This is a genomic window from Mycobacterium sp. P4_H6 (assembly GCF_056400845.1).
Genome location: NZ_JBFUKN010000028.1, coordinates 1 through 57,671 on the forward strand (window position 1 = coordinate 1; position 57,671 = coordinate 57,671).

Genomic DNA, 57,671 nt, shown 5'->3' on the forward strand with positions numbered 1-57,671 from the left:
GTGACGCTGTGGGGCACTCATCCTCGTGAAGCCGACTGCAGTTGCTTCGTGGAATATCAACCCAGTGTTGCCGCACGTGCTTTCAAGGCCCAAGCTTTGGCCGCGGCAGGACTGCCCGCCGACCCGATCTCCGCCGTCGAGATGTATCGCAACCGACCAGTCCGCTGCGCCGTGCTCTGAACTGATGCGCGGCACCTCAGCGTTTCACGCCGAGTCCCGGTGTGGCCGCCTCCGTCCAGCGCCCTAGGCGTCCTTCTGAGCGCTGACATACGTGAAATAGCTTTTACTGCAGGGCTTCGAACGAGTCAGACTGCAAGTCCCGATCCCCTCTCTCAGACTGCGCAACACCGCGTGCGCTTGGAGTGGGGAAACCCGGCATCCAGACAGGCTAGTGGCCGGCTCACCTGGAAGATCTGCGCAATACGAGCGTGAACCTGAAGCTCGCCGGGGTCTGCCCGGTACACGTCGTCGCGGCCTGGCATGGCCGAAACTGAAACCCGCTCTGGTACGAGGGTGTCGTGAGGTCGGACCTCTGCCTGTGCATCCCACGAGAACTCAATTACGTCTCGACAGTCCTTGGCCGGTCTTGCCTTCGGGGATGACGTCGGGAGGTCCGGACGCGTGTCGCTATTAGCTTCCAGTCATGCAACACTCAAGCTACCCGTTGCTCAATGAACGACGATACGGACCCGACCGAGGTTGTCCACCCGGGTAAAGGGGTCACTCGCGTCCCCGCTTCGTTGCGCACTGGCGCGCAACTGCGCGATGTAGATTCCCGGTCTTGGGTAGGTAAACGCGCGAGTCACCTCAAGGTATTCCAGCGGAGGGACGGTCACCGGGGCGGCGGCAAAGTCCCCAGTGCCCAACGGATCCCAATCGACACCAACGATCGTGCCGGCGCCTGGCGGAACCTCGACCGTCGCATGTAGACGGACGGGCACTCCCGCGGCGACATCGAGTCGGTGGGCGCCGTCGGCGGTCAAGTCCACCACGGGTTGGATGCCGCGGCGATCGGCGGCTTTGCCGGGCACCTCGACTTGGCCGTCGGTGATCGTGTACTTCGTCGATGGTGCGGGCGGCTGGCCCGTCTCAACCCAGGCGCTGACATCACGGAGCGCTTGCTGGAGTATCCCGCTGTAATCGATGAGTCKATTCGTGCGGCCTGGGGCGATGTGATCGGCGTTGTCGTTGTGCCAAAGTCGGAAGTGATCGTCGTAGCTGGCGCCTAAAGCACGCTTCACCTGGCGGCTGTACCAGTCGCCGTGCAGGGGGAACGCATCGGTGTCGAGCAGGTTGCTGATGACGATGACCTTGCCGTTGATTCGGCCGGTGTGGGTCCCGCCGCCGCTGACTCCAGCCGAAATCACCGGGCCTGACAAGCGGCGCTGAGGGTAGCGCGGCGCTCCGTCGCGGTTCCGGTATTGGTCATAGGAGGCGAAGCCGCCTGCGGCGTCGGGAACCTGGTAGCGCGGATATGCGGCGAGGGCGACATACCATCGGTTGTCGACGCGCAGGGCGGCGCCGGCATTGAGCCCGTCGAGGGTTCTGGCATCGTTGCCCTCTGCCAGAGAGACGGTCTTCGTAGTCCTGTCTAGTGATCCCTGGACCTGCGCAGGGGTGGATCCCTCCAGCCTGAGGTCCAAGGGGGCGGAGTACGCGGCGGCCGGGACCGAATCCAGCACCAGTTTCGTAGGAATGCCCCTTGCGTCCCGCTCAACCAGCGAGATCCTGGCTACGTGGTCGATTTTGGCCGCTCGGATCCGTCTGCCCAGTTCCGAGTCCTCAGTTCCGAGATAGCCCGGCCGGGTCCAGAAGTCGTCTGCGTAGGTGGGGTCCATCGTCTTGATCTGTGTTGCGAAGCCGAGAAGTCCCATCGGGTCGTTCAGACCGAGTACGTACTCATAGTCCCCCCAGGCCCGCAGCGGCACACCGAGTTTCGTGACCTCTGAGAGAACTTCTTGCTCAGCCTCATCGAGACCTCCGCGTGGGTCACCGCTTCCGCCGGGACTGACCGCGTCGGCGATCAACGACGCCTTGTCCTGCAGCACGAGTCGCGCGAGGGCGCGCGCGAAGAAGTTGTTCGGGATCGACGTAGGGTCGCCGACGATGAAGGGAACCGCGCCATCCCATACTCCGACGGTGTTCTCCATAGCGGCAATCGTCTGATAGGAGCCGCCGCTACCGCCCCAGATGTAGCCGTAGATTCGCTGTGGGGAGCCGTAGTATCGCGCGGCTACCACCTTGGCGAACTTGGCTGCCGCCGCGTCGACCTTGTACCCGCCGCCGCCGTTGGTCTGGACGACGTAACCACCACTGGCAGAGGCGAACCGGAGTACATCATCGCCAGGCTTCTCGTCGATGAGTGGATATACCGATTGGAAGAACCGGCCTTCCCACAGCTCCTTCGGCGGGTAGGCGAACGTGAACTTCTTGCCGCTGCCGGCGAAATGACCCGACACTCGGTGGTGCGGGACCGGCTCAGCCCGGTCCGTTTCGCTCTCTATCACCGGTTCGCCATGGCTCGGGTCGACGCACTCAGCGGTCACCTGCACGGCCTCACCCGTCCCTGACGGCGAGCATGGTGACGGGTGAGCATTCGAGACAGTAGGGCTTGAGCAAGCCATGACAGCGACTCCAATAGTTAGCAGACACAGAATGATCCTCGGGGCTGTTCGCGAAGAGCGTTGCGCAGCGCTGAAATCGGTTGGTACCGTCGACCGCAGACGGGAGCCCATCCTCACGGCAGCAACAGATCTGCCAGCTCATCCAGCATCGACAGGGCTCGCCTAGCGGTCGCCGGATCTGACACCGCCCCCTCCAGAACGCCCACGACGGGCTTGGTGCGCCGCTTCACAGCTCGGTCGAGCATGGCGGTGGGGCGAACAAGGGTGCGGCGGCGGTCGGCTTCATCCAATGACGTTGCCAACAAACCCTTGTCCACCAGTTCGGCCACGCATTTAGACACATATCCCTGGGTGAAGCCCGTGCGTTCTACGACCTCACTAACCGTAGCTCCGGGATACAGAACGACGTCGCCCATTACCAACGCCTCTGCCGCGCTGGGCATCACGTCGTGCGACAGTAAGTCGGTCTGGCGCGAAAGCTCCACCAGTCTTTTACCCAGGCGGTGCATGCGCTGCCGATCCATGGACACCATCATACATTCCAAAGAATGCATTTTTATCAATGTATTCTTGGTGGCGATCGTTGCGGTCGAGGTCCAGACAGCGCCCTGAGCCGCCTGACTACGCCGGCGTTTCATCCACATGACTACTGAGGAGACCGATGCCGTCCATTTCGCATCCGACCGGGCATACGGTCCGCATCGGGACCATAGTGATGGTTGTACTGATGATCGCTACCGGCTGCTCGCCAAGTTCCCAGAGCACCCCGGCCCAACCGCCGGCTTCGCCGTCCGAGACGGTGGTGATCGAGCGGTTGCCCTTGCCGCCGACCGCCCCGTCCGCAGACCCAGGTAGTTGCACATCGGCGGTGAATCCGCGTCAGACCGGGTGCGTCAGCCCCGGCAGGAATGGCATTCTCGGCACCCGGGCCTTTGCCTGGGACAGCCGCCACGTCTTGGCGGGAATCACCTTCGCGGGGTCGCCCGCGGCCGGCATATACAGCGGACCCCAGCTGCTCCTGGTCAAGACAGACAGCACGACCTTTCCCAATGGCGACGGGTGGAAGTGCCTCACCTGCGGCGTGCCTGCCGCAAACACGTTGGAAATCAACGACCCTGACGACGTCTCCTACCCGGAGGCTTTCCGCGACGGCAAGCGCATCAAGTTCGGCAGCAATATCCTTGACTGCGGATCCGTCGATGTCGTCGACTGCGATCCGACGGCCACCACCACACACATTTACCCGATCCGATCGCCTTTCCCCACCTCCCCCGGCGGTGGAAACATGCGCGAGCTTCGGTTGCATCCCGACGACGTGCATCTCGGATGGAACCAGCTGTTCTTCACCCCCGACTTCAGCGACGCCACCCAGTTCGGCGTCTTCGGGCGGATGACCTTCAACGAGTTGGCCAGGCCGCCCGCGTACGAGATCAGCGATGTCTCATTCCTATTGGGCACGGACCTGGCGAGATCGGGACGCTTCATCAGCGTCAAAGGACCCGGTGAGCTGCAGTTCGACAGCCCCGCCGGAGTGATCGGCGAGTTCCGCGGATTCACCAGCGACGGCGCGTCCGCGCTGGGCATCGGCACCCAGGATTCGTTCAATTACGACGTCTTTGCCACCGACCTGCAGTCGGGCAGCTCCGACCGGCTGTCGCGGGACCCGGCCTACACCGACCCCGTCAGCATGTCGCCCGACGACAAGTCGTTGGTGCTTGCAGACGGACGGGTAGACAACCAGACCGGCTACCCGAGCCAGAATCCCCTGGGGACCGACGGGCGGATGTACTTCGCAAGTGCCGGACCCGGCGTGCCGCCATTGATCGACCTGGCGATCACCAGTGTCGTCGGCAACCTGTACAACAACCAGTACGGGCTACCACCCGCGCCGGGCGTTGCTCCCGACGACACCACCAGCGGTAGGCGGTACTTCCAGCCCTACCTGATCAACGTCGACGACAACCCCGATCGCGGACTCCACGACGGACAGCTGCTCAATGCCGGCGCGGACACCACACCGGGCAACGGCAGCATCAGTGACCCGCTGTGGAATGTGGGGGCCGACCCGGCGTGGTCACCCGACGGGACTGCCATCGTCTACTACCAGTTGTTGGTCGCGCCACCGGCCTGCAACACACCGCCGGAGCCGGCGCCATGCCCGGTCTCCCAGGAGCCCGGTGGCCGTCTCTCCCGACTGATGATGGCCAAACTCACCGATCGTGAACCACAGCAGCCACGCCCGCAGCCAGAACCGGTCGCCGACACGATCCCGTGGGGAACCCAGTACAAGCCCGGCGACCCGGTCCCACCGATGCGGCCGCAAGTCCCGGCAGGGACCTACACACTCCAAGGCCAGAATGGTTCAGCCACCGTGGTCATCACCCACGGCCCGTCCCCGCTGCCCAACCAAGGCACCGAAGTTGTCGGAGTGAAGGTCTCCTATGACAAGTACAGCGCAGACGGACGCAACCTCGTCGACGGAACCGAGGAGGGCATCAAGAAGCGGGGACCGCTGCGCTACATCTGGCATGAAGACCTCACGTTGAGCGGCGAGCACAACGGCACCCGGAAGACCACCGAGCCAGGAGGATTCGTCGTGACGTCACCCGGTCTAGGGCTGCCACCGACCATCGCTGGCGCCCTGACCACGATCTTGAACGGGAGGACTTACACCTCGCCCGTGACAGGTTCTTGAGGGCGGGAGTCAGAATTCACTTGCGCTCGGCGCAGCTGCGGCGATACCGACATCGGCGATGATCTGCGGTAGGTCGACAGTCGACACCATCCCGGGCCGCGCGGCGCACACCGCGCCGATCGCGTTGATCGGCCGGTGCGCGGTATAGCCGGCCAGAGTCTCGGCCATCTGCTCTGCAGGAACCGGAAAGCGAATGTCGACGTCCATCGGCGCGTCACCAGCTACCCGCACCTTCCACCCGACGTCACGCAACTCCCAGTCGGCGTCGATGGTGAGCCCGCAGTACCACGTGGCGCGAAAGGTGACCACCGGTCTGCCCTTGTGCATGGCGGAAAGTGTCACGCGTTCTGCGGCCAGTGTGCCCGGCTCGATGATGCCGCCACCGTCTCCGGGAACCTCGATCGGCTCACTTGCGGCGGCGATTTCGGCTGTGGCTTCGACACCCTCGCTCGTGAGGCCGAGGGCGTCCGCCAGCAACTCCAGAGACTGAGCGAAGCCGGCCTTGACCATGGCAAGACGCTCTGCGTTGAACGTACCGAGCGGTTTGCCGTAGCCCAATGTCTCGAACAGCATGAAGGGCGAGCACCCGTCGACCATGTTGGCGTATTCGTCGATCAGGATTGAATCGACCCTTCGCTGAACTGAGGTCAGCACGATCGGGAGGGCCTCGGTGATGAAGCCCGGACTGCTCCCTGTGCTGTGTATTGACGAGCCGCCGCTCTGGCAGGCCGACTCGATCCGTTCGCGCGTGGCCGGCTCCAGCTTGGCACCGTAGTGGAACTCCGCACGGGTGGTCACGATGTTCGCACCCGATTCGAGTAGCCGGCAGACGTCGTCGTAGTCAACGCCTTCCTGCATGTAGAGCACGCAGTCGGGTTTGAGCGCGACGACCTMTTCGATACTGCGGGTGGCCTTAACCCCGTTGGGGGGCAAGCCGCACAGCTCGCCCGCGTCCATCCCCTCCTTGCTCTCCGAGAAGACGTACAGGCCCACGAGCTCCAGCTTGGGATGTTCGATGACTTTTTTCAAAGTGTGCATGCCGACATAACCGGTTGCCCACTGCACGATCCGGAGTGGTTGAGAAGACTCGCCGTTCATGAGTTCCCGCCGGCGGGCTTCGCGGCAGCTTTGACATATTCAGCGAGGTCACGGTCGATTTCGACCTGCAGCGACTTCGTCATCTTTGACATCGTGTCGTAACTGCCGACCGTGAAGATCAGATCGAGAATCTGCTGGGTGTTGAATTGAGCTGCGAGCCGCTGCCACGATGTGGCGGAGATCTCGCCGTCGAGTAGCAGTTCGTCGACCGTCTGCAACACGATCGCATCCGCCTCGTCCCAGATCGGCGCCTTGGGACCGAAGCAGACGCAACCGATCTCCATTTCCGACAGCCCGGCGTCCTGCGCCAAGCTGAGATGCTGAGCCCATTCATAGGTCGACTCACGGACGGCCCCCACGCGGAGAATGACGATCTCGCGGTGCCTTTCGGTCAGCGTCGTGTTCATCAGCAGGTGACCGTTGAACGCGCAGTACGCCTTGATCAGGTCGGGATGGTGTGCCAGCACGCCGAGGATGTTGGCGGCAGTCGGCCTGCCCTTCGCATCCGGCCGTTGGTATCGAGCGCCTGCGGGTGCCAACTGGGCGAAGGCATCTTGCACTTCCGGCGAAAACTCTTGCAGCGGAATCGGTGTTATCCGTGACATGGTGTTGTGGTCCTTCCTCGATTAACCCGTGAACTCTGCGGATCGGCGTTCGGTTTCTTTGCGGTCCAGAGAGGTTCGGGCGGAGTTATTCCAGTGGTCCACGTCGACGACCTGTTCGACCGGGTGCCGTCGCACTGGACCGTGTCGCCCTTTCGGCCAGCCGACCATCACGTGCCCTGCGAGGACCCAGTCATCAGGGATGCCGACCGCCTCGCGCAGCATCGCCTCACCACCGTAGGAGCTCCAGCTCGTCGGGCACGCTCCGAGCCCGTGAGCGCGGGCAGCCAATAGGAAGTTCTGCATCGCCGGGAAGATGGAGCCACCCAGCAGCAGTCCTTCGATGGCGGGCAAGCGCTGTTGAACGAAGAGCACCGACGTGTGCAGGGCGGCGTGATCGTGCAGTTCGTAGATCGCCCGATACGACTTGGCCCGGGCGCTGACATCTTCCGGCTCAGGCCGTGCCATGCCGTAGATCGGCTCGATCACCGCGAGCGCACGGCTGGCCGCTTCGGCGACGACCGCCCTCTGCTCCGGCGACCGGAGGATGACGAAACGCCAGCACTGCGCGTTGGCGCCGGACGGCGCCCAGGTGGCCGCCTCCAGACAACGGTCGAGCACGTCATCCCCGACCGGCTCGGCAGTGAACCGCCGAATCGATCGAGCGGTTGAGATCACGTCCCAGAAGCCGACACCGTCATCGGTCATGACATCAGTCCGGCATTCCGATCGTCTTGATAACCAGGTACTCCTGAAAACCGTGCGCGCCGTTTCGGTAGCCGAGGCCGCTTTGGCGAGTCCCGCCGAACGGGCTCGTGATGCCGAAGTGGCTCTTGCCGTTGATGGTGACGTTGCCGGTACGCATCCGCGCGGCAATACCCAAGGCACGGTCGATGTCACCGGAAGACACCTCACCGGAGAGCCCGTAGATGGTGTTGTTGGCGATCTGGACCGCATCGTCATCACTGTCATATGGAGTGACCGTCAACACCGGCCCGAAGATCTCTTCCTGGGCGATCTGACTGTCGGGATGCACGTCGGCGAGCAGGGTGGGCTCAGTGAAGTAACCGATCGGAAGGTTCTCGGGCACGCCGCCTCCGGTCAGCAGCCGGGCGCCAGATTCGATCCCGCTCCGGACCAGTCCGAGCACCTTGTCACGCTGCGCCGCGCTGATCTGCGGGCCCTGCATGATGCCCGGTGTCCAGGGGTCACCGACCGGGAAGCCTGCCATCGACGCCTTCAGGATCTCAAGACCCTCGTCATATCGATTGCGCGGCAACAGGATACGACTGGGCAAGATACAACTCTGCCCGGACATGACGCAGGCCATCATCGCCGCCAGCGGCAGTGCCGAACCGAAGTCGGCGTCGTCAAGCACGATGTGGGCGGACTTGCCGCCGAGCTCGAGCAGGGTCTTCTTGACAGTCGGAGCTCCTGCTGCCAGGATCGCCCGCCCGGTGGCCGTCGATCCGGTGAACGTGATCATGTCGACCCGGGGGTCGGCAGACAGTGCCGCACCGACCTCGTTGGCGTTGGAGGTGACCACGTTGAACACCCCGGCAGGGATGTCGGTCTCCTCAGCGACGATGCGGCCGAGTTCGCTCCCCGACCAGGGGGTGAGCTGAGCGGGCTTGAGCACCACGGTGTTGCCGGCCATAAGCGGCGGGATCGTCTCGGCGATGTTGAGGTAGAACGGCACGTTCCACGGAGTGATGGCGCCGACTACCCCGACCGGTTCGAAGTGAAGCTTCCGCCGCGCGGGGCCCAGGTGGGTGTCGTGCATGCCGGTGTCGACCCAGTAGTCGAACGAGCGGCCATGCTCTGCCCAATGTCTGATCTCGGCGATGGGTTCCTCGATCTGTGCCGTGGTGACGCTGATCGGGCAGCCGACCTCGGTCACCAGCACCCTGCGCAAGCGCTCCTTGTTTCGCTCCAAGGCGTCGGCAAGCTGGATCAGGCAGTGATAGCGGAACTCGACATCGCGGCTCCAGTCGCCCTTGTCAAAGGCACGAGTCGCCGCCGCGATGGCGCGTCCCATGTCCTCGATCGAGCCGTCGGCGGCCTGCCCGATGATCTCTTCGGTGGCCGGATGCTCAACGTCGAAGGCCGCACCGCCAGCGGCAAGTTGTAACTCGCCATCGATCAGCAATCGCTTCTCGCCGGCCAGTACGCCAACTTCGGTCGTGGCGGTCACCTAGTCATCTCCTTGACTTCGTCGCGGACTACCAGCGAGCCGGCGCGGGCGTGTCAAGCGACAGCGGGCGCTCGTAGGACAGGTCACTGTGGTCCCGGGTGCCCACCGAGTAGCCCTTCTCGGTGAAGAACGGTGATTGCAGGACACGCGCATCGGCGATGAACATGCCCTCCACCGTCGAGCGCCGCAGCGCGATACGCCACTGACCGTCACGCCGTTCCAGTCGGTCGATGTACCGGCCGTTGATGAACTGCGCGCTCTTGGTGTCGGAACCGATCAGCACGACGATCACGTAGCTCTCAGCGTGCGCGGTATCGTCATCGATCTCGCACGAGTGTGTAGTGATGTGGTGCATGTGAACGCGCGATGTTTCGGCGTGAGTGGCATTCGCCCATGCCCCGTACTCGGGTCCGGGGTTTATCGCGAGACCGTGCTCGTCGATGCCATCTGGGTGGTAAGTCGAGGAGATGAGGTCGACGTCATGACGGTCGTGACCGCGCGCGTGCCGAGCGATGCAGTCCAGGATTTCAGCACGGTCCATGAGATGGCGGACGTCTCGCTGGAGTGCGTCCAGCCCTGAATCGGTGCTCATTGTTCTCCTGCATCTTTGGGGTCGACGGCTGCGGCGTGTTTGCAAGTACGGGGTACCGCCACGACACCGCGGTTCACTGTACGACTGTACAGCACTACCGTTAACGAATCGGGGTTTCGCTCACTCCTGGCGCAGCGCTGCGGTGTCGACGAAGCCGGGCCAACCATGATGCTCTTCGGCGACGCGGGCAATCTCGTTCCATCGCGTTGGGCTTGTCTCCGTGATCACCATGTTGAATCTGGTCGATTTTCGGAACTCCAGGACGCAGGCCCCTTCTGCCCCGGCCCGGTAGCCGTACGGACGGAGCGCCGAGACCAGGAATCCTCCGCCGGCGTTGATACGTCTGCGGCCCAGCACGATCCAGCCGGACAGCACGTAATAGAGGCAATCCACATCGTGGTGGTGAGCTGGAAGAATGTAGTTAGGTGCGAGCCGAATATTGGCGAGGCTGAAGCCGTCAGGACCGCCCTGCCGGAAGATGATGTCATCGACGGTGCCGCCGGCGAGCGCCGAAGTATCCAACGCTTCGAGCGCCATGCCGTCCGGCAACTCTGGGCCGCTCATCATCTCGCTGACCGGCCCCTGCGATTCGCCGCTGAAGATAAAAATCCCCGATGTGGTGCTGTCCGGTGTCTCATTCTCAGATGTATCTGATCGGTCGGGCATCAGGGTGGCCTTTCACAGAGTTGGTCGCTGCGGGTTGCAGCGCTGTAGCCGGCGACCGCACCCGTGAGTTCTGATGCGGCGGGCACAAGCACATCGCGGCTTCCCACAATTGGGAAGGTGCCGCCACCCGTTACCAAGATCCTATACGGGCGTACAGCGCTGCGGACCGAAACTCTCGGGCGACAACGCCAATGTTCGGCCGGGCCCGAATACGAGCGGCAATCTGCACTGTCGACTATTGGGCGACTCCCACCGCCATCAGTGCCGCACTCACGCCCTCCTGAATGCGCGTCCCGTTGCCCCAACCGACGTAGTAGTGCAATTGCAGAACCGCCTCCTCAAGCTCCTCGGCAGAAAGTTCACCGTTGAGGAGGGCTCCGCGCGCCTGCACCTCGATGAGGTCGGCGCGCCCGAGAGCAGCGGTCGCACCGAGCACCAGCAGGCGTCGATCACGAATGGACAGCCCTGGCCTGCTCCACACTTCGCCGAAGAGGTGATCGATTGTCATTCTCAGGGTGGGGGTACGGTCTTCCGGCATTTCGTCGGCGACAGCGGTTCCGTATACCGCGGCCATCGTTTCCAGGCCTACCACCGAACGGTCAGCGGGTGTTTCCGACCCCTTCTCGGACCTCGACACCGTGCCGAGCGTGTCCGCGCCACTCGCCCGCGTGGCGTCGACCACCGGTACGTCGAGGTCGTATTCGTGCGCCAATTTTTGAGCGGCCGCCAGGTCCTTGTCCAGCAGGTGCAGCATCTGCGGAGCGTGGTCGGCTACCAGGCTGGGCATGCTGGCGCGATTCCGCAGCAGAGAGAACATCGTTTTTCCATCGGGATCGGCCTCCTCGATCACCGACATCAGAACATTGGAATCCACTCCCGCTGCGGCGGCCAGCTCCACGGCTTCATGGGCGACGCGCCAACTGCCGTAGGTGACGACATTGCGTGCGATCTTGGTCGCCATGCCGGCGCCCAAAGGCCCGCAATGGATGACCTTCTTCGCGAAGTCGGCAAGTACGGGCGTCGCGAGGCGCACCGTGTGCTCGTCCCCGCCGACCATCGCGACCATCCCGTTCTCGGCTGCCTGGTCCCCCGGCGTGACCCCGCAGTCGAGGAACGCAACACCCGCATTGGCGCAGTCGCGTGCGAGTTCGTGCACTTGGTCAACGGCCAAGGTGGACAACACCACCACGATCAGCCCCGGCCGCGCTCCCGCGAGGACTCCGTCCTCGCCGTGGAGCACGGCGCGCACCTGCTCAGCGTCGACGACCGCGATCAGTACCACGTCAGACGCACCGGCAACGGCGGCGGGCGAAGACCCGACCGAAGGGACGCCGGTCAGGCCCGTGGCAGCCTCAGCGTCGATATCGTAGACAGCCAACGGAATTCGGCCGCGGCGAGCAAGACTGACCGCCACACCGCCGCCGATCATGCCGAGTCCGATCACACCGACACGGAGCTCATCTGTTCCAGGTGCTGCGGTGCAGGTTTCTGATCGCACGCTCATCTCCAGTTCATTCTTCAACCGACGGAATGTCCGCGAGGGATGCCCCCACGCTATACACCCGCACAGCATTTAGATGAGCTCAGCATCAGTGATATTCCGCACCGACAGCACGCCACTGCGATTGGCGACACTCCCAGCCGACTCCGCTTTCCCGAACGGCAGCCGCCTTCCACGTCTCACCCCAGCCGGTCGATCGCGGCCTTTGTGTCCAGGTCCCGGTATGCGGTGGCAAGTCTGATGTGGTTCCCCACCGAGATTTCCCAGCCGTAGTTGTCCAGCGGTGTGGTCAGCCATCCGATGTAGAAGCACCAGGCGGCGGCGATGCGATACTCGTCGAACAACTCTTGATAGGACGGCACGACGGGCATTCCGGCTTCGGCGAGACACGTCCGGTAGTACTCGATGAGGTGGCGTTCGTGCGTGCGCCGATCCCCGACGCTGAGTCCGGTGATCATGATGTAGGTGACGTCGTGCATGCAGTATCCCCGCGCGAGTAGCTGCCAGTCGAGCAATCCGCGGCTGCCATCGGTGTTGCGGTAGGTATTGCCGATGTGGCAGTCGCCGTGCAGCAATGTCTGACCGAGCGCAGCCTGATGTCGGCGCGCGATGTCGACCTTTGCGAGCAGCGAGTCCGGAGTCTCTTCGACGAACTCTACGAACTCGCGTTTGAACTGCTGGGTGGAAATCTCGTATTTCACAAGGGCTGGAATGAGATTGGGGTCGGTGAACATGTCGTGAATGGGACCGCTGGTGTGTGGTTGAACCCAGCCGAGGTCATCGGTGAACCGCGGGGACTGCCAGTACGCCGCATGAAGCCGAGCCAGCTGCGCCAGCAGTAATTCGAGATCGGCGACCACCGTGTCGCTCTGCACGGATTCGAAGTGGACACCGTCGCGACGTAGATCTTCGAGGACCAGCCCGAATGTACCCGAGGCGCTGTCGTGATGGCCGCCGGCGCATTGCGGGGTGGTGACCGGCAGTTCGTCGCCGAGTCGCAGGTAAGCGTTGACTTCATTGGCGTACAGGGGCAGGTCGCCAAAATCCGAACGGGCGATCTTGATCATCAGTTGGGTAGGAAGATCCTCGGGGGCGCCGGGCCCGTACTCCACTTCGACGCCGATCCGCTGGGCTGACGATACCTGTTGCCCATCATCGCTTTTCAGTGCGGCGTCGGTGACCGTGGAGCGCAGCACCGTGACGTCCCGGTATTTCGTTCGAATCAGCCTCTGCACTACGTGCTCGTCGAATTGTGCCGGTTCGGCTGGGATATGAATCGTCACTTCTCGTCCTTCATGTCGCTGGAGTTCGGGTGTGCAACCAAAGACCTCAGCGGTCGAGGCGTATGTCGGGCACGACCGGCACGACACCGGGCGGGGGCGTCAGGTCCAGGAGCCCGGCGAGCATCTGCACGTGGGTTCCAGTGCCGAGTTGCATCTGCGCCGCTTCTGTCGACATGCGCCCCTGGGCCACGAATGTCGAGAAGAGTTTCGCGAGGATGGCGGCCAACCGATAGGCACCGAAGACCAGGAACCACCGCAGATCGGTGGCGGTCTCACCCGTGAGATCTTCCCAGAGTTCGATCATCTCGTTGTTCGTGCCGATGCCGTCGAGCTTGATGCTGCCTGGGGCGGTCATGAGAATCCACCACGCCAGATCGGCTTGCGGTCCGGCCAAGGACGCCAGATCCCAGTCGAGCATCGCGACCGGAGCATATTCGCGATACATCACATTGGGCAGTCGGCTGTCACCCCACGACAGGGCCGTACCGGCGGGGCGGTGTGCAAGCAACCAGTCTTCGGCGATTTCGGTCAGCGGTATCGGTGCGGCGGGAGATGCCCAGCGCAGCGATCGGATCCAGTAATCGAGGCTGTCGCCGACGCCGTCAGCGGTGGCGCCGGTGCGCAAGAACGCGAACGGCTCGGGATCGATTCGGTGGAAGTCGGCCATCAACCGAACGGTGTTCTCCCACAATGCCGCCCGTTGGGTCGGTGATGCTTCGGCCACGAACCCATCAGTCCACCAGGGCGGGTTGTCCGTCGGCGTGGCTCCGACGATCTTCTCCATCACGAAGAAGGGCGAGCCCAGCACGGCGGCGTCCGGCTCGTAGCCCAGAACCGACGGGGTCGGTACGGCAGGAATTGACGCCATCGCCTCATACATCCGGTAGTGCGTCGACAGGTCGTCGTCGAGATAGAGAGGGTCCCCGGTGGCGACCCTGGCTACGTACCCACTGACCACGCCACTGGAGTGGCGTACGTCGAAGAGCAACGTCTCGTTGGCGACACCGGTCCCCCCGGGCGCACTCAGCGGTCCGATCTCGAGCCCAGCATCCTCCAGACGTAAAGCCAGCCAGCTCTTCAGCCGAACCCCCACCTGTTCGGGCGCCCGGTCATGCGCCTTGAGCTGCGCCCAATCCTTCGCACTCGCCGCCGTGGAGGGTTCGATCGCTGTCACGACGCCTGCCCGTGGTGCGGCTCGGGCGCCAGCGCGTTGAGCCGATCCGATCGCTCACAGTAGAAGTAGCCGGTCTCGCCGCCCCAGTCGCAACGGCCGTGGTTGAGCACGAACATCAGCCCCAACCCCTCGAGATCCTTGYCCACGGCCAGACCACGTTGCATCGACGTCCAGAGCGTGCGGTCGCAGCGCAGCTCTAGATCGAGCACACCACCCGACCATTCGAGTGCCACGTCCAGGGTCTCGCCTTCGAAGCGCAACTCCCCCAACCGCGGTGCCCTGCGGACGCGGACGTGCTCGAACCGACCATCAATGAACACGTAGCCGCCTTCGAGTGTGATGCGTCCATCCGCGGCGTAGTAGACCGACAGCCCCCATCCCTTACCGCTGGCATACGGACAGCCGAGGATCACGTGGCCACCCCAGTTGAGCAACATCGAATGGTCACGCGGGCCACGGGAATGGTCTCGCCAGCCATAGCCGTTGAACGGCATCACATCTCCTGATGGCAAGGTGACTGTCCCTGTCGCCCGCAGGAGCTGCTCGTAGTGCTCGCTGGCCCACTCCTGGCTGTCCATGTCGCCGGCCCCGGACGTCAGACTCGCTGCGGTACGCGCGTCCCAGGCGGGAGTGAGCATCTGCACGTCGAGGTCGGTGGCGAAGGGTTTGGTGAGTCCATCGCGACCTACCCCAGCGAGCATCTCGCTCTGCGGTGTGTGCAGCCCGAACCCATCAAAGGACACGCGCCAACGTCGCCACGGCTCGAGCTGCCGGAACTCCAGGCCGGCACCTGCGGGGCGTCGCTCCGGGGCGGTGTGGTGATATGCCCGCAGCGACAGCGCCCCACCATCTCCGGGAAGCATGACCAGGACACGGTCTTCCCACATCGTCCACTTGTCCGCGACCGTGCCCAGATGCAGCCACATCGCGACATCCAGTTCCGGGTCGTAGAGCGTGAACAGTAGATTCTCTGCCCACTTCGGCACGTCCGGGCACTCGGCCACGATGAAGTCCTGCTCATCGGGCAGACCTGAGGACATGTCGACCAGCGCACCGCCGAGGGATTCCGACACCGGGCTCCTTTGAATCAATCAGTTGATTAATTCTTATGATGCGTGACACAGTTCGTCGTGTCAATGCATCAGCTCACACCCTTGCGCCGGGAGGAACCGTCGATGTTCGCTCTACATGAGAAGGTCGCTGTAGTCACCGGCGGCACGAAGGGCATCGGCGTCGGCATCGCCGAAGTGCTGGCGGAGGCGGGTGCCACGGTCATCATTGCCGGACGCGATCACGCTGCCGCAAAAGATCAGGCAGCCAAGATCATTGCCGCCGGCGGGTCCGCGGCTGCGATCCCCTTGGACGTCACCGACGAGAACTCAGTCGTGGCGGCGTGCGATGGAATCAAAGCGGAACACGGGACGCCCTGGCTGCTGGTCAACAACGCCGGTCTTCAACATCGCGAGTTGCTCTTGGAAGCTTCGGCGTCGGAATGGGACCGGACCAATGCGGTCAATGTCCGCGGCCCGTTCTTCATGACCAGAGAGCTGGGGCGAGCGATGGCCGCCGGCGGGTGCGGTGGCCGCATCGTGAACATCGGCTCGAACGTGTTGCGTGGCGGCTTCGTCAAAGGCGTGTCCGCGTATGCCGCGTCGAAGGGTGCGCTGCTGGCGCTCAGCAGTGCCAGCGCGTTCGAGCTTGCCGAACACGGCATCACCGTCAATACGATTCTGCCGGCAACGGTGATCACACCGGGCGCCATCGCCGCGGTGGCGGGCCCCTCCCTGGAGGGGCCCGCGATGCGTCAGGCGCCGTTCGGCTTCCAGGAGCCGCGCGAAATCGGAGCCGCTGTGCTGTATTTCGCCTCGGACGCAGCCCGCCCGGTCACCAACCAGGTAATCGCGATCGACGGCGGCTTCTCCGTCAGTTATTAGTCACCCGGGCTCGGCGTTTGCCGCCACGAAGGCCGCGGTCGGCGAGCCCATGGTCTCGCGGTAGTCGATCGGTTGCTTGCCGTCCAGATCAGTGATGCCGTAACGGCGGCCGAGCTCCGCCCCGATGAGCGTGTGCCCCGAAAGTTCCGACAGCTGGGGGTCACGGGCGAGCGCATCGATTACCAGCGCGGTGAACTCAGGATGCTCCCATTGCGCAAGCTTCTCTCGGACATCGTCAGGCAGATGCTCGGACGGTAGGGACGTGATCAACTCCGTCAGAATGAAGCCCGGCCAGATCGAGACGGCTGAAACACCATGCGGTGCAAGATCGGTAGCCATATCAGCCATCATCTTGTCAGTGCCCGCCTTCGCTGCGCCGTAGGCGGCACCGTGGAAGTTGGTGACCGCCCCGTAGAAGGAGATACTGGCGATCAGCCCACGCCCGGCGGCCACCATGATGGGTGCCGCATGGTAGGCGGCCATATAGTTCGATCGCAGACCGACATCCAGCATGTCCGCCAACGCCGCTGGTTTCTCCCAGAACCCGCCGGGCGACGCCAGCGCGACCGGGTCCACCGCTGCCGCGTTGTTGACCAAGATGTCCAAGCGTCCGGTCTCCGCCGCGACGCGCCCGAACAGCGCCCGCACCTGTTCGTCGTCGCGATGGTCACAGGTGACGGCGACGCCGGCACCGCCCTTGGCCGCCACTTCGGCGACGACTGCCTCCAGCGCGTCGGTGCTTCGTGCGGTGACGTAGACGGTGGCACCGAGGGAACCGAAGCCGCGAGCAATGCCGCGGCCCAGGCCGCGACTGGCGCCGGTCACCACTACGACGGGCGCCTCACCCGGTCGTCCGGCAGTCATCGAAAGGCTCCTTCGATCATGTCCTCGCTGCGGCTCCACAGCCGCGCGCACAGCAGAGTATCGCCGGCAGATTTGTGCGCCTTCGCTATTCGCCGCTTCCCGTAGTGCTCCCCGGGCCGCCAGTCGGCACCCGAGGACGAATTGACCAGCCACACCAGGGTATCGGCACCCTTCTCAGGAGTCAGCAATAATCTGCTGAGCACGGAGTGATAAAGCAGCCGGGTGACACCGTGCGCCTGCATCGCGAAATTTGTTGCGACAGGGCCCGGCTGGAACGACACGGCGGACACCCCGACATCGCCGTACCGTCGCTGCAACTCCTTGGTGAACATGATGTTGGCCAACTTTGCCGCCGAGTAGGACGCGGACGCCGAGTACTTGCGCTCGGCGTTCAGATCCTCGAGGTCGAGCTTCGCCATCTTGTTGACGCTGCTCGATGTGGCTATGACGACCGCGCGGGACTCGGCCAGACGCGGCAGTAGTGCCGTGGTGAGAAGGAACGGGGCCAGGTGATTGACCTGCCACGTCAGCTCGTGACCGTCCTCGGTGACCTGCCGATCTCCCATGATGCCTCCGGCATTGTTCACCAGCACGTCGATCCTCGGATGATGCCGTAGCAGCGTCGCCGCCAGATCGCGCACGGCAGCCAGGCGGGCGAAATCGCATTGATAACTGACTGTTTCGAGTTCTTCGGAAGCCCTACGCACCTTGTCCTCAGATCGCCCCACGATGATGACCGCATGGCCGTCGGCCGACAGCGCGCGGGCCGCCGCACGGCCGATGCCATCGCTGGCACCGGTGATGACGATCGTTTTGGACATCAACGCCCTCTCCCAGAAATCGCCGTCACGCCACTTGACGCGACCGTGACGCACATCATACGGTAGCAATCAATCAATTGATTAATTCCCCTAGGCGAGGAGATCTCCCCCGCGATGACCACCACTGAAACGACTGTCGAACAGGACACCCTGGTGGGTTTGTACCGCACCGCGGCACGCATCCTGGCGTTCGACGAGACGTACCGCGCATCGATGATGGCCGGAAAGTTCGCCGGCATGTACTACTCCCCCAGGGGCCAGGAATTTGCCGCCGCGTCGGTGGCCGCACACCTGAACCCCGACGACTACGTCGTGACGACCTACCGCGGCCTGCACGATCAGATCGCCAAAGGCGTTCCGCTGCGGGACTTGTGGGCGGAATACCTCGGTCGGGCAGCTGGCACGTGCCGGGGCAAAGGGGGGCCAATGCACGTCACCTCCCCCAAGCATGGGCTGATGGTCACCACGGGTGTCGTCGGCTCCGGAATTCCGATCGCCAACGGCCTCGCGCTCGCCGCCCAGCTCCGCAAGACCCAGCAGGTCGCTGTGGCGAACTTCGGCGACGGAGCAACCAACATCGGTGCCTTTCACGAAAGCCTGAACCTCGCCTCGCTGTGGAAGCTGCCGGTCATCTTCGTCTGTCAGAACAACAAGTGGGCGGAATACACCTCCCTGGCCAACGGCACCACCGTGGAAGACATCGCCGACCGTGCGGCCAGCTACTCGATGCCCGGGGTCACCGTCGACGGCAACGACCCCTTGGCGCTCTACGAGGTGGCCCGGCAGGCGATCGACCGCGCCCGGCGCGGTGACGGCCCCACCCTGATCGAGGCGGTCACCTTCCGATTCTGCGGCCACTACTTCGGTGATCAGGGCGAGTACATCCCCGCCGACGAACTGGCCGCCGCGACGGCCGCCGATCCGATACCGCGTTATCGACACCGACTCATCGAGGAGTTCGGCATCGCCGCAGCCGATCTCGACGAAATAGACCGCGCCGCACAGGCAGAGGTCGACGACGCCGCCGAGTGGGCCTTCAGCCAGCCCCTTCCCGATGTGTCGGAACTGACCACCGATGTCTATTCGCAGGAGACCACCCGATGAGCACCGCAACCGCGTCCCGGACGAAGCCCAAGTCCATGTTGGACGCCATCCACGACGCACTGGACGTCGCGCTCGACCTGGATCAGAGCGTCTTCGAACTTGGCGAAGACATCCAAGATCCCAAGGGCGGTGGCTTCGGCATTCACAAAGGGCTGTCGACCAAGTTCGGTCCAGAACGCGTCCGGTGCACCCCGATCAGCGAACAGGCAATCATGGGTGCCGCCGTCGGTGCCGCGATCGCCGGCATGCGTCCGGTCGCCGAGATCATGCTGATGAACTTCATCTCCGTCGCCGCCGACCAGTTGTTCAACCACGCCGCCAAGCTGCGCTATATGTCCGGGGGTGTCACACCGGTACCCCTGACCGTGCGCACGACCACGGGCGCCGGAGCGGGTTTCGGCGCCCAGCACTCCGACATGCTGGAGAATCAACTCATCCACGTTCCCGGCCTCAAGGTCGTGGTGCCCTCGACCGCCGCCGACGCCAAAGGGCTTTTGCTCTCCAGCATCTTTGATGATGACCCGGTGGTGTTCGTCGAGATGAGCAGCCTGTACTTCGCGGTTCGCGACGAGGTTCCAGAGGGTGACTACCGTGTGCCCCTGGGCTCGGCGCGCGTGGCCCGAGAGGGAACCGACCTGACTCTCATCACTTACGGCAAGCAGGTATTGGACTGCTTGGCGCTGGCCGAAAAGCTTGCCCAGGAGGGAATCTCTCTCGAGGTGATCGATCTGCGAACACTGCAGCCACTGGATACCCACACCATCTTCACCTCGGTGGCGAAGACCCGCCGCGCAGTCGTCGTCCACGAGGCCGTCACCCGTGGCGGGTTCGGCGCCGAACTATCCGCGCAGATCCACAGCGAACTGTTCGGCGAGCTGGCGGGCCCTGTCGGCCGAGTTGGTAGCGCGAATACCCCTGTCCCCTACGCATCGTCGCTAGAGCAGGCGTTCTTGCCGACCAGCCGTATCGAACCCGCTGTCCGCGCTCTGCTCGGCTGAACTGGAGACCGCACACATGCCCACTGAAGTACGCATCCCCAAACTCGGAGTCGCAGTCGAGGAAGGGCAGATCACCGACTGGCTCTGCGAAGACGGCGATGTCGTCGAGGCCGGTCAGCCGATCTACGACCTCGCCACCGACAAAACCGAGGTCGAAGTCGAGAGCCCAGCTTCCGGCCGGATCACCATCATCGGCGAGATCGAGGTCGACTATCCGGTCGGCACTCTCGTCGCCACCATCGAATAGCTTTCGGCGCCCAGCCCGCGGTTATGAAAGGCCCATCATGACAACCCAACTGACACCAGATGAGGCATCCGACACCATCGCGACGCCGTCCGCCACGCCGTACGTGCATCGAGACGACACGGACACCACCTCAGTGCCGTTTCGGCTCGCCGACGGTGTGCACGTCCCCGTCGAGCGCTACTTCGATCAGGAGTTCGCCGAACTCGAGAACACCAAGATGTGGCTGCATACCTGGCAGTGGATCGCCCGCGAAGAGGACATCCCCGAACCCGGTGACTACATCGAGTACACCATCATCGACCGGACCGTGGTCGCCGTCCGGCAACCCGACAGCAGCATCAAGGTGTTCCACAACGTCTGTCCACACCGTGCCACCCAGTTGGTCGAGAAAACCACCTGTGGAACCTTCGGCGGCAACCAGATCGTCTGCCCCTTCCACGGGTGGCGGTGGAACACCGACGGCTCACAGTCCTACATCTACGCCAAACAAGGATTTGTGGCAGGCTCGATTGACTCCGACGCGGTCGATCTGAGACACGTCAGATCGGCTGTCAAATACGGATTCATCTGGATCAACCTCGATGACGACGCACCATCGCTGGAGGACTTTCTCGGAACCTTCGACGATCACCTCGCCCCGATGGCGATGGAGCGGATGCGGGTGCGATGGTGGAAATACACCATCGCGGAGGCCAACTGGAAAGTCGCGCTGGAGGCCTTCCTGGAGGCCTACCACGTCATGCAGGCACACCCCGAACTTGCGATGGGCGCAACCGGTGACGACTACCTCGTCGATCAGATTCCCTACTTCCGTCACGGCATGGGCCACGTGGACACCACACCGCCCTTCGACCCGGCCACCTTCTCGATACCGGACCCTCCGGTCGCCGGAATGAGCGCCGGGCGGTTCTTCATCGACCAGAACCGGGTCTTGTTCGAGGGCACGGATGCCTACGCCACCGCCCGTGACGAGTACATTGCCGACCGCGTCCGCGACTTGCCGGACGAGGAGTTGCTCGGTCGTTTCTTCGAGGAGTTCTATTCCTACGCCGCGCAGGCCGACATCCCGATGCCCACCCTCAATCCCAACGCCTCCAGCTACGGCTTCGTATTCCCGAACTTCGTGTTCCTTGGAATGACCGGCAATCTGCTGTTCTACCGCGTGCGTCCCAACGGTCACGATCCCAACTCGTCGATCTTCGAAGCACTCGCCATGCAGATTCCCCGACAGTCCGACATGGAGAACGCGGCACCGCGCCCTGAAGGTCCACTGGCGGTCAATGATTGGCCGTTCGTATTGCGGCAGGACCACGAGAATGTCGCTCGCCAACAGGCTGGCTATCGCTCGGGCGCCATCAAACACACCACGATGTCACCCAAGTACGAGCCGATGATCTACTCCCTGCACAGCGAAATCGACCGCTACATTGCCACCTATTGAGCCGGGACCGCCGGCAATCCTTCGCGTCCACCCAGCCGGAATCGAGATCGAGGTCCGAGCCGGTGAGACGTTGCTCATGGCCGCCTGGCGTGCCGGATATCACTGGCCCACACTGTGTTACGGCATGGGTAGCTGCAATGCCTGCCAATGCGAAGTAGTGGAGGGCCACCATCTGACGTCGCCACGGACTGATGTGGAAGTGCAGCTGCTCGGGGACTTGAACAAACGTGTCCGGCGCGTCAACCCGCGCCGAGTTCGACTGGCCTGCCAACTGACAATCACCGGAGACGTCACGGTCCGCAAGGCAGGCGTGAAAATTGTTGATCAACAGGCGGACTTATCCGCGGGCAACAGTGAGGAGACACTCCGTGACCGCGAGAGAAGATGATTTCGACGTCATCGTGGTGGGGTTCGGCGCAGCGGGTGCCTGCGCCGCGATCGCTGCGGCGGAGGGCGGCGCACGAGTGCTCGTCGTAGACCGCGCCCTCGGCGGAGGCGCATCGGCTCTTTCGGGCGGAATCGTGTACGCCGGAGGCGGAACCCCCCACCAGAGGGCCGCGGGGTACGACGATGATCCCCAGAACATGTACAACTACCTCCATCAAGAGGTCAACGGCATCATCGATGACGACACGCTACGCCGATTCTGTGACGAGAGCGTAGACCGGCTGGCCTGGCTGGAAAAGCATGGGGCACAGTTCACCTCGTCGTTGTGTCCCTATAAGACGTCCTACCCCACCGACAAGCACTACCTGTACTTCTCCGGTAACGAAAAAGCCCATCCATACCGGTTGCATGCGAAGCCGGCTCCGCGCGGACACCGTCAGATCGCGAAGGGGATCGATTCTGGACGGGTGCTGTGGCAGCATCTTCGCGATGCTGCGCTGCGCCTAGGCGTCACTGTCATGCCGATGACACGGGTCGATGATCTGAGCGTCGAGTCAGACGGGACATGGCGGGCTGAATGCCGAACCTGGGCCGACGATGGATCGGCGGCGGTCGCGCGCTACCGGCGCGCCAGTGCCCTCGGGGCGAAGTTCAGCAACTGGGTGCCGCCGATCGGACGCAATCTCAATGCCATTGCCGAGCGACTGTGGCTGCGCAGAGCCCGGCCACGCACGTTCACGGCCCGAACTGTTGTCCTCGCCGCGGGTGGTTTCGTCTTCAACCAGGACATGCTGCGTCGACATTCACCGGCGTTTTCCCAGATACGACCTCTGGGCACTTCCGGCGATGACGGCAAAGGAATCGCTTTGGGCGTGGCCGCGGGCGGCACCACCAGCCATCTCGACCACGTCACTGCGTGGCGCTTCCTGACGCCACCGTCGGCCATGATCGAAGGCATCACCGTGGGGGTCAACGGCGAGCGCATCGCCAACGAAGACCTTTACGGTGCAACCCACTCCGATGTCATGGTCAAGAACTTCGGCGGCAAGGGATTCCTGATCCTGGATGCCCACACCTGGAAGCGTGCGCGGAAACAGGTGATGGATCAGACCGACGTCTTCTTTCAGCGGCTGCAATTGGTCGGTCTACTCACCACGGGTCACCGCAAGGCGGCAACGCTCGATGAACTGGCCGAAAAGGTGGGGATCTCCGCCGCCGGCCTGGCCGCCACGGTCAGCGCATACAACGATGCCATCGCCACCGGGACGGAGGACCCAGGGCATAAGGCCGCCGAACTTTGCGTTCCCATCGCGCGCGGGCCTTTCTACGCAATAGACATCTCGCTTGGCCCTTCGCTGTCGTATCCGGCGCCCGGCTTGACTCTCGGCGGACTCGATGTCAGCGGAGACAGCGGCCTTCTGCTGACACCGGAGGGTGAGTCGATTCCAGGTCTGTATGCCGCAGGCCGCACTGCTGTGGGGGTGTGCTCGAACAGTTACGTGAGCGGGCTCGCGCTGGCCGACTGCGTCTTCTCCGGGAAGCGTGCCGGCGAGCATGCCGCCCGGACGATAGCCGGCGCCGAGAACAACGCCACGTCGTCGCCCGCGTGACCCGAGGGAGTTCTATGTCCGAGCCCGTGCTCGTTACCGGGGCCTTCGGTCTCGTTGGGTCTGAGACTCTGAAACGGCTACTCGAGGGCGGCCGGCACGTGGTGGCCACGGATCTGGACCTGCCAACCAATAGGGTGGCCGCTGCACGGTATGCCGGCATAGACGTGCGTTGGACCGACCTCACCGTCCCGGGCGCGGCGGATGATCTGCTGTCGGACGTTCGCCCCGCGGCCGTCATCCACTTGGCGGCGATCATCCCGCCGGCGTGCTACAGCCGCCCTGCACTGTCTCGCAAGGTCAACATCGACGCCACTGCGTCACTCCTGCGGGCGGCAGAGTCCTTGACCACGCCGCCGCGATGGGTGCAGGCGTCGAGTGTCTCTGCGTGCGGGCCGCGCAATCCACACACCCACTCCGATCTGCTCAACGCGCACACCGTGTTGCGGCCAACGGACCTTTATGGCCAGCACAAGGCCGAAGCCGAGGCGCTGGTTCGGGCCTCGGAACTGGAGTGGGTAATCCTGCGCGCGGGCGGAGTGGTGAGCGCCGAGCCGCAGCTCGATCTGGATCTGGACATCCTGTATTTCCAGAGCCTGTTGCCCGTCGACGGGCGCATTCAGACCGTGGATGTGCGGGACGTCGCGGCAGCGTTCGTGGCGGCAACGACTGCCGATGCCGTAGGTGAGGTCTTGCTCATCGGGGGCGATCGATCGCACCGGTTGGTCCAGGGTGAGGTGGGCGCGGCGATGGCGGCAACCATGGGTTTGGTGGATGCGCTACCGGTGGGCCGACCCGGCGATCCCACCAGCGACGACGGTTGGTTTACCACCGATTGGATGGACACTACGAGGGCACAGGAAGTCCTGGCCTTCCAACACCACTCCTGGCCGGACCTGCTGGCCGAAGTGGCCGACAGAACTGGTTGGAAGCGTTATCCGCTGCGCTGCATGGCGCCGCTGGCTCGACGTTTCCTCACCAGACGATCGCCTTACCACCGGGCTACCGGAAGCTATGCCGATCCGTGGGGTGGCGTCCGCAGCAAGTTCGGCGAACCCGACCCCGACACTTCACCCCACGCCCGGCATTGAGGTGCAGAACGACGACCGCAACGGATAGTCGACAGTTGACCGCTGCGTCATGCCAAACTAGATCGACACACTCCGTCTAGCCAAGGGGCAAAAGTGTCCATCAACTCGTCGCCGATATTGGGCAGACCGGTGGGCGCCAATGGGGACGAGACCCGGCGACGCATCATCGACGCCACCATGCGGTGCGTGGCAGAGGTCGGCTACGGCGGTGCGACCATCCGTGAGATCGCGAAGATGGCCCAGATGACCAGCGGAAGCCTGTACCACTACTTCTCGAACAAGAATGAACTCGTCAAGGCGACCTTCGACGAGGTCGCGGAGATGTCGATACCCCGAGTTGCGGCGGCCGCTCGACGTGACGAGAACTACATCGACAGGTTGATGGCCGTCCTCGACGAATGCGATCAGATGATGCGTGAGTATCCGCTCATTGCAGCCTTCGATCGCGCCATCCGCGTCGAGAGCACCCAGCATCTGCATCTGGCGGAAAATGCCGACACGATGTTCACCACGCTGCGTGACGTTCTGGTGGATATCCTGGCGCAGGCGGAAAGCGATCAGGCGCTGAGATCCGGTGTTGAAGTGGATAGCGCGGCCACCGCAATATTCGTGGTCTTGAGAGGGTTGACCGACTACGCGGCAACCGCACCGGCAGACGAGTACCACGCCACCGTTGTCGCGCTCAAGCAACTGATCAGCGGCACGCTTTTCACCCAGCGAGCGAACTAGACGATCTGCTGCTCGCGATAAAACGTGGCCGCTTCCCGGATCGATTGTTCAATCGGAGTCGGTTTCCAGCCGAGTTCACGTTCGGCCTTGCCATGATCCAGCGGAGACATCTTGTCGATCATGCTGAATGACCTTCTGACGAACTTGACCTCGCGACCGCACAAGTCTGCTACCACCTGGACTATCGATGACAGCGCCAACATCACCTTGCGCGGCACGGCAATCCACGGCGACCGCACACCGCCGGCGGCCGCGGCCAGGGTGTGGAGTTCGCGAGTGCTGATGAAACGGTCAGAAATGATGTAACGCTCCCCCACGCGACCGCGTTCCTCAGCCAGGATCATCGCCCTGGCGGCATCTTCGATGCCGACGACCTCTTGGCCGACACCACTGAAATAGAAGGGCGCCTTGCCTGCCGAAACCAGCGCGATCATCCCGCCATGCGGTGTCGGCTGCCAGTCGCGGGGTCCGTAGGTGTTGGAGATGCACAAGGCAACCGCGGGCAGTCCCTTGTCCCGCGCATAGTGCAGCACCAGATTCTCCGCTTCTACCCGGCACTGGGTATAGGCACCGCCGTCGTCGTACCAGTTGATCGGGTCGTCCTCGGTCACCAGCGAACCGTCATCACTGACGGCAAGCGTGGCGATGGTGCTCATGAAGACGAATCGTTGCAGATCTGCTGCGACGGCGGCGTCGAGCACGTGTTTCAGACCGTCGACGTTGGTACGGAAGAGGGGTGCGGGATCCTTCAGCCAGGCCCGCGCATCCACCACGCAGTAAAACACCGTGTCGACATCCTGCATGGCAGCGTGCAGTGCGTCGTCATCGAAGACGTCGCCGTACACCCTTTCGACATCGAGATCGTCAATTCCTCTGGTGGAACTGGTTTCTCGAAGCATGACCCGGACATGGTCGCCTCGTTCGACCAGTTGACGCGTCACATTGGAGCCGATGAAACCGCTTGCCCCGATGACGAGCTTCCTCTTGGAAATCATCGCACTCCTTCATCATGAATCGCGGCGGATGTAACCGGGTCGGAATCCGCGGCAGGGCGCGCAGCGGCGAACCAGGTGTTCTCTTCACGAAGGTTCGTACTGCGCCAGCCTGTGCTGGTGCGGATCAGTTGGTGCCGATACCAACCTCCGCAGACGCTGAGTTCAGTCGACCCCGGCAAGCGCATCGGGTTGTAGAACATGGCAATGACTTCGGCAGCGTCTTCCGAGAAATCGATCTCGATGTTGGTGATGAAGTGCTGCTTCATCGGCAGCATCGGCATTGTCGCGCTCATGTACTCGACGACTTCGTCACGGGTTCCAGCGATTCCGCCCAAGGGCGTGTAGTCGATGGCAGCGTCCTCAGTGAACAACGAACGCCACAGCTTCCAGTCACCGGTGTCGACGGCTCGCGCGTACTTGCTCAGAAAGTCCTGGATCTCCGCTCGGTCGCAGAGGTTCTGGATATCCATCAACCGCTCCTATACTTGCTGCGCACCGAACTCAACAGCGGACTCTTGCCCGATGAATTGCTCTATTGCCCAGCCYTTTTCATAACTCGATACCGCTGCAGCCTCGAAAGTCATCGAGGTGTACTTCCAACCCTGCGCTGTCCGGACGTACTCGTTGACGTACTTTCCGAACGTCCAGAAGGCTTGCTTGTCGGGCGTGGTGGTGGTCACCAACGCGTGCCACTCACCACTGGCCCGATCGCCGTTGACGTCGATGATCGGGTTCATCACGTTGTGCACGATGAAGGGAATCGACTGGAACTGGGTGAAGAGCTCCTCAATCGCTGCAGCCCCTTCTGCGCGAACAGCATTGAAGGGTCCCACCCAGAGGCCATCCGTGGTGAACAGGTCGGCGACCGCTTTGGGATGCTGGTGTGTGGGACCGACCCAACCGCCATCGTTGAGATTGACGTACCGCGCCTGCAGTTTCGCAATGACGTCGCGATCTTCCAGAGCCTGCACCCGCTCTTCGAGGGACTTGACCATCTCAACTCCTTCTGCCAAACGCGACAAAGCCAAGTGCGACTGACGATTCAGACCGCTGTTCGAAGCCGCGGAAGGCAACATCCATAATCGATACCTATAATCAATCGCTTGATTGATTCGTATGGTGCATGACACAATGCGCAAGTGTCAAGGGGTGGTTCCATCGGTTGGCACCGTTACTAGACCGGACGAGATTGCCGCGCCCGCCATAGCGACACGCAGATGCATGGACACGCCATGACCGCCCGGTGGCGACGTCCCGGCCGACCGGCCCATCGCTGACTACCCGGGGACCGGAGAGCACATCACCATGCGTCAAATCCCACCCACGCTTGTTGAACAGTACGTAGCCAACGGGTGGTGGACCACCGATACCATCGGAAGCCTGCTCGCACACGGGTTGGCCGCGAGCACTGACGTCGCTTTCGAGGTGCATTCGGAAGTCCGCCCGTGGGCCGGCACCTTCGCCGACGTTGAACTCATTGCGCGCAGGCTCGCCGCCGGACTTCGAGAACGCGGCGTCGGTCCCGGTGATGTCATGGTGGTTCAACTGCCGAACTGGATGGAAGCGGCCGCAGCCTTCTGGGCGTCGGCGATACTCGGTGCCGTCGTGGTACCGGTCGTCCACTTCTACGGCCCCAAAGAGATTCGGCATATCGTGAGTACCACGAAGCCACGCGTGGTGATCACTGCCGAGAACTTCGGCCGGTTGCAGTACCAACCTGATCTGTACACCGATGTTCCCGTGATCGGCGTGGTCGGGCGAGACTTCGACGATCTGCTCGGCGCAGCGCCGCTGACCGGAACCATCGAGACTGACGCTGCCGCGCCCGCTCTGATCGCGTTCACCTCCGGTACCACGAGCAACGCCAAGGGCGTCATCCACAGCCATCAGACTCTTGGGTTCGAGGCGCGGCAACTGGCCGCCCTCTACCCCGAGGATGGCCATCCGCTGATCACCGGCGCTCCGGTCGGCCATTTCATCGGGATGTTGAGCGCATTCATGCTCCCGGTGCTGACGAGGTTGCCGATCCATTTGGTCGACGTCTGGAATCCAGCACAGGTGTTGAGATTGATGAGCGGTCGCGGGCTCAAAGTCGGCGGTGGTGCGCCCTATTTCGTCACAAGCATTCTGGACCACCCCGACTTCACACCCGGACACCTGGACTTCATGCGCTATGCCGGATTGGGCGGATCGACGGTCCCCCTGGCTGTGACCCGGCGGCTCAGCGATCTGGGCATCGTGGCTTACCGCTCGTACGGCAGCACCGAGCACCCGTCGATCACCGGGTCCAGCCCCACCGACCCGGCAAAGAAGCGTGAACTCACCGACGGCGCCCCACTGCCCGGTGTGGAGATTCGGTTGGCGGCCGATGGTGAGATCCTTTCCCGGGGGCCAGATCTGTGCCTCGGTTACACCGATGAAGCCCTGACCGCCAAGGCCTTCGACGATGAAGGCTGGTACCACACCGGCGATATCGGGACTCTCGACGAGGACGGTCACCTCACCATCACCGACCGTAAGAGCGACATCATCATTCGCGGCGGCGAGAACATCAGCGCGCAGGAGGTGGAGGAGGCCCTTCTCAGCCTGCCCGCGGTGGCGGAGGCATCGGTAGTGTCCGCGCCTGATACCCGACTCGGTGAGCACGCTGCGGCAGTGCTGCGGATCAAGCCGGGGAGCACGATGCCGACGCTCGGCCAGGTACGTGATCACCTGGCACAGATCGGCCTGGCGAGGCAGAAGTGGCCCGAGGAACTTCATCAGGTCGACGACTTTCCGCGCACCCCGAGCGGCAAGGTCCAGAAGACGCTGGTGCGCACGTTCGTGGCGGAGCATCGCCTTGACGCGGCAGTGTGCAGCCCGCAGTGAAGCTGGCGTTCAACCTCCCCCACACCTTGCGGATCAGCGCGATGATGCAATCGTGGGAGGCGAGCGTCACCGGCGTCGATCAGACTCGTATGGTCAAGCGCGCAGACCAGCTGGGTTACGACATGGTTGCGGTGCCTGAGCATTTCGTCATCCCCGCTGACCAGGTCGAGCTGTCCGGACCACACTACTTTCACTCGACGACGGCTCAGGCATACATCGCCGGCGCCACCGAGCGCATCAGGGTCAACTCCTGTGTGAGCATCCTGCCGCTGCAGAGTCCCGTCGTGACGGCCAAAGCCCTCGCCACAGCGGATTGGCTCAGCAACGGACGGATGGTGGTGACATTCGGAGTGGGATGGATGCGCCGCGAATTCGAGGCGCTCGGCGTGCCGTTCCGCGAACGCGGGCGGATCAGTGATGAGTACCTCGCGGCCATCACCGAACTCTGGACCAGTGACTCGCCGAGCTTCGACGGAAACTATGTGGCGTTCGACGACATTGCATTCGAGCCAAAACCCGTTCAGCAGCCGGGTATCCCGATATGGATCGGCGGGGATGCCGACGCCGCACTCAGACGTGCCGCGCGCTTCGGAGCGGGTTGGTGGCCTTTCCTCACTCCGCCCGAGGATATTCCGGCACGCCTCGACTTCATCAAGTCGCAGCCGGCGTATGACGGGCGCGCGTTTGACGTGATGCAGGCGATGTCGATGCCGAGAATCAATGAGCGTCACGAGGCCGTTCGCAGCGATGTCGCGGGACAGGACCCCGCGGGCGCAGCGGAGATCATTGACCGATTGAACTGGTTGGCCGAACTCGGCGTCACGATCAGTTCGGTACCCACCCCCGCGGTGAAAAATGTTGAGGCGTATCTGGATTATGCGCAATGGGTGGTCGAGGAGATCAGATCGCATGTTCGGTGAAATGGGTTCAGCTGGGCCGACTCAGGTCGAAGTGATGTGACCAGCGGCGCCTATTTCCTGCCAGCGGTTCCTGGTGTGGACCAGGGTCGATGAGACGCTCGACAGACCAAGTCTGCCGACCGTTGCGCCTGACGTGTCAGAATAGGAAAAATTGAACGAGCGGGGACACCATGGCAGCTTCAGCTCGGCGTGTTGGCGCCGAAACCTCCAAAACGAGAGACATCCTCCTGGACTGGGTCGAGAGGATGATGTTCGAGGAGGGCTACGCCAGCATCAGTTACCGGGCGCTGGCCGCAAAAGCAGAGATCAGCCCGAGTTTAGTCCAGTACTACTTCCCCAGTCTCGATGACATCTTCGTCGCCGCGATCCGCCGCTACTCCGAACGAAACCTGGCCTTCCTAGTCACGGCGTTGGCCGAGCGCGCCGACGATCCGCTACGGGCGGTATGGGAGTACAGCTGGGATGAGGCGACCGGTGCCATGATGACCGAGTTCATGGCACTGGGCAATCACCGTAAATCGATCCGGAGCGAGATCGCCGCGGTGACCGAAAGCGTGCGCAAGGCGCAGCTGGCCGCCCTGGTCGGGAAATACGGGAAGGACGCCCGACCGGTCGGCGACCTGTCGCTACCGGCCCTGCAGCTGTTGATGTCGGGTTTACCCAAACTGCTCAACCTGGAGGAGAATATCGGGGTGAAGTCGGCGCACTCTGAGGTAACCGGTGCGTTCGAACGGTTCATTGACGAGGTCGAGCCGCCGAAGATCACAACCAGCAAGCGCAAGGCGACGCCGCGTCGCCGAAAATCGACAGCCGGCTGAGGCTGCGCCGACACGGTCAGTCTCGGGAGAACATTCCGCGATAGCCGTGCGCGGGATGCCGCTGGCTGATATCGGCGCCGCTGACCCCGAAGAGTTTCTCCCGCAACGTTCCCGGGTGGTAGTCGCGTTGCATCAGTCCCCGTCCCTGCAGGACAGGGACCACGTGGTCGAAGAACTCGTCATAGCTCTCCGGCAGCATTGCGTTCATCACTTGCACACCGTCCACCCCGGCATTCTGATACTCCTCGAGCCGGTTGGCGATGGTCTCCGGCGACCCGACCACCATCTGCGGGAGCGACAGGGACGACAGAAAATCCTTGATGGTCGGGACCTGACCCTCGGGCCAAGCCTTGATCAGCGACAGGAATGCACCCCGAATACCCGGGATCTCATCGACGATGTCGATCAATGCGGTAGTGGCCGCATACTTGCCGAGATCGACACCGCTCAAGCTGGAGAAGTAGGCCGTCTGGGCCTCGGCGCTCCGAAAGCCCTCGAGCTCCGCCCATTTGCGGTACGCCTCATCGTCTGTCGATCCGATCACGAACATCATCCCCTGCAGGAACAGAATGTCACCGTCACGCCGGCCCCTGTCTCGGGCGAGCCCGCGAACGGTGTTGATCTGTTCGGCGATCGACTCCAGTGTCATGGCCGACAGGAACATCAGTTCGGCGTTGCCTGCCGCGAACTCCAGCCCCGCGGGCGATCCGCCGGCCTGCGCGAGAACCGGGGTCCGCTGCGGGGACGGCTCCATCAGGTTGAATCCCTCGATGCTGTAACGCTCGCCGCGGTGATTGATGTCGTGCACCCGCGTTGGGTCGGCGTACACGCCGCGCTCTGCATCGTTGACGATCGCATCGACGTCCCATGAGCCCTCCCACAGCTTGTAGGTGACGTCGACGTACTCTTGGGCCCACGCGTAACGCTCCTCGTGGGACAGGTTGCCGGGCAGGCCCAGATTGCGAAAGGCCTTCTCGTTCGCCGAGGTCACGATGTTCCAGCCGACACGGCCGTTACTCAGGTGATCGAGTGTCGAGGCTGCCCGAGCGAAGACGAACGGATGGTGCGATATCACCGAGCTGGTGTACAGGAAACCGAGATCGTCGGTCGCGTGTGCCATCGCAGGGATGACCATCGTGCAATCACCGATCGGGACGTTCATCGCCATCTCGAACACGACGTCCCGGGAACCGTTATATTCTCCCTGGACACCGATGACATCGGTGAAAAAGAACGCATCGACCTTGGCCTGCTCGGCCCGCTTCGCCAGGTCGACCCACAGATCGAAAGTCTTGAAATCGCGATTACGGGCACGCGGATGCCGCCAGATCCCGTGAAAGTTGTGACCGATGGAGTCCATCAGCAGCAGCGTGAAGATCAGGCGCTTAGACATGCCGGTATTCCTTTGTCGCACAATGGGAAAGAGGACCTGTACAGATGTATAGCAGAATACTGCGACAGCCGTCCTGTGTTCGGCCGTATCGGCGCGGCGAGGTCCCCCTAGGACTGGCGTGCTGTCGACAGCCCGGGGATATTGCGCGGGGGTGACGAGCGTTCCAGCGCTCCCGCCGCGACCTCGCCGTCCCAGGTGTAGCGCACACCGGCTTGGTGCAGCGCGGACAACGCGTTATCCGAGTCGGGGTCACCGAGATTGAACACCGATACCGTCGTGGTGCCTTCGATCTCCGTGCGACCCAGCTCGGACTCCAGAACCAGTGACACATCGTCGCCGATGACCGGTGGAGCCGATAGCCACGGCGCGGACACCACCCGGGCCGGGACAAGTCCGCCATCACCGGTGAAGAGGTATCCCTCGTTGTAGGAGTTCGAGCCGTCAGGGCGGGGGCGGTAGGCGATGTACCCGAATCCTCTACCGCTGGGAAACACCGCCGATTGTTGACAGTGCCCCCAGAAGCCCGCCATCTCACGGGGCCCCTGCCGACGCACCCGAGTTCCGCTGCCCGCAAACTCATATTCCTCACCGGCCACCCGGATTGAACCCGTAGCCCGGAAGAGTTGTTCGAAGCGCTCTCCGCCCATGAAGGTGCCCTCCCTCGCCGAGGACATCAGCCGGGCTGCTTCCTCAGACAGCGAGCCGTTCACCCATGGCGGTGCGGCCATCGAGGCCTCGATATGAAACTCGACGGGGACCGTGTGGCCGCCGCGCTCGCCCTTCAGCAGCGCGTCGGTCGTGGACTCCAACGCCGTGCCACGGAACGACGCGGTCGCGCTGTGGAACGGTCGCACACAACGGAACTCCAGTGGACCGGCACCGAGTACCGAGGCTCGACCTTCCTCGTCCAGCGACAAATGCCGGTCACCCAGTTCGCGTACCCGCAACACGCGTCCATCGCCGAAGGCCACGTTGACCTGGTACTGATGCTGGGCCCAGTTCGATCCGACGGCCTCGACCYCGATGCGCGGAAAGCCCACGAATCCCGCGTCGTCGTAAGCCCAGAAGCTCGCCGAATCCCGCATATCGGAGGCCGGTTGGTTGATCAGAAAATACTCCCGCGAGGCATCCAGCCCTCCGCTGAGATCGACCGTCATACGGGTTGTCTCGCGGCAGGCGTGGGCCAAGGGGCCCGTACGAACAAACCGCCATCGAGATGGATGATCTGCCCGGTGATCACCGCGGCGCGGTCCGAAAGCAAGAACACCACTGATTCGCCGATCTCCTCGGCGGTCGGCGACCGCCCAAGGCAGTTCAGCGAAGCCGCTGCCGCACCGACGGGTCCTTCCAAGACGAAGGGTAGTACCGCGTTGGCCCGGATCCCCTGCCGTCCGTACTTGCCCGCCACGAATCGGGTGACGGCGTTAAGGCCTGCCTTAGAGACCTGGTATCCAAATCGAGTGTCACCGGCCACGATCGAAGCCGCCGAGGATGTGAAAACGAAGGAGCCCCCGCCGCGCTCAGCCATTGCCGGGACCGTCCGTCGGGCCAGTCGCACCGCGGAGTTGAGGTTGATCTCCATCGAGGTGTTCCATGCATCATCATCGATATCGATGGACGCCTGCCGGTTGTCGTAGTACGCGGCGTTGAAGAAGACGGTGTCGATCGGCCCCAGTTCGTCGGTGGTGGCCTGCAGCGCTGCATCGACATCCGCGTCCTGGGTGAGATCGCAACGCACCGCAAAGGCGTTGCCGCCCAGGCCGCGCACCTCATCTGCAATCTCTTCGGCCACCTCAAGGCGCCGAGCCGCAAGGGCCACCGAAGCGCCTTCCCGCGCGGCAATCCGCGCGGTGGCGGCTCCGATCTGCGGGCCGGCACCGGCCAGGAACAGCACCTTTCCGGTCAACATGCCTTCTGCCATGGTCAGTCCAACCTCTCAGACGGAACGTCGAAGTACTCCTGGTAGCGGCGCGCGCGTTCCCGCCACTCCCCTTCATCAAGACCGGTGGCAGCGAACGTATAGCGATGCCCGCCGTGCTTGTCCTGCGGGTGTGAGTCCAGAAAATCGGTGACACCGGCGCGGAGATCGTCGGTGAACGGCATGCCGAATTTGTCGTACACGCGGGCCACGGCTCCCACCTGGTCGGACATGAAGTCACGAAAGTTGATGTCCACGACCTGATCTGTCCCGACAGTGCCGTTTTCGCGGGCAGTGACCGAACGGTTCAGACCATCCATGATGTAGTGCGCCCACTCCGCGGCGATATCGGTGGGATCCACCGTGTTGCTGGTGACTCCACGCAGCGTGGTGTACATCGATGTCACCGAGGCGATGATCCGCAGCGGATCGCGATGCGTCTGTACGAGCTGGGCATTGGGGTATTCCCCCATCAGTCCATCGAGAGTCCAGATATGTCCTGGCGACTTGAGCACCCACCGGTTTGTCGGGTGTCGGTGCTGTAGATGCTGCAGGAACATCCGGTGCCAGCGATATGCCGGCGCGTGATCAGCGTCGCCGAAAAGCCAACGTGCGTATGACGGGATGCGATATTCGGTGGCGAATAAGATACTGCGGAAGTCAGAGGTGGTGATGCACACACACTCCTGCCCCAGCTCCGCCCCCATCGGATGCATGCCGAGCAGCTGGGGCATCACCGCGCCCACCGCTGCGATTCGTGCATTCACCGCGGCGATCCGCGGGTCGCTGTCATAGGTGTCCACCTCCGGAGGTGGACACGGGCGCTCGACCTCCCATGTCCGCGGAACGCGCGCCACCGGGTCTTGGGCCAGCAGGTCGTGCAGGATCGTCGTGCCGGTGCGCGCCTGCCCGATGATCACCAGTGGCGGAACAACATCGGTTCTGGCCACCTCGGGATGTACCGCAGCATGGGCGACAATCCCCAGTCTCGCGGTGAGCAGGTACTTGATCTCCTTGGCGGCCGCGGCAACGCCCACCTCGTTCAGATGCGCCTCGCCGGCCAACGCATCGACCAGTCGGTCCAGACCTTCCCGCCAGGCATCGTCACCGAAGTCGGTCAAACCGGTCGCTTCGGTAGCCGTATCGACAAGCTGTTCGGCGCTGATAGTGACAGCACCCGAGTGTGCACCCATACATTGCACTGTACACTCGTACAGCATCGCTACTGGCGACTTCGGTGAACTATGCGCGGGGCAGACCCAGAACCCGCTGCGCGATGATGTTGCGCTGAATCTCCGACGTACCGCCAGCAATGGTGGCACCGAAACTTCGCAGGTACCGCGAGAACCAGCTGCTGGTGTAGCAGTCCAGATGAAACGGAGCGAACGCACCGGTCTGTTCCGGGTCGCACAGTCCGGACGGTCCAGTCGACACCAGCGCCGCGTCGGCGGCAGCCTGAATCGCCTCCGAACCAAGGAGTTTGAGCACTGACATCGATGCCGGGTCCCCGACTCCCCGGTTCGCCCGGCTCAATTCAGCCGAGCCCAGCAGCCGCAAGGCCCAGTTGTCCATCACCAGCGTGGCGTAGGCGTCCCGATCCAGCGGAGTCGTCGGCTTCCAGTCCGAGATGAACTCCTCCAACCGTTCTGAGTAGCTGAGCCACAGCAGTGTGCGTTCATGGCCGAGCGATCCGTTCGCGACTTTCCAGCCTTGGTTGAGCTGCCCGACAAGATTCTCTGCCGGCACCCGGACATCGCTGAAGAACACCTCGTTGAAATCGACATCGTCGAGGCCGCAGACAGACGCGAACGGACGCCTGGTCACGCCATCGAGATCGGTCGGGATCACCAGCGCACTGATCCCGGCATGCTTGGCCGCCGCAGGGTCGGTGCGCACCAGGGTGAACAGCAGGTCCGCGTCATGCGCGCCCGATGTCCACACTTTTTGACCGTTGACCACGAAGTGATCACCATCGAGCACTGCGCGGGTGCGCAGCGACGCCAGATCCGAACCGGCGCCGGGCTCGCTCATTCCCAAGGATGCGGTGATCTCCGCCCGCAGAATCGGAATCGCCCACCGTCGTTGCTGTTCGGGCGTCCCGAACTGGATAAGCGAAGCGGCGATAATACCCACGCCTTGAGGGTTGTAGCTCTGATACACGCGCCGCCGCGACAGCTCTTCGAAGTAGACGTACTGCTGGACGACGGTGGCGTTGCGTCCGCCGAACTCAGTTGGGTACGCGGGCTGTAGCCACCCGTGGTCGAACAGTGTCCGTTGCCATCTTCGCGCCCATTCTGGTACGTGCGCGCTCGAACTCGACCGCTCTGCGGCCGCTTCGGCTTCTGCCGGTAGGTGTGCGCTGAGGAAGTCAATGAACTCGCGACGAAATTCCTCGACATCGGCATCGAAGTTCAGTTGCATCTGCGGCTCACCGCATCACGTGCGGATACTGGGCGTACGGGTGGACGTCGAACATGTCTCGGTAAGAGGGTGGTTGACGATCTCCTTCGTCCAGGATGCCGTATTTGACCGCCAGTTCGGCACCGATCAGCGTCCGCCCGCTGAGTTCCATCAGCGCGGGATCCTGGTAAAGCGCCCACATGACGTGCCCAGTCAACTCCGGAGTCTCGGCGGTATCGAGAATGTGCCCGAACTTCTCCGGTTTGCTCGCGACGATGGCGCGCACCCGGTCCGTCAGCAGCGAACCCATCCAGATCGACACCGCGGCAATACCGAAATCACGCAGGTCGTAGGCCATGTCGGCAGCCATCTTGTCGATGCCGGCCTTCGGCACTCCGTACGCCGGCCCGAAGGCGTAGTGCGTGCCGCCCGAGGATGACGTGAACGCCACCAAGCCCTTGGGCTGGTCGAGCATCAGCGGTGCGGCATAGACCGTCGCAACGTAGCTGCTGCGCAAGCCGACGCCGAGAGTGTCGATCACGTTCAACGGTTCCTGCCAGAACTTGGTGCGTCCCATCATCTCGTCGCGGATGATCGCGGCATTGTTCACGAGGATGTCGATTTTTCCGTGTTCCTCGGCGATCCTGTCGAACAGGGCTTTCACCTGTTCGTCTTCGGCGTGGTCGACCCGCACGGGTATACCTTGCCCGCCGGCGGCAGTCACCAGATCGGCCGTCTGCTGAATAGTTCCGGACTGGGACGACGAACTGTCCGTCTCGGTCCGGCCGGTGACGTAGACGGTGCAGCCGTGTTTCCCGAGAGCGTGAGCGATACCGGCTCCGGCTCCCCGACTGGCACCGGTCACTACTGCCACAACACTGTCATCGGGCATTACTAGCTTCCAATCTCGTACTCGCACAGTTGGTTGATGCTTCAGATCAGGAATGGCAGTGGCGGACTCATTCGATACGCGCCGAGTCCTTGCGCTCGGTGATGGGTCTGGCCAGTTCCTGCTCTTCGCAGATCTTCTGCAGCCGGGTCACGGTCTCCTCGACTCCCGGCCCTAGCGGCTTGCCAGGCGTGAAGGTGGCGGGCAGATGCCGCATGCCCTGGATCACTCCGATGGAGTCGTAATGCACGGCCCCCGAAGCATCACACTGATAGTCCGGCATCCTGTCCATCACAGCCGTCACCATTGACTTGAACACGGTGCGGGCAACATTGGAACCGATGCAACGATGCACCCCTAGCCCGAAACTGAAGTGTCGGTTGGCCTTACGGTCCAGCAAGATCGTGTCAGGTTTGTCGAATAACTTTGGGTCCCGGTTCGCCATAGCCCAGGACAGCCACAGCCGGTCCCCTTCCCGCAGCCGAGCCTGGCCTACGTCGACGGCCTCGGAGACCGTGCGCGCATCACCCGGGGCGGGCGTGAAGTATCGAAGGAACTCTTCGGTGGCCGGGTTAAGCAAGGTATCGCGCTGAGTGCTGAGCCGGCTGCGCTCCAAGGGGTTCGCGGACAACCACTCCAGAGCGTGCGCGGTCAGGGCGGTCGTGGTATCGAAACCACCGCCGATCAGTAGATTCAGCATCCCGATCAACTCGATGTCCGCCGGCGGCTCGTCGTCGATCCGCAACTCGGCCAAAGCATTGATGATGCCCGGGCGCGGAGATTCGCGGATCTCGGCGAGGTTGGTGAACAGGTCAACCACCATGTTCATATACAAGTCTCGGATTCGGCCGGAGTCCGGAGAGTTGGGCGCCGTATAAACCGAAGCGTGGGCAGGCTCGTTGTAGAGGGTCCATTTCTCCAGCCGCACGCCAAGCATCGCCAACGTCAGGACAGCGGGAACGACGTTGGCCAAGTCATCGACGAAATCGATCTGGCCGCTCTCGATGTGGTCGTCGATGCAAGCCCGCACGATCTCATCAACAAACGGCTCCCACCGCCGGACGGCGGCAGGAGACAGGTACGGATTGAGCGCCGAGCGATAGTACCGGTGCTCGGGATCGTCCATCTCCAGCATCCCGCCGCGAAAACCCTCGGAGTCAATCATCTTCGGGATCGAGATTCCCTTGTACCCGCGACGCTGATTATGCACATCGTGGTCGTTGGAGACGTGCGGACACCGAGCAAGGTTGAAGACCTCTTGACCACCGGCAGCGACCCAATGCCCCTCGTAGGTCTCAGTCCACGCGATCGGACACTTGGCGTGCATCTCATGGGTGATGTCCAGGAAGTTCTCGCGGTATTCCGGGGTGTGGCGGTCGAATCTAAAACTCAGTGTGGTGTCGCCGTTGTCGGGTGCTGTGGTCATCGCTCGCCTTCCGCCGGCGCGCCGTGGGCGGCGCGCGCCCGGGTGAGATGTTCGATCATCACGGTGATCGCCTGTTCGGGGCATGACTGCGCGGCTTCTCGCACCACCGCGTGTTGTTGCTCGGGAACCTCGTTGTGGATGGGATGTGCATGCCCGTCAACGTCATCCAACTCGAATGACTCCGGAGCGATCATTGCGCACAGCGTGTGGCCCTGGCAGCGACCGGCGTCTACACGAACGCGCATTCTGCCTCCTTCATCTCTGTCGTCTGGTGTGTCACATGGACGATGTACGGGTCAGACCACGGCCGCACCATTGACGCCGATGACCTGACCGTTGATATAGCCGGCTGGCTCTGAGCAGAGGAAAGCGCAGATTGCGCCCACATCCTCGGCAACACCGAGCCTGCGGGCCGGGATCGCCTGTGTCAGAAACTCGGTCGGTGGCAGTTTGCCTTCACTCTGCTGCTGACGCAGCATGGGCGAGTCGATGACGAAGGGCGGCACGGAGTTCGCGGTGATGCCCTTGGCGGCGTAATCGATGGCGAGGGTCTTGGTCATTGCGATAACTCCGCCCTTGGATGCGGAGTAGTGCCCCTGCCTGGGCGCACCTTGCTGACCCGCAGCCGAGGAGATGGTCACGATGCGCCCCCATCTGGCGGCCACCATATCGTTCAGCGCCGCACGAACCGACAGAAACGTACCGGTGAGATTGACTGCCAAATAACGGTTCCACTCCTCCAGGGTGATTTGGTCGAAACGGGTGAAGCCGGCGATCGCCGCGCTCGTCACCAGGATCTCGACCGGACCCAGTTGACTGCGCACAGTCTCGAAGGCCGCCTGGATACCACGCTCATCGGAGACGTCGACTCCAATACCTCGCGCCTGGGTGCCAAGCTTCTGCAGTTCGGCAGCGACTTCATCGGCAGCTTCGGCATTGATGTCGAGTACGGCCACCTTGTGGCCGTCGCGGGCCAGGGCCGTCGAGATCGCCCGCCCCAAGCCTGAGGCTCCTCCGGTCACCACAGCTACACGGGTCACGTCACATTCCTCCGGTCTGGTCGGCCACATCATTGTGCTGTACGAATGTATAGCGCATCGAGGGAAAAACGCACAAGGTTGGGCCGCCTCCGGCCGCCTAAACGCCGGCCGGGCCGGGCGCACCATGCATGTACAACGTCTGACCGGAACAAAAACTGGACGCATCGGAGGCGAAAAATAGTACGCCGTAACCGATCTCATCTGGCTCCCCTAACCTGCCCAGACCATTCGACATGGCGATCGCCTCGGGATCCAGGCCATATCTGGCGGCATCGTCGGTGAGCGTGGCGGCACGGACGGCGCCGACCGCGATCGCGTTGACACGAACGCCTTTCTTGGCCCACGCCGCCGCCATCGACCCGGTCATCGCGTTGACGGCCGCCTTGGCCGCGCTGTAGGGAGCGGCCTGCGGCATCGCCAGCAGGCTGGCCCCGGACGATATGTTCACGATGGCACCCTTGCCCTGGGCGAACATGGGTTTCGCGGCTGCTTTGGACAGGTGCCAGACGGAGCCGAAGTTCAGCGCCAGGGTGCGCTCGAAGTCGTCGTCGGGCCATTTCATGATCGATTTGGTTTCGGCACCGCCGGCACAGTTGACCAAGATGTCCAGACTTTCGAACTCTCCGACCGTGGTGTCAACGAGAGCGCGACATGCGTCCGCCGACGTGACATCGCTGGGTGCGACCAAGGCACGCCGCCCCAACTGGCGAATCTCCTCGGCTGTCGATTCCAGCGGACCAGACCGGCGCCCGGCCAACACGACATCTGCGCCGCGTTCGGCGAGCACCAGGGCCGAAGCCCGGCCGATTCCGGTGCCGCCACCGGTTATCAGGGCCACACGGCCATCGAGGGCGAACCGATCGTCCACTGCATTACTCCTGGGTCTTTGGCGGTGTCGATCTTCGGATCCGCCACCGCGTGTTGTACGAGCGTATAGCATCAGCACAGCGCGCATCCAGGAAGTCAGCTTGGTTGCCGTGAAAACACCAGCTGCTGTACGGTCGTACAGCATCAGCCCTTACTTCTGCCCCACCCTGCCGAGGAGGCCGCGTTGAGCGACTTGTACTACGACCCCTGGGACTTCGACATCGACCTCGACCCGTACCCGACCTACAAGCGGCTTCGGGATGAAATGCCGGTCTATTACAACGAAAAACACGACTTCTGGGGCATCAGCCGTTATGACGACGTCGACGCGGCGCTCAAAGACACCACCCGGCTCAGCTCTGCGAAAGGCGACATCCTCGAAGTTGTGATGGCCGACCCGGTGATGCCCCCAGGAATCTTCATCAACGAAGACCCGCCACTGCATACGATCCACCGCGCCATCGTCGGGCGTGCCTTCACCCCCAAGAAGATGCGTGCGATCGAAGATAAGATCCGTAATTTCTGCATCGCATGCCTGGATCCACTCGTCGACGGCGGTCGCTTCGACTTCGTGACGGACCTAGGCGCGGAACTCCCGATGCGCACCATCGGCATGCTGGCCGGCATTCCAGACTCCGAGCAGCCAGCGGTGCGCGAGCACGCCAACCAGGTGCTGCGCAACGAGTCGGGTAAGCCGATGGAGATCCGAAAGGACCGCTACTTCACCGGAGAAATGTTCGGCGAGTATGTTGAATGGCGCGAGAAGAACCCTTCCGACGACCTGATCACCGAGTTGCTCAACGTCGAGTTCGAGGACGAGACCGGCACCACCCGCAAGCTGCACAAACAGGAGCTCATCGTCTTCCTGGCCGTGGTCGCCGGGGCCGGGGTCGAGACGACCGGCCGGTTGTTCGGCTGGATGGGCAAGGTGCTGGCCGAACACCCCGACCAACGCGCCGAGCTGGCCGCCGACCCGTCGAAGATCCCGCTGGCCATCGAGGAACTATTGCGCTTCGAACCGCCAGGTCCGCACGTCGCCCGCTACATCGCCACCGACGATGTCAGCTTTCAAGACCAGGTGGTGCCCGCCGGCAGCCCTCTGTTGATCATGCTGGCCTCGGCCAACCGCGACGAGCGCCACTTCGCCGACCCGGATCGCTTCGATATCCGCCGTAAGCCGGGAGGCCACTTGACGTTCGGTCGCGGCGCGCACTTCTGCGTCGGCGCCCCGCTCGCGCGCCTGGAGGGCCGAGTCGCCCTCGAAGAGGTGCTTAAGCGCTGGCCCACATGGGAGGTCGACATGACCGGCGCAACCCGCTCACGGACATCTACCGTGCGCGGCTGGGACACTATGCCGGCGATCGTCGGCTGACATGTCAGAGTCACCACGCCGGGTAGCCGTCGTCACAGGAGCGGCACGCGGTCAGGGCCGTAGTCACGCGGTCGCGTTGGCGGGCGAAGGCGTCGACATCATCGCGATAGACCGTTGCGCCGATATGGATTCCATCCCGTACCCGTTGGCCACGAAAGCCGACCTGGAGGAGACCGCAGACTTGGTCCGAGCCGAAGGCGCTCGGGTGGTGGCCGCGGTCGCCGATGTGCGTGATCTCGGCGCCCTCCAAGCCGCCATCGACCACGGCACCAGCGTTCTCGGCAACGTCAGCATCGTCATTGCCAATGCGGGTGTGGTGGGGATGGGGCTGACCGACCCGCTCGACCAAGAGGTGTATCGCGACATCGTCGAGACAAACCTGTCCGGTGTCTGGCACACGATCGCCGCGACCGCCCCGTCGATGATCCGCGGCGGCGTCGGTGGTTCCATGGTGCTGATCAGTTCCATGCAGGGTTTGGTCGGCCGCGGGGGCGACGGTAGTGCGGCGACTTTCGCCTACGCTGCGTCCAAGCACGGCGTGGTCGGGCTGATGCGCTCCGCGTCATACGCCTACGCGGACCACAATATTCGGGTGAACACTGTGCACCCGACCGGTGTTGCGACTCCGATGATCTTCAACCAGCACATGGCGGACATGTTCGCGGCCAACCCGGAGGGCAGCGCCATGGCCGGTAACCTGCTGCCCGTGCCCTACGTCGAACCGCAGGATGTCACCAACGCCGTGCTGTTCTTGATCAGCGACGGTGCCCGCTACATCACCGGGATGACGATGCCGGTGGATGCCGGGTTCGCGGTCATGTAGCCGACACTGCCCTTGGGTCGCTACCGGGCAGCCTTGATCAGATCGGCTGCGCGCCAAGCAGTGGCCATGATCGGTCCGTTCAGGTTGCCCGCCACCATCGTGGGCAGCACCGAGCAGTCGACCACCCGAAGCCCGTCGATGCCGCGTACCCGCAATTGGTCGTCGACCACATCGTCATCGTTGGGCCCCATGGCCAGGCTGCCTGCTGCGTGATAGCCGCAGTAGCCGCCGGCGAGCACGCTGTCGACCAACTCCTCGTCGCTCTGCACGCGTGGCCCTGGGAATGTCTCGTGACTGATGCGCTCGGCGATCGGCGACTGCTCGTAGATCGTGCGCATCATGCGCACCATGTTGGCGGTGGCGGTGCGGTCGTAGTCGGTGTCGAGGTAGTTCGGGTCGATCCGTACGGCGGTGTCCGGCGCGCTGGAGACGATCTCGATGGATCCCTGCGAGGTCGGGCGCAGCACCATTCCCAGGCAGGAGATGCCGGCCTGGCGTTCGATGGCCACCGGTTCGCCGACGTTGTAGGGCGGTATGGTCCAGGGACCCATCATCAACTGGGCATCGGGACGCTCGGCATCGGGCTGGGCTTTGGCGAAGCCCACGATGTCGAAGGACGGTGCGGCCAGCGGTCCCTTGCGTGTGGCGAGATACTTCGCACTGGTCATGGCTTGCCCGAAATTGGTGGCCAGCTGACGGTTGTAGCCGAGGTCCTCGCGCAGCTGCAAACGTAGCGTCGCGCAACGGTGTTCACGCACGCCCCGTCCCACCATCTCGCGCTCGAGGTAGATATCGACACCGGCGGCATTCAGCACGCTGCGCGGTCCGATACCCGACATCTGCAGCAGCCGTGGGCTGTTGAGGCTGCCGAGTGCAACGATGATTTCGCGGGATGCGCGCACCGTTTCACGACCGCCCTTGCGCAGGACCGTCAGGCCCACAGCGCGGCCGGCCTCGAAAACAAGCCGCTCCACCACGGTCCCTGTCCGCACTGTGAGATTGCAGCGGCCGCGCGCGGGTTTGAGAAATGCGGTGGCGGCACTGACGCGCCTGCCGTTCTTGATGGTGGAGGTGGCGTAGCCGATGCGTTCGCCGTCATGCTCGTTGATGTCCTCGACCACCTGCAGGCCGACCGCGGCACCGGATGCCAACATCTCCTGGCACAGCGGGTCGGGGTCGCGGGGCACCGAGATGTGCAGCGGCCCGTCAGCGCCGCGTGTGGGTGAGGGACCGAACTCGTTGCCCTCGAACCCTTTGAAGATGGGGAGCATGCCGTCCCAGCCCCAGCCCTTGTTCCCGAGGCTTTCCATGGCGTTCCAGTCGGCACGGGTTCCGCGGTTGTAGATCATCCCGTTGATCGAACTCGATCCTCCGAGGACCTTGCCGCGCATCCATTGCTCGGTGTGGCGGTCGGGGCCGAACGGTGTCGTCGAGTAGTGCCACATGTGCTTCTCGCTGTCGAAGAGCTTGCCGGCACCCTTGGGCACAGCGAACAGCGGATTGAGGTCCGATCCGCCGGCCTCCAGCAGCAGCACGGATACGCCTGGGTCCTCCGACAACCGGTTGGCCAGTACACAACCGGCCGATCCCGCGCCTGCGATGATGTAGTCGTACGCTGTCATCCGACTTTTCTCCTGCCGATACTTTCCGCCCGCGTGCCGTACGAACGTACAGCACTAGCATACCTGCGTCACGCCCTGGGCTGTACGTACGTACAGCACGGTGCTAGCCTGTCCTAGTGGCGCTGACGGAAGAGACATTGGGAACCGCACCCGGGCGCGGCCGGCTCACCGGTCGCCGGATCGTGGTCATCGGGGCCGGCTCACAACCCTCCCCGGACCCCGAGGTCACGGTCGGAAACGGTCGCGCCATTTCCGTACTGTGTGCGCGGGAGGGCGCCGCCGTCGCGTGCGTCGACCGCGACCGTGAAGCCGCCGACGAGACGGCCCGACTCTGCTCCGCCGAGGGCACGAAGGCCGTGACCATCGTCGCGGATGTTCGGGACGCCGCGCAGTGCACGGAACTCATCCAAACGGCACACGACGAACTCGGCGGCCTTGACGGCATGGTCGCCAACGTCGGATACGGCGCAGGCGGTGGATTGGCCGACACCACCCCCGAGATCTGGGATGACGTCTTCTCGGTGAACGTGCGCTCGCACTTTCTCACCACCCGCGCGGCGATGCCCCTACTCGCCGACGGAAGCGCGATCGTCTACATCGGTTCGGCGGCGGGCATCCGGGCAGGCACCCGGTTGCCCGCCTATGACTCATCGAAGACCGCGTTGAACGGTTTGTGCCGGCACGTCGCACTCGAGGGTGCCCCACGCGGAATACGGGCCAACCACGTCATTCCCGGCGCGGTGGACACTCCCCTGGGCCGCGTCGGCGACCAGCTCGTGCAGATGCGCACAAAGATCAAGTGGCCGCTGGGACGCCAGGCGTCGGCATGGGACATCGCCTACGCCACCGTCTTCATGTTGAGCGGTGAATCTTCTTACATCACTGCCCAATCGTTGGTCGTCGATGGCGGCAAGACGCAGTTCGGCTGATGAAGACAGACTCGATGGTCACCGAACTGAGATGAGTAACCCATTGAGGATCAATGACATCGGCCTCAGCGTCGACGATGTTCTTTCCACCACACGAGCAGTGCGCCTTCGTCTTGACTTCGAAAAGGCTGTGCCACGAGATATTCTGATGGACTGCCTCAGACTTGCCGTGCAGGCACCGAGTGCATCCGACTCACAGGACTGGCAATGGATATTCGTCGACGATCCGGCAAAGAAGGCCGCGATCGCCGACGTCTATCGAGCCAACCGAGCCGCAATCGACGCGCATTCCACATCGTTCGGCGCAACCGAAACACCCTCGCGGACCGCGAAATCGGGTGCATACCTCGTCGATCACATGCAGGACGCACCGGTTCTGTTGATTCCCTGCCAACGGGGACGCTCCGAGAAAGGCCCCACCGGAACGGGTGCCACGTTCTGGGCGTCGGTGATCCCCGCGACGTGGAGTTTCTGTCTGGCGTTGCGTTCACGCGGACTGGGAACATGCTGGACCACCCTGCATCTGTTCGGCGGTGGAGAGAAGAAGGTGGCCGACATTTTAGGCTTGCCCTACGACGAGTACAGCCAGGTCGGCCTGTTCCCCATCGCCTACACCAAGGGCACCGATTTCAGGCCGGCCAACAGATTGCCTCCCGAGAGCGTATCTCACTGGAACCAATGGGATTCCAGATAAGAGATCGGATGCATCGCGTCGCCGGGCACTGTGAACTCGGCCGGTCGGGTGATAATTCGTCGACCCTGCGCCGACCGTAAGCACTGGCTCCTCCCTGACGGCGGCTTCAACAGCTGCAAATCAGGCAATCTGGCCAGGCGTTCGTTTGGCGTATCAGTGTCGTGAGTCAGCTGCGCAAGCGAGAACTCGCGCTTCGCGGCAGTAATTCGTTGCACGCCAACGTATCAAGCCAGAGCGCCAGCTTGGAATCGATGACCCTCGCGAGGCCTGGATAGCTATCGGGCGCGAACTGTTCAGCGGCAGTGGTCAATCACGGGCCGAACTGCACAATTTGCACCCCAGTGCGGCGATTCCCGCAACCATGTGTTCGGACAGCATGCCGTTCAGAAACGGATCCTTGACTGTAATGCAGAACACATACACACTGTGAAATCTATTCCCTCACAATCCACTCGGCCGCCTTGAGTGCTTGTCCCATGACTACGCAACGGAGAAGATTCGTGTCGAAAACAACTCGACTCACGGGTGCCGACGACCGGCTACCCAGCACAGTCGCACCGGCCCACTTTGTTTCCGCCCCGACCGTCGGCACGGACGCGTTCACCGGGCACGGGGCAAGCGCCAGAAACAACCGAACCCAGGCCGCCGCTGGTTCCACTCGTCAGTGGCTACGTTTGGGCGCAATCACATTCGGCCTCGGTGTCGCACTCACGGCCGGAACCGGTGTCGCTGCTGCCGAAACTTCGGACGGCGGCGCTGATTCCTCAGGCAACTCATCTTCGACGTCATCGAGCCCTCGGTCGTCAGCGCCGAAGTCTGCTGCCAGCGGTAAACGCACGCCGGCATCGATCGACCGCCCGGGCAATCGGGGCGCTCGTCAGAACGCCAACGATGGCTCCGCCGATACTCCGACTACCCTAGTCTCCGACAGCTCAAGCGATACCCAGGATTCCCGCGACTCCACCAAAGCCGAAGCAGCCACCGATGACGGCGAACTCGCGAACGAACCCGATCGCGAAGGCCACGACTCCACCGAATCGCATCCCCTGCGCGTCCGCACGGTGACAAGCGCGCTCCGCACTGCTGACACGCCCCGCCCCTCACACGATCGTCAGATTGCACGGGCCAGCACGGATCCCGGGACGGTACCGATCGCCCTGGCGGGTGCAACTGCACCGCCGCCGCCCTCGAACATCCCGTCCCCGATGGCTCCTGCCGGAATACTGTTCAACTCGTTTTTCGCCATCGGCGGACGTTGTGGTCTCATCTGCAACGGTGCCGACGGCACAGCGGCGAATCCCAACGGCGTCAGCGGCGGCTGGCTCCTGGGCAACGGCGGTAACGGCTGGGTCAGCAACGAGGTCGGCATCGCCGGTGGCCACGGCGGCCATAGCGGATTGTTGTTCGGCAATGGCGGCCACGGCGGCGCCGGCGGACTATCCGCCAACGGTGGCCGTGGCGGCAACGCGGGCCTGCTCAGCGGTCGCGGCGGCAACGGTGGGGCCGGCGGCGCTGGCATCAACGGCAATGCAGGAAGTAGCGGCGCCAACGGCGGTCGCGGCGGGAACGGCTACAACGGTGGGCACGGCGGCAACGGAGGCAACGGCGCCGTGCTCTGGTTCGGACAAGGCGGCGAAGGTGGCGCCGGCGGTGCGGGTGGTGCGGGTGGAGCCGGCGCTCACGGCATCGATGCCGTCATCGGCAGTGGAGATGACGGCGGTCCCGGTGGCACCGGTGGAGTCGGCGGCGCCGGTGGTGTCGGCGGTGCGGGCGGCAAAGGTTCGGCGTTCATGGGGCGCGGTGGTGACGGGGGCGCCGGCGGGGCGGCAGGTGTCGGCGGTGTTGGTGGCTACGGCGRCACTGGCGGAGCGATCGTCGGGCCCAATGCTTCCGGTGTCATCGATGACAGCGATGCCCTGGGTGGCGCCGCTGGTGCAGGAGGCCTGAACGGTCTGGCAGGCTACGGCGGCCGGGGCGGTTCCGGAGGGCTGTTCGGCCGGGCGGGCACTAGAGGCGCCTCGGGCGCGCAGGGCGTCGCAGGCGAAGCAGGCGGTGAGGGCGGCACCGGAGGGCTGAACGGCCGGCTGCCGGCATTCGATCTGACGAACGCGACCGAGGAGCAATTGGCGCTCGCCGCGCAGATGAGGCTCTTGGACCAGATCATCAGGGCGCAGTTCCCGGAGATCTACATGGAGTACGCAAGCGAGACTATGGGTCCGCTCAACGTCTATCTCTACAACGGCGCGATCGGTACGGCGCTGTTCAATCTCAACAATGTGCTTTCGCGTTCCAGCATCACCACCAGACTTCGGGAGGTTGCGATCCTCTCGGTGGGCGGAAAGTGGGGTTCAGAGTTCGAGTTGCACGCCCACATGATCTTCGGACGCGCGATGGGCGTGCCCGAAGCCGCGATTCAGTCTCTGGCGCGCGGGCAAGAGCCGGTTGGGTTGTCCGGCAACGATCTCATCGTGGCGAGGTTCGTGCAAGAACTCGTCTCGACCTATCGTGTCAGCGACGATCTCTACGCCGAGGCAGTGACGGCACTCGGACACACGGGCGTCGTCGACATCGTCCACATCGCTGGTGCCTACATCGGGGTCTCTCTGTTGCTCAACGCATTCGAAGTGCAAGCCCCGGAGGATCCCCCCGGGCCGGGAGTCCTACCGACACCCGCTGCCCCGGGAAATGGAACCGCGGGCCCCGGGCGGCTACCCACATTCGACCCGGCGACCGCAACCCCGCAGCAGTTGGCGCTGGCCGAGCGGATCAAAGCGGGCGACCTGTACGCAGAGGCAGATCAGCTCGTCGGCCCGCTGAACGCCTATCTCTACAACCCGACCATCGGATCGGCCGTCTATAACCTCAACAACAGTCTCAGCTCGGCTCGGCTGTCCACTGCTGTCAAGGAAGTTGTCAACCTGTCGGTCGGTGGCCTGTGGGGCGCGCAGTTCCAGATCGAGACGCACTCAGCGGCAGCACGCCTGGCCGGGATCTCCGAGGAAGCCGTCACCGCATTGGCAAGCGGACAGGCTCCGGTGGGGCTGACCGGTGATGAGCTGATCGCCGCGCAGTTTGTGCGGGAGCTCGTCACGACCTACCGGGTCAACAATGACCTGTTCCACGCAACCCAGGCGGCATTCGGGCGCGACGGCGTCGTTGACCTCGTCCACATGGCGAGCACACAGCTGGGTGTCGCGATGATGGTCAACGCGCTCGAGATTCCAGCCACCTCCGCCTCGGTGGCACCGACGCCTTAGCAGCTGCACCGCTCAACCCAAAGTCGCCCCGGCCCCCGGCCGGGGCGACTTGCGCCTGAAAGACGAACACTCCGGCTTGGTGAATCAACGTGCGATCCGCCGGGTCAGCAACGACGGCGATCAGGAGCTGGCACGCACCCGATAGACGTGATGGCCGCCGGATCTTGAGGGCATTTCTCGACGACCAACTTGGCCTTTGCAGTGCTTCGGCAGTGAAGACAGTGACACGTTCGAACTGAGTTTTCCCGACGGCCCTATGGGCCGCCGGAAACATGTCGTTGCCTTCTGGAACGGCAAAACCCGCTCCGACACTGGTCGGAGCGGGTTTTTCTTGGTCGGGCTGACAGGATTTGAACCTGCGACCACTTGACCCCCAGTCAAGTGCGCTACCAAGCTGCGCCACAGCCCGAGTTGCCTTCCGGGATCGCCGGTAGGCGGTCGAAACTCTACCTCAGCCCCCTACCCAAATCCCAACCGCGTCATCCGTCCCGGATCGGGGTATCTACGACGGGTGACGCAGACCCGCGATGACACTCCCCTGTGGCTGTTCGCCGACCAGCTCGGCCCCGCCACCTACGGCGGCGAGCACGCCCACCGCGAGGTGCTGTTGGTGGAGGCGACCTCGGCGTTGGCCAAGCGCCGCTATCACCGTCAGAAACTCCATCTGGTGCTGTCGGCCCTCAGACATGCCGACAAAGACCTCGGCGAGCGCTCCACCCTCATCCACGCCGCTACCTACACCGACGCGCTGCGGCAGTTCAACCGTCCCGTCCTGGTGCACGAACCCACCTCGCACGCGGCCGAGAAGTTCGTCCATCGGCTCCGCAAGAACGGTCTCGTCAAGGACATCCTCCCCACCCCGACATTCGCCCTGCCCCGCAAGGACTTCCAGGAGTGGGCCGGTCAACGCACCCGGTTCCGGATGGAGGACTTCTACCGCGACCAGCGCCGCCGGTTCGATGTCCTGATGGAAGGCAAGGATCCCGTCGGCAACCGGTGGAACTACGACGAGGACAACCGCGAGCCCCCGCCGAAAAAGCAGAAGACCCTGGAGGTGCCCGCCCCCTACAAGCCGCGCGAGGACGATATCGACGAGCAGGTCCGCCGCGACCTGGACCGGATGAACCTCGACACCGTCGGCGTCGACGGACCGCGGCTGTTCGCCGTCACCCCCGCCGAGGCCAAGCGCGCGCTGACCCGCTTCATCGAGCACCGGCTGCCCGCCTTCGGCCGCTACGAGGACGCCATCATGGGCGAGGACTGGGCGATGTCGCACTCGCTGCTGTCGGTGCCCCTGAACCTCGGCGTGCTGCACCCACTCGACGCGGTCGAGGCCGCCGAGCAGGCCTACCGCGACGACCAGGCGCCGCTGGCCGCCGTGGAGGGCTTCATCCGCCAGATCCTCGGCTGGCGCGAATACATGTGGCACCTGTACTGGCACTTCGGACCGGACTACACCGAGAACAACGAACTCAACGCCCGCACCAGACTGCCGGACTGGTGGGCCGACCTCGACGCCGACGCCGTCACCGCACGGTGCCTGCACGACGCCCTCAAAGGCCTCCGGGACCGCGGCTGGAACCACCACATCCAGCGCCTCATGGTGCTCGGTAGCCACGCCCTGCAGCGCGGCTACCGACCCGATGAACTCACCGACTGGTTCGCCACCGCCTTCGTCGACGGCTTCCGCTGGGTCATGCCCACCAACGTGGTGGGCATGAGTCAGCACGCGGACGGCGGGTTACTTGCGACCAAGCCCTATACCTCCGGCGGCGCCTACATCAACAAGATGAGCGACCATTGCGGTGACTGTGAGTTCGATCCCAAGAAACGGGTCGGCGACGATGCGTGCCCGTTCACCGCCGGCTACTGGGCCTTCACCCACCGGCACCGGAACCTGTTGGCCCGCAACAACCGGACCCGACGCATGGTCTCGACGATGGACCGGCTCACCGACCTCGAAGCAGTTCTGGAGCAGGAGTCGGCCCGCGAGCGTTTCTAACGCGTGGTGTCCTCGACCTGCGCCGCGTCGGTCTCGACCTCGGCTTCCAGCTCCGCGGGCACGAACTCCGGCGCCTTGGACGACCGCCAGGCGTAGAAGACCAGACCCGCCCAGGCCACGATGATCGTCGCGTAGATGACCGTCGACCACGCGCCCGTGATGCCGAAGTACTTGACCAACTTCTGGCTGTTGGTCAGCACGATCACGCCACCGACGGCGGTGCCCAGCAGGGCCGGGCTGACCTTGGTCACCAGCCACGCCGCGAACGGCGCCGCGATCACGCCGCCGATGGCCAGGCCCGCCACGATGGGCAGGTTGTCGAGAAACTCTTCGCGCAGCCCGATGGCGAAGCCGATCGACGCGGAGATCGCCACCAGGAACTCCGAGGCGCTGACCGAACCGATGATGGTGCGCGGCGCGGTCTTGCCCTGCGACAGCAGCGTGCTGGTGGTAACCGGTCCCCAGCCACCGCCACCGGAAGCGTCGATGAAACCACCGAAGACGCCCAGCGGGGCAAGGAACTTCGCGGTGTGCGGGGTGTGGGTCTTGTTCAGTCCGGGCGGGCGGCCGAGCGAGAACCGGACCAGCACGTAAACACCGATACCCAGCAGAATCGCGGCCATCAGCGGCGCGGCGTCCTCGGTGGACAGCGAGGACAGCACCGTCGCGCCCAGGAAGGCGCCGATGGCGCCGGGCACACCGAGCTTGGCCACGATCGACCAGTCGATGTTCTTGAACTTCCAGTGCGACAGGCCGGAGGCGAAGGTCGTGCCGACCTCGGCGAGATGCACTGCGGCGCTGGCCTGCGCCGAGGCCACCCCGGTGAGCACGAGCAGCGTCGAGGCCGTGACGCCGAAGGCCATCCCGAGCGCACCGTCGACGAGCTGGGCGCCGATACCGACAAGAGCAAAGATGATGAGCGAACGCATGGGTTCGGCTTTCGTTCAGGGGCCGGGAATCGGCTGGGTGAAGGGTGGACGCGGAATCAAACCCGCGGACAACACCATTCGCTGAACGCCATGGACCGTCGCGACGGCCAGAACGGCTCCAGGGCAGACAGAGCCGACGGCGCGGTGCTGCACGCACGCTCAGCCATCGAAGTCCCCTGTCACTTGCTTGAAGTCCAGGTCACCCTACACCGTGAGCAGGCGATACAGCCCGATGAGTCCGACGACCACGATCACCAGGCGCAGCGCACCCGGCGAGAGCCGGCGCCCGTAGTGGGCGCCGAGGAATCCGCCGATCAAGGATCCGACGGCGATCAGACCGGCCGCGACCCAGCTGATCCGATCGAACGCGACGGCCGTGTACGCGATCGCGGCGACAATGTTGACCAGCAGAGACAGCAGGTTCTTGGCGGCGTTCATGCGCTGCATGTCTTCGGGCAGCAGCGCCCCCATCACCGCGATCAGCAGGATCCCCTGAGCCGCGGTGAAGTAGCCCCCGTAGATCCCCACCGCGAACGTCCCGGTGACCAGTGCCGCCATTCGACCCACGCTGACGTGATCTGCGGACTGGCCCAGAAAATCCGCGCGGCGGCGCGCCCACGCCTGGATGCGCGGGCCGACCACCACCAGCACCAGGGCCAGCACCAGCAGGACCGGCACAACCTGTTGGAACACCTTTTCCGGCAGGTGCAGCAGCAGCCAGGCACCCACGCCGGCACCGAGCAGTGAGGCCGGGATCTGCCAGCGCAGCCGGCTCCACTGACCGCTCAGTTCGCGGCGGTACCCCCAGGTGCCCGACACTCCGCCGGCCACCAATCCGACGGCGTTCGACATCGTGGCGGTGACCGGAGGAAAGCCGAGAGCGACCAGGGTCGGGAAGGTGATCAGGGTGCCCGAGCCGACGATGGCGTTGATCGCTCCTGCACCCACGCCGGCCAATGCGATCAGAATCATGTGAGCGGTCGACACTGTGGCCACCCTACTCACGCGACGTGCGCTACTTGCGGACGGAGCGCTTCTCCCGGACCCGCACATTGATCCGGATCGGGCTGCCCTCGAATCCGAAGGTCTCACGCAGCTTGCGCTCCAGGAACCGGCGATAGCCGGCCTCCAGGAAGCCGCTGGTGAACAACACGAACGTCGGTGGGCGCGAGGCCGCCTGGGTGGCGAACAGGATGCGCGGCTGCTTACCGCCGCGCACCGGCGGCGGGGTCGCCGCGACGATCTCCTTGAAGAAGGTGTTCAGCCGCCCGGTCGGGATGCGGGCATCCCAGGACTGCAACGCGGTTTCCAGTGCGGGCACCAGTTTCTGCACGGCGCGACCGGTTTTGGCCGAGATGTTGACCCGCGGCGCCCACTGCAACTGCGCCAGCTCCCGGTCGATCTCCTTGTCCAACAGGTAGCGCCGGTCCTCGTCGACCAGATCCCACTTGTTGAACGCCAGCACCAGCGCACGCCCGGCCTCGATCACCATGGTCAGCACCCGCTGGTCCTGCTCGGTGAGCGGCACCGAGCCGTCGATCAGCACGACCACCACCTCGGCGGCGTCGATGGCGCTGTGGGTGCGCACCGAGGCGTAGAACTCGTGCCCACTGGCCGTACCGACCTTGCGCCGCAACCCGGCGGTGTCGATGAAACGCCAAGGCTTTCCGCCCAACTCGATCAGCGAGTCCACCGGATCCACGGTGGTGCCCGCGACATCGTGCACCACCGAACGTTCGTCACCGGTCAGCCGGTTCAGCAACGAACTCTTGCCCACGTTGGGTTTACCCACCAACGCGACGCGACGCGGCCCGCCGGGACCGCCGGCCACCTCGGAGGCTTCGGGCAACTTCTCCAGCACGCTGTCCAGCAGGTCGGCGACGCCGCGGCCGTGCATCGCGCTGATCGGGTACGGCTGTCCGAGGCCCAGCGACCACAGTGCGGCGGCGTCGGACTCACCGCGCTCGTTGTCAACCTTGTTGGCCGCCAGGAACACCGGTTTCCCGGCGCGCTGCAGGCGCTTGGCCRCGGCCTCGTCGGCCGACGTCGCGCCGGTGATGGCGTCGACGACCATGACGATGGCGTCGGCGGTCTGCATGGCGATCGACGCCTGCTCGGCCACCTTCTGCTGCAGACCCTTGGCGTCGGGTTCCCAGCCGCCGGTGTCCTGGACGACGAAGCGGCGGCCCAGATAGCTGGCGTCATAGGAGACCCGGTCGCGGGTCACGCCGGGGATGTCCTGGACGACGGCCTCGCGGCGGCCGAGGATCCGGTTGACCAGCGTGGACTTGCCGACGTTGGGGCGTCCCACCACGGCGAGCACCGGCGGCGGAGCGTAGTCCTCCTCGCCGCCGTCGTCCTCGAATGATCCTTCTTCCCAGTCGCTTTCGTCGTACCAGGTGCCGTCTTCGCWCATCGGTTCGCTCCGGCCCGCTGTTGTACCAGCTCCTGCAGGTGAGCAATCACCTGTGCTTCGTCCATGTCGCTGGTGTCGACGATCACCGCGTCCTCGGCGGCCCGCAGCGGTGACACCGCGCGGGTGGAATCGAGATGGTCGCGGCGCTTCACATCGGCGAGCACCGCCTCGTAGGAATCCTCGATACCGCCGGCGATGTTCTGTGCGTGGCGCCGCTGCGCACGTACCTCGGCCGACGCCGTCAGGTAGATCTTCACGTCGGCATCCGGCAGCACCACGGTGCCGATATCGCGACCCTCGACCACCACGCCGCCGTCGCCGGCCGCCAGCTCGCGCTGCAGCTGCACCAGCAGTGTCCGCACCGCGGGCACCGCGGAGACCGCCGATACCGCACCGGTGACCGCGTCACCGCGGATCTCGGCCGAAACATCTTCTCCGGCAAGGAAAGCCCGATCCTCATCGGGGTCGTACCCGACGGCCAGGTCCACGCGGCCCGCGATATCGGCCACCCGCTGCGCATCGGTGGTGTCCACCCCCGCACGCAGCACCGCCAGCGTCACGATCCGGTACATGGCCCCGGTGTTCAGGTAGCGCAACCCGAGGGTGCGCGCCAATCCGCGTGACACCGAGGACTTTCCGGTTCCTGCGGGCCCGTCCAGGGCGATCGTCAGCACGTCACTCACATTCCCACCGCCTGGTACAGCTCACCGATTTCCTTGCGGGTCAACACCCGGATGTTGCCGGGCCTGGTGTCGCCCAGTTCGACTGCACCGATGCTGGTGCGCACCAGACTCTCGACCGGGAAGCCCACCGAGGCCAGCAGCCGTCGCACCAGGCGCTTGCGGCCCTCGTGCAGCGTGACCTTCACCATCGACTTGCCCGGCAGCGTGTCGACGACCGCGAAATCGTCGAGCGCGATCGGTCCGTCGTCCAGTTCCACTCCGGCACGCAGTTTCTTGCCGAGCCCGCGCGGCACCRAACCGACGACGGTGGCCAGGTAGGTCTTGGGGACCTCGTAGGACGGGTGCATCAGGCGGTGCGCGAGTTCGCCGTCGTTGGTCAGGATCAGCAGTCCCTCGGTCTCGGCGTCAAGGCGCCCGACGTGGAACAGGTTCTTGTTCCCGCGCACCCGGTGCTCCACCAGATCGCCCACGCAGGGCCGGCCCCGGTCATCCGACATCGTCGAATGCATACCGCGCTCTTTGTTGATCGCCAGGTAGACCAGGGTGTCGTCGAGCTGCACCCTGGTGCCGTCCACCCGGATCTCCGAGTTCTCGGTGTCCACCCGGGTGCCCAGCTCGGTGACGATGCGACCGTCCACCTCGACCCGGCCGTCCAGAATCATCCGCTCTGCCACACGACGCGAGGCAATTCCCGCCTGCGACAACACTTTCTGTAACCGAACACCATCCGGTTCGACCATGATCAGTCCTTGTCCACATCGAAACCCGACGGCTTGCCGGGTACAGCGGCCGAACCGTCGAGCTTCGCGAAGCGCGGTTCGGCACTGAGGTTTTCACTCAGGTCATCGATGACGTCGACATCGGGCAACAGGGGCGCGATATCGGGTAGATCAGCCAGCGATGACAATCCGAGCCGTTCCAGGAACAGCTCGGTGGTGGCGAAAGTGACGGCGCCACTATCGGAATCGTTACCCGCTTCGGTGATCAAACCGCGGGCCACCAGGGTGCGCACCACAGCGTCGACGTTGACGCCGCGCACCGCGCTGACCCGGGCGCGGGTCACGGGCTGACGGTAGGCCACCACGGCCAGTGTCTCCAGAGCGGCGCGGGTCAGCTTGGACCGCGAACCGTCCAGCAACAGCCGCTCCACATACGGGGCGTAGCGGGCGCGGGTGTACATCCGCCAGCCGCCGCCGGCGTCACGCAGATCGATCCCGCTGTCCCGCTCGGTCAGCTCGGCGGCCAGTTCGGCGAGGGTGGCCGCCACCCGGTCTTCCGGGTTGTCGGTGGCCGAGGCCAGGGCCTCGACCGTCACCGGGGTGTCGACCACCAACAGCAGCGCCTCGATGACCGAGCGGAACTCGGCGTCGTCGAGCGCTTCGACCGTGGGTTCCGGGGTCTCATCGGCGATCAACTCGGCGTCCGAATCCGGAGCCGGGTCGACGCCCGGTTCGGTATCGGTCACATCGTTGGTCATGAGTCTTCTTCCACTGCGGCTGCGAGGTGTTCGTTGGTTGGCCGATCTCCGGTCCACGAAACCTGGAGCACACCAAGCGGTTCTACTTGCTCGAATGCTACCGCCCTGGCCCGGTACAGCTCCAATAGCGCCAGGAAGCGGCCGACGATCTCCATCGCGCCGTCGCAGTCCTCGACCAGCTCGGAAAACGACGCCCACTGCCCCACGCCCCGGGCTTCCAGCAGCCCCATCAGGCGTTTGGCCTGCTCGGGCACCGAGACGGACTGGATGTGCAGATGGTC

53 protein-coding genes, 1 tRNA gene and 2 pseudogenes (1 of these 56 running past the window's edge) are annotated in these 57,671 nt (G+C 63.9%); 20 read left to right on the forward strand and 36 right to left on the reverse strand.

The window, feature by feature from the left end:
- Nucleotides 1-180 (forward strand): annotated as a pseudogene (locus AC1DTF_RS13810) (hypothetical protein); the annotation flags it as partial.
- A gap of 488 nt (nucleotides 181-668) precedes the next feature.
- On the opposite strand, the gene AC1DTF_RS13815 reads toward AC1DTF_RS13810, so the two are convergent.
- Nucleotides 669-2,552 carry a hypothetical protein gene (locus tag AC1DTF_RS13815; protein WP_477474461.1) on the reverse strand — a complete coding sequence of 628 codons (1,884 nt, stop codon included), beginning with the start codon at nucleotides 2,550-2,552 and terminating at the stop codon, nucleotides 669-671.
- Nucleotides 2,553-2,737: 185 nt separating this feature from the next.
- On the reverse strand, nucleotides 2,738-3,268 hold the full coding sequence (locus tag AC1DTF_RS13820) for a MarR family transcriptional regulator (protein ID WP_477474462.1): 531 nt from the start codon (nucleotides 3,266-3,268) through the stop codon (nucleotides 2,738-2,740).
- A gap of 437 nt (nucleotides 3,269-3,705) precedes the next feature.
- Here AC1DTF_RS13820 and AC1DTF_RS13825 point away from each other — a divergent pair, with 437 nt between their 5' ends.
- On the forward strand, nucleotides 3,706-5,319 hold the full coding sequence (locus AC1DTF_RS13825; protein ID WP_477474463.1) for a TolB-like translocation protein: 1,614 nt from the start codon (nucleotides 3,706-3,708) through the stop codon (nucleotides 5,317-5,319).
- A gap of 9 nt (nucleotides 5,320-5,328) precedes the next feature.
- Here the strand turns inward: AC1DTF_RS13825 and AC1DTF_RS13830 are convergent, their stop codons facing one another.
- The 10 genes from AC1DTF_RS13830 to AC1DTF_RS13875 all read right to left on the reverse strand — a co-directional run bounded on the left by AC1DTF_RS13830 (nucleotide 5,329) and on the right by AC1DTF_RS13875 (nucleotide 15,502).
- Nucleotides 5,329-6,417: an NAD(P)H-dependent amine dehydrogenase family protein gene (locus tag AC1DTF_RS13830; protein ID WP_477474464.1), complete on the reverse strand. Its 1,089-nt coding sequence runs from the start codon at nucleotides 6,415-6,417 to the stop codon at nucleotides 5,329-5,331.
- Nucleotides 6,414-7,022, reverse strand: a complete 609-nt coding sequence (locus AC1DTF_RS13835; protein ID WP_477474465.1) for a carboxymuconolactone decarboxylase family protein — start codon at nucleotides 7,020-7,022, stop codon at nucleotides 6,414-6,416. Before AC1DTF_RS13835 ends, AC1DTF_RS13830 begins: the two co-directional genes overlap by 4 nt.
- Before the next feature lie 21 nt (nucleotides 7,023-7,043).
- The gene (locus AC1DTF_RS13840; protein WP_477474466.1) at nucleotides 7,044-7,727 is read right to left on the reverse strand and encodes a nitroreductase family protein; all 684 of its coding nucleotides are present in this window, start codon (nucleotides 7,725-7,727) and stop codon (nucleotides 7,044-7,046) included.
- A gap of 4 nt (nucleotides 7,728-7,731) precedes the next feature.
- Nucleotides 7,732-9,213 carry an aldehyde dehydrogenase family protein gene (locus tag AC1DTF_RS13845; RefSeq protein WP_477474467.1) on the reverse strand — a complete coding sequence of 494 codons (1,482 nt, stop codon included), beginning with the start codon at nucleotides 9,211-9,213 and terminating at the stop codon, nucleotides 7,732-7,734.
- A gap of 28 nt (nucleotides 9,214-9,241) precedes the next feature.
- Nucleotides 9,242-9,805 (reverse strand): nuclear transport factor 2 family protein, encoded by a 564-nt coding sequence (locus tag AC1DTF_RS13850; RefSeq protein ID WP_477474468.1) that lies wholly within the window; start codon nucleotides 9,803-9,805, stop codon nucleotides 9,242-9,244.
- A 120-nt stretch (nucleotides 9,806-9,925) separates the two neighbouring features.
- On the reverse strand, nucleotides 9,926-10,471 hold the full coding sequence (locus AC1DTF_RS13855) for a cupin domain-containing protein (protein ID WP_477474469.1): 546 nt from the start codon (nucleotides 10,469-10,471) through the stop codon (nucleotides 9,926-9,928).
- A 235-nt stretch (nucleotides 10,472-10,706) separates the two neighbouring features.
- Entirely contained in the window at nucleotides 10,707-11,993 is a 1,287-nt protein-coding gene (locus AC1DTF_RS13860; RefSeq protein ID WP_477474470.1) for an NAD(P)-binding domain-containing protein, read from the reverse strand.
- A 158-nt stretch (nucleotides 11,994-12,151) separates the two neighbouring features.
- Nucleotides 12,152-13,255: a phosphotransferase gene (locus AC1DTF_RS13865; protein WP_477474471.1), complete on the reverse strand. Its 1,104-nt coding sequence runs from the start codon at nucleotides 13,253-13,255 to the stop codon at nucleotides 12,152-12,154.
- Nucleotides 13,256-13,301: 46 nt separating this feature from the next.
- Nucleotides 13,302-14,429 (reverse strand): phosphotransferase family protein, encoded by a 1,128-nt coding sequence (locus AC1DTF_RS13870; protein WP_477474472.1) that lies wholly within the window; start codon nucleotides 14,427-14,429, stop codon nucleotides 13,302-13,304.
- Nucleotides 14,426-15,502: a 6-phosphofructokinase gene (locus AC1DTF_RS13875; protein ID WP_477474473.1), complete on the reverse strand. Its 1,077-nt coding sequence runs from the start codon at nucleotides 15,500-15,502 to the stop codon at nucleotides 14,426-14,428. The genes AC1DTF_RS13870 and AC1DTF_RS13875 overlap by 4 nt, the downstream gene beginning before the upstream one ends.
- 42 nt (nucleotides 15,503-15,544) lie before the next feature.
- On the opposite strand from AC1DTF_RS13875, the gene AC1DTF_RS13880 reads away from it, so the two are divergent.
- Nucleotides 15,545-16,363 (forward strand): SDR family NAD(P)-dependent oxidoreductase, encoded by an 819-nt coding sequence (locus tag AC1DTF_RS13880; protein WP_477474474.1) that lies wholly within the window; start codon nucleotides 15,545-15,547, stop codon nucleotides 16,361-16,363.
- Here the strand turns inward: AC1DTF_RS13880 and AC1DTF_RS13885 are convergent, their stop codons facing one another.
- Both AC1DTF_RS13885 and AC1DTF_RS13890 read right to left on the reverse strand, forming a co-directional pair.
- Entirely contained in the window at nucleotides 16,364-17,227 is an 864-nt protein-coding gene (locus tag AC1DTF_RS13885) for an SDR family NAD(P)-dependent oxidoreductase (protein WP_477474475.1), read from the reverse strand.
- Entirely contained in the window at nucleotides 17,224-18,048 is an 825-nt protein-coding gene (locus AC1DTF_RS13890) for an SDR family NAD(P)-dependent oxidoreductase (RefSeq protein ID WP_477474476.1), read from the reverse strand. The genes AC1DTF_RS13885 and AC1DTF_RS13890 overlap by 4 nt, the downstream gene beginning before the upstream one ends.
- 114 nt (nucleotides 18,049-18,162) lie before the next feature.
- Here AC1DTF_RS13890 and AC1DTF_RS13895 point away from each other — a divergent pair, with 114 nt between their 5' ends.
- From AC1DTF_RS13895 to AC1DTF_RS13930, 8 genes are all read left to right on the forward strand, one after another.
- Nucleotides 18,163-19,152, forward strand: coding sequence for a thiamine pyrophosphate-dependent dehydrogenase E1 component subunit alpha (locus AC1DTF_RS13895; RefSeq protein ID WP_477474477.1), 990 nt, complete (start codon nucleotides 18,163-18,165; stop codon nucleotides 19,150-19,152).
- Nucleotides 19,149-20,150 carry an alpha-ketoacid dehydrogenase subunit beta gene (locus tag AC1DTF_RS13900; protein ID WP_477474478.1) on the forward strand — a complete coding sequence of 334 codons (1,002 nt, stop codon included), beginning with the start codon at nucleotides 19,149-19,151 and terminating at the stop codon, nucleotides 20,148-20,150. The genes AC1DTF_RS13895 and AC1DTF_RS13900 overlap by 4 nt, the downstream gene beginning before the upstream one ends.
- 16 nt (nucleotides 20,151-20,166) lie before the next feature.
- Nucleotides 20,167-20,397: a biotin/lipoyl-containing protein gene (locus AC1DTF_RS13905; RefSeq protein WP_477474479.1), complete on the forward strand. Its 231-nt coding sequence runs from the start codon at nucleotides 20,167-20,169 to the stop codon at nucleotides 20,395-20,397.
- Between the two features lie 37 nt (nucleotides 20,398-20,434).
- The gene (locus tag AC1DTF_RS13910; protein ID WP_477474480.1) at nucleotides 20,435-21,838 is read left to right on the forward strand and encodes an aromatic ring-hydroxylating oxygenase subunit alpha; all 1,404 of its coding nucleotides are present in this window, start codon (nucleotides 20,435-20,437) and stop codon (nucleotides 21,836-21,838) included.
- Entirely contained in the window at nucleotides 21,825-22,226 is a 402-nt protein-coding gene (locus AC1DTF_RS13915) for a 2Fe-2S iron-sulfur cluster-binding protein (protein WP_477474481.1), read from the forward strand. Before AC1DTF_RS13910 ends, AC1DTF_RS13915 begins: the two co-directional genes overlap by 14 nt.
- Nucleotides 22,207-23,835, forward strand: a complete 1,629-nt coding sequence (locus tag AC1DTF_RS13920; RefSeq protein WP_477474520.1) for an FAD-binding protein — start codon at nucleotides 22,207-22,209, stop codon at nucleotides 23,833-23,835. Before AC1DTF_RS13915 ends, AC1DTF_RS13920 begins: the two co-directional genes overlap by 20 nt.
- A 14-nt stretch (nucleotides 23,836-23,849) precedes the next feature.
- Nucleotides 23,850-24,923 carry an NAD-dependent epimerase/dehydratase family protein gene (locus AC1DTF_RS13925; protein ID WP_477474482.1) on the forward strand — a complete coding sequence of 358 codons (1,074 nt, stop codon included), beginning with the start codon at nucleotides 23,850-23,852 and terminating at the stop codon, nucleotides 24,921-24,923.
- A 129-nt stretch (nucleotides 24,924-25,052) separates the two neighbouring features.
- Complete coding sequence (locus AC1DTF_RS13930; RefSeq protein WP_477474521.1) at nucleotides 25,053-25,652, forward strand: TetR/AcrR family transcriptional regulator; 600 nt, start codon at nucleotides 25,053-25,055, stop codon at nucleotides 25,650-25,652.
- Here AC1DTF_RS13930 and AC1DTF_RS13935 read toward each other — a convergent pair.
- Genes AC1DTF_RS13935 through AC1DTF_RS13945 form a run of 3 tightly spaced genes read right to left on the reverse strand, consistent with a single transcriptional unit; the run spans nucleotide 25,649 to nucleotide 27,642 of the window.
- Nucleotides 25,649-26,644 carry an NAD-dependent epimerase/dehydratase family protein gene (locus AC1DTF_RS13935; protein WP_477474522.1) on the reverse strand — a complete coding sequence of 332 codons (996 nt, stop codon included), beginning with the start codon at nucleotides 26,642-26,644 and terminating at the stop codon, nucleotides 25,649-25,651. The genes AC1DTF_RS13930 and AC1DTF_RS13935 overlap by 4 nt on opposite strands.
- Complete coding sequence (locus AC1DTF_RS13940; RefSeq protein WP_477474483.1) at nucleotides 26,644-27,117, reverse strand: nuclear transport factor 2 family protein; 474 nt, start codon at nucleotides 27,115-27,117, stop codon at nucleotides 26,644-26,646. The genes AC1DTF_RS13935 and AC1DTF_RS13940 overlap by 1 nt, the downstream gene beginning before the upstream one ends.
- Nucleotides 27,118-27,126: 9 nt before the next feature.
- Complete coding sequence (locus tag AC1DTF_RS13945; RefSeq protein WP_477474484.1) at nucleotides 27,127-27,642, reverse strand: nuclear transport factor 2 family protein; 516 nt, start codon at nucleotides 27,640-27,642, stop codon at nucleotides 27,127-27,129.
- Between the two features lie 310 nt (nucleotides 27,643-27,952).
- On the opposite strand from AC1DTF_RS13945, the gene AC1DTF_RS13950 reads away from it, so the two are divergent.
- The 3 genes from AC1DTF_RS13950 to AC1DTF_RS13960 all read left to right on the forward strand — a co-directional run bounded on the left by AC1DTF_RS13950 (nucleotide 27,953) and on the right by AC1DTF_RS13960 (nucleotide 31,253).
- Complete coding sequence (locus AC1DTF_RS13950; protein WP_477474485.1) at nucleotides 27,953-29,515, forward strand: AMP-binding protein; 1,563 nt, start codon at nucleotides 27,953-27,955, stop codon at nucleotides 29,513-29,515.
- Nucleotides 29,512-30,435, forward strand: coding sequence for a TIGR03619 family F420-dependent LLM class oxidoreductase (locus tag AC1DTF_RS13955; RefSeq protein ID WP_477474486.1), 924 nt, complete (start codon nucleotides 29,512-29,514; stop codon nucleotides 30,433-30,435). Before AC1DTF_RS13950 ends, AC1DTF_RS13955 begins: the two co-directional genes overlap by 4 nt.
- A 170-nt stretch (nucleotides 30,436-30,605) precedes the next feature.
- Nucleotides 30,606-31,253, forward strand: coding sequence for a TetR/AcrR family transcriptional regulator (locus AC1DTF_RS13960; protein ID WP_477474487.1), 648 nt, complete (start codon nucleotides 30,606-30,608; stop codon nucleotides 31,251-31,253).
- Nucleotides 31,254-31,269: 16 nt separating this feature from the next.
- Here AC1DTF_RS13960 and AC1DTF_RS13965 read toward each other — a convergent pair whose 3' ends face one another.
- From AC1DTF_RS13965 to AC1DTF_RS14010, 10 genes are all read right to left on the reverse strand, one after another.
- The gene (locus tag AC1DTF_RS13965; RefSeq protein WP_477474488.1) at nucleotides 31,270-32,646 is read right to left on the reverse strand and encodes an NtaA/DmoA family FMN-dependent monooxygenase; all 1,377 of its coding nucleotides are present in this window, start codon (nucleotides 32,644-32,646) and stop codon (nucleotides 31,270-31,272) included.
- A 107-nt stretch (nucleotides 32,647-32,753) separates the two neighbouring features.
- Nucleotides 32,754-33,803, reverse strand: a complete 1,050-nt coding sequence (locus tag AC1DTF_RS13970) for a hypothetical protein (RefSeq protein WP_477474489.1) — start codon at nucleotides 33,801-33,803, stop codon at nucleotides 32,754-32,756.
- A complete protein-coding gene (locus AC1DTF_RS13975) occupies nucleotides 33,800-34,555 on the reverse strand; it encodes an SDR family NAD(P)-dependent oxidoreductase (protein WP_477474490.1) in 756 nt (251 codons plus the stop codon). The genes AC1DTF_RS13970 and AC1DTF_RS13975 overlap by 4 nt, the downstream gene beginning before the upstream one ends.
- Before the next feature lie 14 nt (nucleotides 34,556-34,569).
- On the reverse strand, nucleotides 34,570-35,784 hold the full coding sequence (locus AC1DTF_RS13980) for a sulfotransferase family protein (RefSeq protein WP_477474491.1): 1,215 nt from the start codon (nucleotides 35,782-35,784) through the stop codon (nucleotides 34,570-34,572).
- A 22-nt stretch (nucleotides 35,785-35,806) separates the two neighbouring features.
- Nucleotides 35,807-36,985 (reverse strand): acyl-CoA dehydrogenase family protein, encoded by a 1,179-nt coding sequence (locus AC1DTF_RS13985; RefSeq protein ID WP_477474492.1) that lies wholly within the window; start codon nucleotides 36,983-36,985, stop codon nucleotides 35,807-35,809.
- Between the two features lie 7 nt (nucleotides 36,986-36,992).
- On the reverse strand, nucleotides 36,993-37,856 hold the full coding sequence (locus AC1DTF_RS13990) for an SDR family NAD(P)-dependent oxidoreductase (protein WP_477474493.1): 864 nt from the start codon (nucleotides 37,854-37,856) through the stop codon (nucleotides 36,993-36,995).
- Between the two features lie 67 nt (nucleotides 37,857-37,923).
- Nucleotides 37,924-39,279: a cytochrome P450 gene (locus AC1DTF_RS13995; RefSeq protein WP_477474494.1), complete on the reverse strand. Its 1,356-nt coding sequence runs from the start codon at nucleotides 39,277-39,279 to the stop codon at nucleotides 37,924-37,926.
- Nucleotides 39,276-39,524, reverse strand: a complete 249-nt coding sequence (locus tag AC1DTF_RS14000; RefSeq protein ID WP_477474495.1) for a ferredoxin — start codon at nucleotides 39,522-39,524, stop codon at nucleotides 39,276-39,278. The genes AC1DTF_RS13995 and AC1DTF_RS14000 overlap by 4 nt, the downstream gene beginning before the upstream one ends.
- Nucleotides 39,525-39,575: 51 nt before the next feature.
- The gene (locus tag AC1DTF_RS14005; RefSeq protein WP_477474496.1) at nucleotides 39,576-40,319 is read right to left on the reverse strand and encodes an SDR family NAD(P)-dependent oxidoreductase; all 744 of its coding nucleotides are present in this window, start codon (nucleotides 40,317-40,319) and stop codon (nucleotides 39,576-39,578) included.
- Between the two features lie 97 nt (nucleotides 40,320-40,416).
- Nucleotides 40,417-41,187: an SDR family NAD(P)-dependent oxidoreductase gene (locus AC1DTF_RS14010; protein ID WP_477474497.1), complete on the reverse strand. Its 771-nt coding sequence runs from the start codon at nucleotides 41,185-41,187 to the stop codon at nucleotides 40,417-40,419.
- Nucleotides 41,188-41,370: 183 nt separating this feature from the next.
- Between AC1DTF_RS14010 and AC1DTF_RS14015 the strand changes: the two genes are divergently transcribed.
- Together AC1DTF_RS14015 and AC1DTF_RS14020 are read left to right on the forward strand one after the other, a co-directional pair.
- On the forward strand, nucleotides 41,371-42,558 hold the full coding sequence (locus tag AC1DTF_RS14015; RefSeq protein ID WP_477474498.1) for a cytochrome P450: 1,188 nt from the start codon (nucleotides 41,371-41,373) through the stop codon (nucleotides 42,556-42,558).
- 1 nt (nucleotide 42,559) lies between these two features.
- Entirely contained in the window at nucleotides 42,560-43,381 is an 822-nt protein-coding gene (locus tag AC1DTF_RS14020) for a mycofactocin-coupled SDR family oxidoreductase (protein ID WP_477474499.1), read from the forward strand.
- Nucleotides 43,382-43,401: 20 nt separating this feature from the next.
- Here the strand turns inward: AC1DTF_RS14020 and AC1DTF_RS14025 are convergent, their stop codons facing one another.
- A complete protein-coding gene (locus tag AC1DTF_RS14025) occupies nucleotides 43,402-45,003 on the reverse strand; it encodes a GMC family oxidoreductase (RefSeq protein ID WP_477474500.1) in 1,602 nt (533 codons plus the stop codon).
- Between the two features lie 116 nt (nucleotides 45,004-45,119).
- Between AC1DTF_RS14025 and AC1DTF_RS14030 the strand changes: the two genes are divergently transcribed.
- The 3 genes from AC1DTF_RS14030 (at nucleotide 45,120) to AC1DTF_RS14040 (ending at nucleotide 49,883) form a co-directional block, all read left to right on the forward strand.
- The gene (locus AC1DTF_RS14030; protein ID WP_477474501.1) at nucleotides 45,120-45,932 is read left to right on the forward strand and encodes an SDR family NAD(P)-dependent oxidoreductase; all 813 of its coding nucleotides are present in this window, start codon (nucleotides 45,120-45,122) and stop codon (nucleotides 45,930-45,932) included.
- A gap of 31 nt (nucleotides 45,933-45,963) precedes the next feature.
- A complete protein-coding gene (locus tag AC1DTF_RS14035; protein ID WP_477474502.1) occupies nucleotides 45,964-46,626 on the forward strand; it encodes a nitroreductase family protein in 663 nt (220 codons plus the stop codon).
- 1,205 nt (nucleotides 46,627-47,831) lie between these two features.
- A complete protein-coding gene (locus AC1DTF_RS14040; protein WP_477474503.1) occupies nucleotides 47,832-49,883 on the forward strand; it encodes a carboxymuconolactone decarboxylase family protein in 2,052 nt (683 codons plus the stop codon).
- Between the two features lie 332 nt (nucleotides 49,884-50,215).
- Here the strand turns inward: AC1DTF_RS14040 and AC1DTF_RS14045 are convergent.
- A tRNA-Pro gene (locus tag AC1DTF_RS14045) sits at nucleotides 50,216-50,292 on the reverse strand.
- 102 nt (nucleotides 50,293-50,394) lie between these two features.
- Between AC1DTF_RS14045 and AC1DTF_RS14050 the strand changes: the two genes are divergently transcribed.
- Entirely contained in the window at nucleotides 50,395-51,885 is a 1,491-nt protein-coding gene (locus AC1DTF_RS14050) for a cryptochrome/photolyase family protein (RefSeq protein ID WP_477474504.1), read from the forward strand.
- On the opposite strand, the gene AC1DTF_RS14055 is transcribed toward AC1DTF_RS14050, so the two are convergent.
- From AC1DTF_RS14055 to AC1DTF_RS14085, 7 genes and pseudogenes are all read right to left on the reverse strand, one after another.
- Entirely contained in the window at nucleotides 51,882-52,814 is a 933-nt protein-coding gene (locus tag AC1DTF_RS14055) for a sulfite exporter TauE/SafE family protein (RefSeq protein WP_477474505.1), read from the reverse strand. The two genes, AC1DTF_RS14050 and AC1DTF_RS14055, sit on opposite strands and share 4 nt — an antisense overlap.
- A gap of 204 nt (nucleotides 52,815-53,018) precedes the next feature.
- A complete protein-coding gene (locus tag AC1DTF_RS14060) occupies nucleotides 53,019-53,786 on the reverse strand; it encodes a sulfite exporter TauE/SafE family protein (RefSeq protein WP_477474523.1) in 768 nt (255 codons plus the stop codon).
- Nucleotides 53,787-53,829: 43 nt separating this feature from the next.
- A complete protein-coding gene (gene der, locus AC1DTF_RS14065; protein WP_477474506.1) occupies nucleotides 53,830-55,230 on the reverse strand; it encodes a ribosome biogenesis GTPase Der in 1,401 nt (466 codons plus the stop codon).
- Nucleotides 55,230-55,913, reverse strand: a pseudogene (gene cmk, locus AC1DTF_RS14070) ((d)CMP kinase); the annotation flags it as partial. The gene der and the pseudogene cmk, both read right to left, overlap by 1 nt.
- Nucleotides 55,910-56,653 (reverse strand): pseudouridine synthase, encoded by a 744-nt coding sequence (locus tag AC1DTF_RS14075; RefSeq protein WP_477474507.1) that lies wholly within the window; start codon nucleotides 56,651-56,653, stop codon nucleotides 55,910-55,912. The pseudogene cmk and the gene AC1DTF_RS14075, both read right to left, overlap by 4 nt.
- Nucleotides 56,654-56,655: 2 nt before the next feature.
- Nucleotides 56,656-57,390, reverse strand: coding sequence for an SMC-Scp complex subunit ScpB (gene scpB / locus AC1DTF_RS14080; protein ID WP_477474508.1), 735 nt, complete (start codon nucleotides 57,388-57,390; stop codon nucleotides 56,656-56,658).
- Nucleotides 57,387-57,671, reverse strand: partial view of a segregation/condensation protein A gene (locus AC1DTF_RS14085; protein WP_057166168.1) — the final stretch only. 531 nt of this gene lie beyond the right edge of the window; the window shows 285 of its 816 coding nt (coding positions 532-816); its start codon lies off the right edge, out of view; its stop codon occupies nucleotides 57,387-57,389. The genes scpB and AC1DTF_RS14085 overlap by 4 nt, the downstream gene beginning before the upstream one ends.

Bases quoted from the DNA above. Each gene is read 5' to 3' on its own strand.
- AC1DTF_RS13820 (WP_477474462.1), bottom strand. From the start codon at position 3,268: ATGTGGATGAAACGCCGGCGTAGTCAGGCGGCTCAGGGCGCTGTCTGG.
- AC1DTF_RS13835 (WP_477474465.1), bottom strand. From the start codon at position 7,022: ATGTCACGGATAACACCGATTCCGCTGCAAGAGTTTTCGCCGGAAGTG.
- AC1DTF_RS13840 (WP_477474466.1), bottom strand. From the start codon at position 7,727: ATGACCGATGACGGTGTCGGCTTCTGGGACGTGATCTCAACCGCTCGA.
- AC1DTF_RS13850 (WP_477474468.1), bottom strand. From the start codon at position 9,805: ATGAGCACCGATTCAGGGCTGGACGCACTCCAGCGAGACGTCCGCCAT.
- AC1DTF_RS13855 (WP_477474469.1), bottom strand. From the start codon at position 10,471: ATGCCCGACCGATCAGATACATCTGAGAATGAGACACCGGACAGCACC.
- AC1DTF_RS13885 (WP_477474475.1), bottom strand. From the start codon at position 17,227: ATGACTGCCGGACGACCGGGTGAGGCGCCCGTCGTAGTGGTGACCGGC.
- AC1DTF_RS13890 (WP_477474476.1), bottom strand. From the start codon at position 18,048: ATGTCCAAAACGATCGTCATCACCGGTGCCAGCGATGGCATCGGCCGT.
- AC1DTF_RS13895 (WP_477474477.1), top strand. From the start codon at position 18,163: ATGACCACCACTGAAACGACTGTCGAACAGGACACCCTGGTGGGTTTG.
- AC1DTF_RS13900 (WP_477474478.1), top strand. From the start codon at position 19,149: ATGAGCACCGCAACCGCGTCCCGGACGAAGCCCAAGTCCATGTTGGAC.
- AC1DTF_RS13905 (WP_477474479.1), top strand. From the start codon at position 20,167: ATGCCCACTGAAGTACGCATCCCCAAACTCGGAGTCGCAGTCGAGGAA.
- AC1DTF_RS13910 (WP_477474480.1), top strand. From the start codon at position 20,435: ATGACAACCCAACTGACACCAGATGAGGCATCCGACACCATCGCGACG.
- AC1DTF_RS13925 (WP_477474482.1), top strand. From the start codon at position 23,850: ATGTCCGAGCCCGTGCTCGTTACCGGGGCCTTCGGTCTCGTTGGGTCT.
- AC1DTF_RS13940 (WP_477474483.1), bottom strand. From the start codon at position 27,117: ATGGATATCCAGAACCTCTGCGACCGAGCGGAGATCCAGGACTTTCTG.
- AC1DTF_RS13950 (WP_477474485.1), top strand. From the start codon at position 27,953: ATGCGTCAAATCCCACCCACGCTTGTTGAACAGTACGTAGCCAACGGG.
- AC1DTF_RS13960 (WP_477474487.1), top strand. From the start codon at position 30,606: ATGGCAGCTTCAGCTCGGCGTGTTGGCGCCGAAACCTCCAAAACGAGA.
- AC1DTF_RS13965 (WP_477474488.1), bottom strand. From the start codon at position 32,646: ATGTCTAAGCGCCTGATCTTCACGCTGCTGCTGATGGACTCCATCGGT.
- AC1DTF_RS13975 (WP_477474490.1), bottom strand. From the start codon at position 34,555: ATGTTGACCGGAAAGGTGCTGTTCCTGGCCGGTGCCGGCCCGCAGATC.
- AC1DTF_RS13980 (WP_477474491.1), bottom strand. From the start codon at position 35,784: ATGCTGTACGAGTGTACAGTGCAATGTATGGGTGCACACTCGGGTGCT.
- AC1DTF_RS13985 (WP_477474492.1), bottom strand. From the start codon at position 36,985: ATGCAACTGAACTTCGATGCCGATGTCGAGGAATTTCGTCGCGAGTTC.
- AC1DTF_RS13990 (WP_477474493.1), bottom strand. From the start codon at position 37,856: ATGCCCGATGACAGTGTTGTGGCAGTAGTGACCGGTGCCAGTCGGGGA.
- AC1DTF_RS13995 (WP_477474494.1), bottom strand. From the start codon at position 39,279: ATGACCACAGCACCCGACAACGGCGACACCACACTGAGTTTTAGATTC.
- AC1DTF_RS14000 (WP_477474495.1), bottom strand. From the start codon at position 39,524: ATGCGCGTTCGTGTAGACGCCGGTCGCTGCCAGGGCCACACGCTGTGC.
- AC1DTF_RS14020 (WP_477474499.1), top strand. From the start codon at position 42,560: ATGTCAGAGTCACCACGCCGGGTAGCCGTCGTCACAGGAGCGGCACGC.
- AC1DTF_RS14025 (WP_477474500.1), bottom strand. From the start codon at position 45,003: ATGACAGCGTACGACTACATCATCGCAGGCGCGGGATCGGCCGGTTGT.
- AC1DTF_RS14035 (WP_477474502.1), top strand. From the start codon at position 45,964: ATGAGTAACCCATTGAGGATCAATGACATCGGCCTCAGCGTCGACGAT.
- AC1DTF_RS14055 (WP_477474505.1), bottom strand. From the start codon at position 52,814: ATGCGTTCGCTCATCATCTTTGCTCTTGTCGGTATCGGCGCCCAGCTC.
- AC1DTF_RS14060 (WP_477474523.1), bottom strand. From the start codon at position 53,786: ATGATTCTGATCGCATTGGCCGGCGTGGGTGCAGGAGCGATCAACGCC.
- scpB (WP_477474508.1), bottom strand. From the start codon at position 57,390: ATGACCAACGATGTGACCGATACCGAACCGGGCGTCGACCCGGCTCCG.